At 42.3% G+C, this 57671-nt stretch carries 48 protein-coding genes (2 of these 48 running past the window's edge); 25 read left to right on the top strand and 23 right to left on the bottom strand.

Annotated features, from left to right (window positions below; genetic code table 11):
• The 3 genes in view from LVD17_RS01455 to LVD17_RS01445 are tightly spaced (at most 41 nt apart) and all read right to left on the bottom strand, a layout consistent with a single transcriptional unit that may run on beyond the window.
• Positions 1-808: the 5' portion of a 1-acyl-sn-glycerol-3-phosphate acyltransferase gene (locus LVD17_RS01455; RefSeq protein WP_233764274.1), read on the bottom strand. Its footprint begins 875 nt before the window's first position; 808 of the gene's 1683 nt are visible here — the first part of the coding sequence; the start codon lies at positions 806-808; its stop codon lies beyond the left edge, outside the window.
• Positions 809-849: 41 nt separating this feature from the next.
• Positions 850-1548: a hypothetical protein gene (locus LVD17_RS01450; RefSeq protein ID WP_233764272.1), complete on the bottom strand. Its 699-nt coding sequence runs from the start codon at positions 1546-1548 to the stop codon at positions 850-852.
• A 3-nt stretch (positions 1549-1551) separates the two neighbouring features.
• Positions 1552-1791 carry a hypothetical protein gene (locus LVD17_RS01445; protein ID WP_233764271.1) on the bottom strand — a complete coding sequence of 80 codons (240 nt, stop codon included), beginning with the start codon at positions 1789-1791 and terminating at the stop codon, positions 1552-1554.
• A 232-nt stretch (positions 1792-2023) separates the two neighbouring features.
• On the opposite strand from LVD17_RS01445, the gene LVD17_RS01440 reads away from it, so the two are divergent.
• The 3 genes from LVD17_RS01440 to fabD are packed head-to-tail and all read left to right on the top strand — an operon-like array spanning position 2024 to position 6145.
• The gene (locus LVD17_RS01440) at positions 2024-4813 is read left to right on the top strand and encodes a T9SS type B sorting domain-containing protein (RefSeq protein WP_233764270.1); all 2790 of its coding nucleotides are present in this window, start codon (positions 2024-2026) and stop codon (positions 4811-4813) included.
• A complete protein-coding gene (locus tag LVD17_RS01435; RefSeq protein ID WP_233764269.1) occupies positions 4792-5232 on the top strand; it encodes a thiol-disulfide oxidoreductase DCC family protein in 441 nt (146 codons plus the stop codon). The genes LVD17_RS01440 and LVD17_RS01435 overlap by 22 nt, the downstream gene beginning before the upstream one ends.
• A 40-nt stretch (positions 5233-5272) precedes the next feature.
• Positions 5273-6145 carry an ACP S-malonyltransferase gene (gene fabD, locus LVD17_RS01430; RefSeq protein ID WP_233764266.1) on the top strand — a complete coding sequence of 291 codons (873 nt, stop codon included), beginning with the start codon at positions 5273-5275 and terminating at the stop codon, positions 6143-6145.
• 68 nt (positions 6146-6213) lie between these two features.
• Here the strand turns inward: fabD and LVD17_RS01425 are convergent, their stop codons facing one another.
• Entirely contained in the window at positions 6214-6792 is a 579-nt protein-coding gene (locus LVD17_RS01425) for a hypothetical protein (protein WP_233764265.1), read from the bottom strand.
• A gap of 117 nt (positions 6793-6909) precedes the next feature.
• Between LVD17_RS01425 and LVD17_RS01420 the strand changes: the two genes are divergently transcribed.
• Together LVD17_RS01420 and LVD17_RS01415 are read left to right on the top strand one after the other, a co-directional pair.
• Positions 6910-10080 carry a UvrD-helicase domain-containing protein gene (locus tag LVD17_RS01420; RefSeq protein ID WP_233764264.1) on the top strand — a complete coding sequence of 1057 codons (3171 nt, stop codon included), beginning with the start codon at positions 6910-6912 and terminating at the stop codon, positions 10078-10080.
• 108 nt (positions 10081-10188) lie between these two features.
• Positions 10189-13056 (top strand): PD-(D/E)XK nuclease family protein, encoded by a 2868-nt coding sequence (locus LVD17_RS01415; RefSeq protein WP_233764263.1) that lies wholly within the window; start codon positions 10189-10191, stop codon positions 13054-13056.
• A gap of 76 nt (positions 13057-13132) precedes the next feature.
• Here LVD17_RS01415 and LVD17_RS01410 read toward each other — a convergent pair whose 3' ends face one another.
• On the bottom strand, positions 13133-13768 hold the full coding sequence (locus LVD17_RS01410) for a peroxiredoxin (protein WP_233764262.1): 636 nt from the start codon (positions 13766-13768) through the stop codon (positions 13133-13135).
• A gap of 110 nt (positions 13769-13878) precedes the next feature.
• Positions 13879-14295 carry a DUF1801 domain-containing protein gene (locus LVD17_RS01405; RefSeq protein WP_233764258.1) on the bottom strand — a complete coding sequence of 139 codons (417 nt, stop codon included), beginning with the start codon at positions 14293-14295 and terminating at the stop codon, positions 13879-13881.
• 85 nt (positions 14296-14380) lie between these two features.
• Between LVD17_RS01405 and LVD17_RS01400 the strand changes: the two genes are divergently transcribed.
• A complete protein-coding gene (locus LVD17_RS01400; RefSeq protein ID WP_233764256.1) occupies positions 14381-14764 on the top strand; it encodes a DUF2784 domain-containing protein in 384 nt (127 codons plus the stop codon).
• Here LVD17_RS01400 and LVD17_RS01395 read toward each other — a convergent pair.
• Positions 14742-15623, bottom strand: a complete 882-nt coding sequence (locus tag LVD17_RS01395; protein WP_233764253.1) for a DMT family transporter — start codon at positions 15621-15623, stop codon at positions 14742-14744. The genes LVD17_RS01400 and LVD17_RS01395 overlap by 23 nt on opposite strands.
• A 125-nt stretch (positions 15624-15748) precedes the next feature.
• On the opposite strand from LVD17_RS01395, the gene LVD17_RS01390 reads away from it, so the two are divergent.
• Positions 15749-15904, top strand: coding sequence for a zinc-ribbon domain-containing protein (locus LVD17_RS01390; protein ID WP_233764252.1), 156 nt, complete (start codon positions 15749-15751; stop codon positions 15902-15904).
• Between the two features lie 98 nt (positions 15905-16002).
• Entirely contained in the window at positions 16003-16920 is a 918-nt protein-coding gene (locus tag LVD17_RS01385) for a mechanosensitive ion channel family protein (protein WP_233764251.1), read from the top strand.
• A gap of 172 nt (positions 16921-17092) precedes the next feature.
• Here the strand turns inward: LVD17_RS01385 and LVD17_RS01380 are convergent, their stop codons facing one another.
• On the bottom strand, positions 17093-17494 hold the full coding sequence (locus tag LVD17_RS01380) for a DoxX family protein (RefSeq protein ID WP_233764250.1): 402 nt from the start codon (positions 17492-17494) through the stop codon (positions 17093-17095).
• A gap of 220 nt (positions 17495-17714) precedes the next feature.
• On the opposite strand from LVD17_RS01380, the gene LVD17_RS01375 reads away from it, so the two are divergent.
• Positions 17715-18149, top strand: coding sequence for an NUDIX domain-containing protein (locus LVD17_RS01375; protein ID WP_233764249.1), 435 nt, complete (start codon positions 17715-17717; stop codon positions 18147-18149).
• Between the two features lie 67 nt (positions 18150-18216).
• Here the strand turns inward: LVD17_RS01375 and trxA are convergent, their stop codons facing one another.
• Positions 18217-18540, bottom strand: a complete 324-nt coding sequence (trxA, locus tag LVD17_RS01370) for a thioredoxin (protein WP_155171150.1) — start codon at positions 18538-18540, stop codon at positions 18217-18219.
• 421 nt (positions 18541-18961) lie between these two features.
• Between trxA and LVD17_RS01365 the strand changes: the two genes are divergently transcribed.
• Positions 18962-20047, top strand: coding sequence for an AI-2E family transporter (locus tag LVD17_RS01365; protein WP_233764248.1), 1086 nt, complete (start codon positions 18962-18964; stop codon positions 20045-20047).
• A gap of 9 nt (positions 20048-20056) precedes the next feature.
• Here the strand turns inward: LVD17_RS01365 and LVD17_RS01360 are convergent, their stop codons facing one another.
• From LVD17_RS01360 to LVD17_RS01325, 7 genes are all read right to left on the bottom strand, one after another.
• A complete protein-coding gene (locus LVD17_RS01360) occupies positions 20057-21259 on the bottom strand; it encodes a hybrid sensor histidine kinase/response regulator (protein WP_233764246.1) in 1203 nt (400 codons plus the stop codon).
• 1 nt (position 21260) lies between these two features.
• Positions 21261-25082: a sensor histidine kinase gene (locus LVD17_RS28555; RefSeq protein WP_305039602.1), complete on the bottom strand. Its 3822-nt coding sequence runs from the start codon at positions 25080-25082 to the stop codon at positions 21261-21263.
• 483 nt (positions 25083-25565) lie between these two features.
• Entirely contained in the window at positions 25566-29813 is a 4248-nt protein-coding gene (gene dnaE / locus LVD17_RS01345) for a DNA polymerase III subunit alpha (RefSeq protein ID WP_233764244.1), read from the bottom strand.
• Between the two features lie 557 nt (positions 29814-30370).
• Positions 30371-33166, bottom strand: coding sequence for a TonB-dependent receptor (locus tag LVD17_RS01340; RefSeq protein ID WP_233764237.1), 2796 nt, complete (start codon positions 33164-33166; stop codon positions 30371-30373).
• 94 nt (positions 33167-33260) lie between these two features.
• On the bottom strand, positions 33261-36413 hold the full coding sequence (locus LVD17_RS01335) for a TonB-dependent receptor (protein ID WP_233764235.1): 3153 nt from the start codon (positions 36411-36413) through the stop codon (positions 33261-33263).
• Positions 36414-36423: 10 nt separating this feature from the next.
• Positions 36424-37416, bottom strand: coding sequence for a FecR family protein (locus tag LVD17_RS01330; protein ID WP_233764233.1), 993 nt, complete (start codon positions 37414-37416; stop codon positions 36424-36426).
• Positions 37417-37496: 80 nt separating this feature from the next.
• Positions 37497-38066 carry an RNA polymerase sigma-70 factor gene (locus LVD17_RS01325; protein ID WP_233764232.1) on the bottom strand — a complete coding sequence of 190 codons (570 nt, stop codon included), beginning with the start codon at positions 38064-38066 and terminating at the stop codon, positions 37497-37499.
• Positions 38067-38259: 193 nt separating this feature from the next.
• Between LVD17_RS01325 and LVD17_RS01320 the strand changes: the two genes are divergently transcribed.
• From LVD17_RS01320 to LVD17_RS01305, 4 genes are all read left to right on the top strand, one after another.
• Positions 38260-38643 (top strand): hypothetical protein, encoded by a 384-nt coding sequence (locus LVD17_RS01320; RefSeq protein WP_233764231.1) that lies wholly within the window; start codon positions 38260-38262, stop codon positions 38641-38643.
• 51 nt (positions 38644-38694) lie between these two features.
• Positions 38695-39549, top strand: coding sequence for an endonuclease/exonuclease/phosphatase family protein (locus LVD17_RS01315; RefSeq protein WP_233764230.1), 855 nt, complete (start codon positions 38695-38697; stop codon positions 39547-39549).
• A 19-nt stretch (positions 39550-39568) separates the two neighbouring features.
• Positions 39569-40180 carry an HD domain-containing protein gene (locus tag LVD17_RS01310; RefSeq protein ID WP_233764229.1) on the top strand — a complete coding sequence of 204 codons (612 nt, stop codon included), beginning with the start codon at positions 39569-39571 and terminating at the stop codon, positions 40178-40180.
• 76 nt (positions 40181-40256) lie between these two features.
• Positions 40257-40877, top strand: a complete 621-nt coding sequence (locus LVD17_RS01305) for a hypothetical protein (protein ID WP_233764228.1) — start codon at positions 40257-40259, stop codon at positions 40875-40877.
• Here LVD17_RS01305 and LVD17_RS01300 read toward each other — a convergent pair.
• A complete protein-coding gene (locus LVD17_RS01300) occupies positions 40872-41459 on the bottom strand; it encodes an ureidoglycolate lyase (protein ID WP_233764220.1) in 588 nt (195 codons plus the stop codon). The two genes, LVD17_RS01305 and LVD17_RS01300, sit on opposite strands and share 6 nt — an antisense overlap.
• Before the next feature lie 224 nt (positions 41460-41683).
• Here LVD17_RS01300 and LVD17_RS01295 point away from each other — a divergent pair, with 224 nt between their 5' ends.
• A complete protein-coding gene (locus tag LVD17_RS01295) occupies positions 41684-42121 on the top strand; it encodes a hypothetical protein (RefSeq protein WP_233764213.1) in 438 nt (145 codons plus the stop codon).
• 138 nt (positions 42122-42259) lie between these two features.
• Here LVD17_RS01295 and rsmG read toward each other — a convergent pair whose 3' ends face one another.
• From rsmG to polX, 5 genes are all read right to left on the bottom strand, one after another.
• Positions 42260-42889, bottom strand: a complete 630-nt coding sequence (gene rsmG / locus LVD17_RS01290; protein ID WP_233764211.1) for a 16S rRNA (guanine(527)-N(7))-methyltransferase RsmG — start codon at positions 42887-42889, stop codon at positions 42260-42262.
• Entirely contained in the window at positions 42889-43326 is a 438-nt protein-coding gene (locus LVD17_RS01285) for a GNAT family N-acetyltransferase (protein WP_233764200.1), read from the bottom strand. Before LVD17_RS01285 ends, rsmG begins: the two co-directional genes overlap by 1 nt.
• A 127-nt stretch (positions 43327-43453) precedes the next feature.
• Entirely contained in the window at positions 43454-44062 is a 609-nt protein-coding gene (locus LVD17_RS01280) for a sigma-70 family RNA polymerase sigma factor (RefSeq protein ID WP_155173279.1), read from the bottom strand.
• Positions 44053-45159, bottom strand: coding sequence for a glycosyltransferase (locus LVD17_RS01275; RefSeq protein ID WP_233764198.1), 1107 nt, complete (start codon positions 45157-45159; stop codon positions 44053-44055). Before LVD17_RS01275 ends, LVD17_RS01280 begins: the two co-directional genes overlap by 10 nt.
• Positions 45160-45887: 728 nt before the next feature.
• Positions 45888-47609: a DNA polymerase/3'-5' exonuclease PolX gene (polX, locus tag LVD17_RS01270; RefSeq protein WP_233764197.1), complete on the bottom strand. Its 1722-nt coding sequence runs from the start codon at positions 47607-47609 to the stop codon at positions 45888-45890.
• A 139-nt stretch (positions 47610-47748) separates the two neighbouring features.
• Here polX and LVD17_RS01265 point away from each other — a divergent pair, with 139 nt between their 5' ends.
• From LVD17_RS01265 to LVD17_RS01225, 9 genes are all read left to right on the top strand, one after another.
• Positions 47749-48153: an EVE domain-containing protein gene (locus tag LVD17_RS01265; protein WP_233764196.1), complete on the top strand. Its 405-nt coding sequence runs from the start codon at positions 47749-47751 to the stop codon at positions 48151-48153.
• A gap of 57 nt (positions 48154-48210) precedes the next feature.
• On the top strand, positions 48211-49731 hold the full coding sequence (locus LVD17_RS01260; RefSeq protein ID WP_233764194.1) for a hypothetical protein: 1521 nt from the start codon (positions 48211-48213) through the stop codon (positions 49729-49731).
• Positions 49721-51247: a hypothetical protein gene (locus LVD17_RS01255; protein ID WP_233764193.1), complete on the top strand. Its 1527-nt coding sequence runs from the start codon at positions 49721-49723 to the stop codon at positions 51245-51247. The genes LVD17_RS01260 and LVD17_RS01255 overlap by 11 nt, the downstream gene beginning before the upstream one ends.
• A gap of 54 nt (positions 51248-51301) precedes the next feature.
• Positions 51302-51622 (top strand): hypothetical protein, encoded by a 321-nt coding sequence (locus tag LVD17_RS01250; protein ID WP_233764191.1) that lies wholly within the window; start codon positions 51302-51304, stop codon positions 51620-51622.
• Between the two features lie 80 nt (positions 51623-51702).
• On the top strand, positions 51703-51855 hold the full coding sequence (locus LVD17_RS01245) for a hypothetical protein (protein WP_233764189.1): 153 nt from the start codon (positions 51703-51705) through the stop codon (positions 51853-51855).
• Positions 51842-52246 carry a hypothetical protein gene (locus tag LVD17_RS01240; RefSeq protein WP_233764187.1) on the top strand — a complete coding sequence of 135 codons (405 nt, stop codon included), beginning with the start codon at positions 51842-51844 and terminating at the stop codon, positions 52244-52246. The genes LVD17_RS01245 and LVD17_RS01240 overlap by 14 nt, the downstream gene beginning before the upstream one ends.
• Positions 52247-52289: 43 nt before the next feature.
• On the top strand, positions 52290-53144 hold the full coding sequence (locus LVD17_RS01235) for a hypothetical protein (RefSeq protein ID WP_233764186.1): 855 nt from the start codon (positions 52290-52292) through the stop codon (positions 53142-53144).
• An 844-nt stretch (positions 53145-53988) separates the two neighbouring features.
• Positions 53989-54537, top strand: a complete 549-nt coding sequence (pyrR, locus tag LVD17_RS01230) for a bifunctional pyr operon transcriptional regulator/uracil phosphoribosyltransferase PyrR (protein ID WP_155169255.1) — start codon at positions 53989-53991, stop codon at positions 54535-54537.
• Positions 54537-55463 carry an aspartate carbamoyltransferase catalytic subunit gene (locus tag LVD17_RS01225; protein ID WP_233764185.1) on the top strand — a complete coding sequence of 309 codons (927 nt, stop codon included), beginning with the start codon at positions 54537-54539 and terminating at the stop codon, positions 55461-55463. The genes pyrR and LVD17_RS01225 overlap by 1 nt, the downstream gene beginning before the upstream one ends.
• Before the next feature lie 20 nt (positions 55464-55483).
• Here LVD17_RS01225 and LVD17_RS01220 read toward each other — a convergent pair whose 3' ends face one another.
• Complete coding sequence (locus tag LVD17_RS01220) at positions 55484-56815, bottom strand: carboxypeptidase-like regulatory domain-containing protein (RefSeq protein WP_233764183.1); 1332 nt, start codon at positions 56813-56815, stop codon at positions 55484-55486.
• Positions 56816-56955: 140 nt separating this feature from the next.
• On the opposite strand from LVD17_RS01220, the gene LVD17_RS01215 reads away from it, so the two are divergent.
• Positions 56956-57671: the 5' portion of a cystathionine beta-synthase gene (locus LVD17_RS01215; protein WP_233764181.1), read on the top strand. It continues 655 nt past the right edge of the window; the window shows 716 of its 1371 coding nt (coding positions 1-716); its start codon is at positions 56956-56958; the stop codon falls past the right edge of the window.

Below are 57671 nucleotides of genomic sequence, written 5' to 3'. Positions count from 1 at the left end.
CTGGGAAAAATAAACTATGCGCTCCTTCCTGGATTGCCAGGGTAGAATACATTTTTAGTGTTTCAAGATATATAAAGTTTTTCTTTCTCCGGTCGACTTTATAGGCCCCAAGGCTATTCATAAAGTATGCAAAAATCTTTATGTTGAACAGGTTGAGTCCGGCGCCATAGATGAAAGCAGGCAGCCCCAGAACGTGTATGATCCACCCGATCAGGATAGAGTCGAGGTTGCTGAAGTGAGTGGGCACCATTACAACGGTCCCCTTTCTGGCTAGTCGGCGCAGTTGCTTGGCTTTTCCTGTTATCTGGATTTTGTCTCTCAGAGTATATTCGTTTCGGAAAAAGGCTCCAAATCTTTTTACGCGTGTGGCATTAAGCAGTCTGGCGAAACCAAACTTTACCATTTCTCGGGTTAACTGATATCTCGTTTTTTTAAAGTTTCCGGCTATTTCATGAGCATAGCGGGATACTACACGTTTAAGTATGTCTTCTTCCTTTTCCCGGGCTTCATGCTCAGAGGCAAGCTCTACAAGCTCATTTTTGACATGCTCCCAAAATCTGTAATCATCCCGGGGATCTACTCTCCATGGGTTTTGCTTTATGCGAAGTTTTTCCTGATAAAGCGTTGATTCAAGCTCTTCGCGAAGCTCCTGTCTGCCAGGGTTGGCATCTGTAATCTTGATAAAAGCCTCTTCTACTACTTTGGCTATAAACTGTTTCCTGTTTCTGCTCAGTTGCACCACCGGCCAGTCGCTGGTGCCGGGAAGAATGGGTTTATATGATTTATCTTTAGAATTGCCTTTTGGCATTGTTGTCTTATTTTGGGAATTTCAAATATAATCAGAAAGAACTAATTCCAGCCCGTTACTTCATGGATATCTCCCGCCGGTAAGCTATTTGTAACCTGAGGTTGCAGGCCCTTTTTGTCAGGAGACTGTGCAAAAGAAATTTGAAAATCACTTTCTGTAGGGTCAATGGCGAGTATTACTTCTTCTTCTGTTAAGTTTACATGTCGAACCTCCTTCCAGCTGAATAGATTTAGCGGCTGTGAAATTCTAAACAACCCGCTTTCCTTAGTGTTTTCCCAGATTGTTTTATTAACTATAAAATAGAATCTTCTGGCGCCTACGTCATCAGAAATGTAATGCTGTACATATTCTGCAAAAGCCTTCAGGTTAGCAGAGACCTGCCTAATAAAGAAATCATAATCTTTAACCTTAGTCTTTATAGTCATAGTGGAAGAGCCCTCCCAGCCATAGTACATAAGAAATAAGCCAGAAACCATGGATATAAGAAGAATCCACGGGTTAATAAAGGTATTAAGCAGGCCGTGTACACTTAATGGTGTAATTATGCCGCCAATAACCAGTGGAAAAAGTAATATTTTATGTTCAAAACTTATACTATTTATAGCTTCATGGTTAAATGATTCCAGCCGGTTTCTATATCTGATCAGCAGGTTTTCCTTTGTCAGGTAACAAACATTTTTATTGTCGCCATTTTTGCCAATATAACAAAATGCAAGTACTGCCTCGCCTTCCACAAACATAGCTTATATCGTTTCCAGTGAATTCATCAGGTCGATATGCATGTCCCGAAACCTTCTAAGCACCGATTGCATAAAGCCCTCATTCAGTATCTTTTTTATTTCTTCTGGGTCAGCTAATTCGGTCTCATCTATTTTGAATGATTGCTCCAGCAGACCCTGCTCTATCTTAACGATATACTTACCATTCCAGTGAAATATTGTAATTTTGCAAGACGCATGTGGTATTTCTCCAATAACTCTCATTTTTATGAATCTTTAATTTGGCTGATTGCGTTTATCTTCAAAAATCAACCGTGTATGATTTTTGCAAGCACTTAATAGTTAGTACAAAACTAATTGATTAAATTTAGTGTTCATTGTTTTCAAGTCGTAACATTTTATCTCAATAAAATTGATTTATAACAGTTTTACCCGGAGAGTTAAGGTATTTTTGTCGTTGGCTATACTGTTAATAGTTTCCTTCTTTCAAGAAGTAATGGCAACACACTTGAGAGCAGGAGAGATTATAGTAGAGCGTGTCAATTGCCAAAGCCTTACATTCCGCATCACCATTATAGTATTTACCGATACCGGTTCTGAAGTCAAATTCGGCGACGGTTTTCTGGATTTTGGTGACGGTACTGATCCCATTCAGTTACCACAGATAGATAATAATGATCGTTCGGATCTCGGCCCTCAGGTGGCCACTGCTTCCTTCACTATTGAACATACCTATTCCTCGCCCGGCAAATATGTTATTGGCTATGTGGAGCCCAACCGTAATGAAGGTGTATTGAATATTGATAACTCGGTTAATACCACATTTTATGTTGAGACAGAAATCAATATTGACCCGTTCCTGGGTTGTAACAATTCCCCGGTTTTACTTATTCCTCCCATAGACAGAGCTTGTCCAGGGGTGGCTTTCTTCCACAATCCCGGAGCTTATGATCCTGATGGGGATAGTATAGCCTTTGAATTGGTTATTCCTAAAAAGGAGGTCGGTACTGTAGTGGACGGCTATGTAGACCCTAATGCCCAGGGCTTTTATGAAAACTTTAACCAGGGTAATGAAAACCTGAATGGTCCTCCTACATTTAGTATCAACCCTGTTACCGGTGAGCTGAAATGGGATGCACCAGGAGCCATTGGTGAATACAATGTTGCTTTTATTGTTAAAGAATACAGGAAAATCAATGGCGATTGGTTCAAGCTTGGTTTTGTAACCAGAGATATGCAAATCATAGTTGAGGATTGCGATAATGAAAGGCCTGAACTGCAAATACCTGAAGACATATGTGTGGAAGCGGGTGAAACTATAGACGAGGTAATATTTGGAACAGATCCCAATAATGATAATGTTAAAATAGAGGCGTTCTCTCAGGTATTTGACCTTGGTGCAAGCGTTGACCCTGATGACGGTTCATTCCAGCCTTCAAACCCTCCTGCAGAACTGAGGTTTACCTGGGAAACTGAGTGTCTTGATATCAGGGACCAGCCGTATCAGGTGGTATTCAAAATTACAGACAATCCTGCTGAAGGACCGAAGTTGGTAAGCTTCGCTACCTGGAATATCACAGTTGTGGGACCGAAGCCGGATTTTACTTCCGTACAGCAGGACGGTCAGGGTATTTTACTTAACTGGGATCCGTACATCTGCCCCAATGCCGATCAGATACAGATATGGAGAAGAGTAGACAGCAACCCTTACACTCCTGATGATTGTGAAACAGGAATACGAGAAAATGCAGGATACAAAATGATTAATGAAATAGACGCCAGTGCTACTTCATACAAAGACCTTAACCTTGCAGCCGCAGCCAAATACTGCTACAGACTGGTGGCAACTTTTGCACAGCCTGCCGGTGGGGAGAGTATTGTCTCTGATGAACTTTGTTTTGAATTTGTTCCTGCGGAAGATCCTATAATCACCAATGTATCCGTAGAGAAAACCGGTGAATCGAATGGAGAGATATTAGTTGCCTGGAGAGAACCCTACGAAATTGATGATGTGGTGTATCCTCGGCCATATATTTATAAAGTCTACAGAGCCGAAGGGTTTACCGGAGATGCTAATATGGTGGAAGTACATAGTGTGGAAATAGCAACTGCCACTACCGATAAGCTGGAGTTCAGGGATACAGGATTGAACACTACCGATAAAGTATATAATTACCGAATAGAACTTGAGGCTCCAAATGCAGTAGTAGGTGATGAGGACCCGATCTTTTCAGCGGTGGCTTCTTCAGTTAGACTGGAGCCGGTACCTCAGTTTCAGAGGATAGAGCTACGCTGGAGTGCCGAAGTTCCGTGGTCCAACGTTATTCCGTTCCCTCCCGATAGCCGACATTTAATCTACAGAGGGGAGTTGGGTGATACTGATGCGGAATTGCAATTAATCGATGAGGTAGATGTAAACTTAAATGGCTTTGTTTATGTAGACTCTGGTCAGTTTAATAATACTCCTTTAAGGGATGATCAGGTGTATTGCTACAAAATACTTACGAAAGGAACCTATGGTAATCCTGCCATTAGCACACCTCTTTTAAATTTCTCTCAGATGGTCTGTGCACAGCCGAGTGATTCCATACCTCCGTGTGCTCCAAAGTTAACCCTGACCGGGCTCACTTGTGAAGAATTTGTTAAAAACCAGCGGTGTGATCTGGCCAACGCGATATACCGAAATGTATTAAACTGGTCTACTGAATTTATTGATAATTGCCAGGATGATGTTAGTGTTTACGAACTTTATTACGCCAGCACTCAGGGGGCGGAATTTCAGTTACTAGCCTCAGTGAAAGATACCTTCTATATACATGACGAATTTAGTGCGGTTCCTTTGGGTAACTCTTTCAAGGGATGCTACAAAGTAAAGGCTATAGACCGGTCTGGCAATGAAAGTGAGTTTAGTGAAGATTTTTGTGTCGATAACTGCTATAAATATGTATTGCCCAATATTATTACACCGGGAAATGGAGATGAAATGAATGATGTTTTCAGGCCATTCGGAGCGGAATCTTTTGAAAAACACCAAACTGATCTATGTGTGAGGTTTGTAGAGTCGGTGGATTTCAGGGTATTCAACCGATGGGGTACACAGGTTTATTCATATAAGGGAAGAGCAGGTACCGAAAACACCATATTTATTAACTGGGATGGCAAGAGTGACGATGGTAATGAACTTTCATCAGGTGTATACTTCTATGAAGCTAACGTTACCTATGACACGGTCGATCCTGAGAATGCCACAGAACGGCTAAAAGGATGGGTACATATAGTCCGTTGACAAATGTAATCCACGGTAAAGATCTCATCTTATTTGATGGAGTTTGTAACCTGTGCAATGGAACAGTCAATTTTGTGCTTGACAGAGATCATGTAAAAAGGTTTGTTTTTGGATCACTACAATCAGAGAAGTCCAAAGAGATATTACTCAGCTACAATTATGATCCTGAGGCTTTAAATAGCATAGTGGTCATTACAAAATCAGGCAAGCTAATGGACAAAAGCGATGCAGCCCTTCACATCGCCAGGCAGCTTCCGGGAGGCTGGAAGTTACTTTACATATTCAAAATTTTACCCCGCTTCATACGCGATGCTGTTTATGATCTGATCGCTGCCAACCGGTACAAATGGTTTGGCAGACAGGATGCATGCAGGATGCCCAACCCTGAATTGAAACAAAGATTTTTAGATGCTTATTAAAAAATCTTTAATTTTGGCGTCCTGACTTAAAACGAAACTTATGACAGCATATGTATTCCCCGGTCAAGGGGCGCAGTTCCCCGGAATGGGTAAAGAGCTTTATGAAAGTAATGCAAAAGCCAAGGAGCTATTTGAGAGAGCCAATGAGATCCTTGGTTTCAGAATAACGGATATAATGTTTGAAGGCACGGCCGATGAGCTTAAGCAAACCAAGGTGACTCAGCCTGCTATATTTTTGCACTCAGTAGTACTGGCCGAAACCACTGAAGACTTTAAACCGGATATGGTTGCCGGACACTCCCTGGGTGAATTTTCTGCTTTAGTGGCCAACAAAACCCTGTCTTTTGAAGATGGCCTGAGGCTGGTATCTCAAAGGGCTATGGCCATGCAAAAAGCATGTGAAATGAACCCTTCAACCATGGCAGCAGTACTAGCGCTGGATGACGCTAAAGTCGAAGAGATTTGCGAAGGAATCGATGAGGTGGTGGTAGCTGCTAACTACAATTGCCCGGGACAATTGGTTATTTCAGGTACTAACAAAGGAATTGAAATTGCCTGTGAGCGTATGAAGGAAGCCGGAGCAAAAAGGGCACTGCCTTTACCCGTAGGTGGAGCATTCCACTCTCCTCTGATGGAGCCGGCCCGTGAAGAATTGGCCGAAGCGATTAGAAATACTACATTCAGCCAGCCCATTTGCCCTGTTTACCAAAACGTGAATGCCAAACCGTCGACTAATGTAGATGAGATCAAGGAAAACCTGATTTCACAACTTACCGCGCCTGTTAGGTGGACACAATCAGTACAGCAAATGGTTGCGGACGGAGCTACCAGGTTCGTAGAGTGTGGACCTGGTAAGGTTTTGCAGGGTCTTGTGAAAAAGATTGCTTCCGATGTAGAAGTAAGTGGTCTCTGAAAATAAAAAAGCTGCTTCAAAAGTTATTCCCAACATTGAAGCAGCTTTTGTTCTTTTACCGGTTTTCGTCAGCTTGCCAGTGAACCGGATACTTTCAAATATAAAATTGCTTCCACCGTAAAGTCAGCCGGTTGCCCGTCTACGGATGCAGTTACCGCAATACTGATCTTATTGTCAGCCAGGAATGCATCGGCTATCGCTTGTGTAGATGTAGCGTCAAATGTTATTGTAATAACTACGTTATTATCATCAAATTCTTTCAGGTTGATTGCCTGTAAGTTGCCGGAAGGTACTAATGTAAATGAACCCAGACTGCTTCCATCAGCTTTTTTAATAGTGAGGGAAGCGTTGTCAAGATTTATATCTGCCGAACCTACATATGATGTAAACTCCAGTGTTAAGGAGTCCATCTCATAACCGCTGATCTTTTCTCCGAAGTTCAGCACCTGTGCGTCGGAGGTTGCATCAAAAGTTTTTTCTGAGTTAACAGTAGTAGGCCCCGTTTCCGCTACGGAAACCTGAAAACTTTGCTCTAGCTCCGAATCTATGGTGATGGTTGTAAGGTCATCAACATCGTCGGAGCTACATCCTGTATTAAGAAATACTGTACAGGTGAGGGCTAGTAAAAAAGGCAGATGTCTTATCATGGGGTAAGCATTAGGGTTGAATTTTGGTAAAGGAATATACGAATTAAATGTAAAAGTATCCACTATATTTTTAGAAGCTTTTTCATTTCATTGATCATTGCTCTAATTTTACAAAGCATGTCTCAAAAGAAATTTGTCATTTATCGATCATCTGCCGGCTCAGGAAAGACCTATACCCTGACAAAGGAGTATCTTAAACTGGCATTGAAGAGCAATCGGTATTTTAGGCACATTCTGGCCGTTACATTTACTAACAAGGCCATGCAGGAAATGAAAAACCGTATCATTCAAAAGCTGGATGAATTCGGGCATGGTAAGTTTGACAGCATGGCGGAAGAGCTGATGCAGTACTCCGGCCTGGATAGCTATACTTTTGAGCAAAAGTGCAGCGAACTGCTTACAGAGATCCTTCATGGATATTCGCATTTTTCAGTCAGTACCATCGATACTTTTTTTCAGAAGGTGATCAGGAGCTTTGCCAAAGAGCTGGGGCTGGCCGGCAGCTACCGGCTGGAGCTGAATTTTGACCTGATCCTTATTCAAATTGTAGATGATCTGCTGCTAGAAGTAACGGACAATAAGCAAATCAGGGACTGGCTGATAAAATTTGCCAGAGAAAACTTGCAGGAGGGTAGCAACTGGGATGTGCGGAAAAATATTCGCCAACTGGCGCAGGAGATCTTTGCAGAGAATTTCAAAAGTATAGAAGATGAAATAGCGGAGCAGGATAAAAACCTTACGCGCCAGTTAAAGAGTTCGGTGGACGAAATCATCACGGCCTTTGAGGAGCAAATGGACGAATACGGCAGGTCAGGGCTGGAGCTGATGGATAAATATGGAGTGACGGTAGCGGACTTCTATCGGGGAGCAAAGGGAGTAATGTTCCACTTGCATAAGATTTGTAAAGACCAGAAGAAGTATGCCCCAACAGCTATCCTTACCAATGCACTTGATGGCACGGGGAGCTGGTATTCAAAAACCTCAAAAAAAGCAGATGTGCTGGACGCAGTGTTGGGCAATGGCCTGGAAGCTTTACTTAACGATACTGTGCGCTATTATGAGGAGAGGCATACCTTGTACAACACCGCTTTGCAGATTAAGAAATTCATTTATGGCTACGGGCTGCTGGCCGACCTCACACGGAAGCTCCAGGAATATAAAAAGGAGAATGACGTGATGCTGATATCCGATGCTACTCGCTTCCTAAAAGAGCTTGTGAAGGATTCGGATACGCCCTTTGTATATGAAAAAGTAGGGTCTTTTTATAATCACTATCTGATTGATGAGTTTCAGGATACTTCGGGATTTCAGTGGGATAGTTTCCGGCCTTTGGTGGAAGATAGTTTGGCGCAGGGCTATAAGAATCTTGTGGTAGGGGACATAAAACAATCCATCTACCGCTGGCGTGGCGGGGATTGGGACCTTTTGCTGAACAAAATAGAGCAGGATATAGGGCAGGAGCGTACGGCCAATGAAGTGCTGGATACCAACTTTAGAAGTGAAGCCAACATTGTGAACTTCAATAACAGCCTTTTTAAAAGAATATCGGCCGCCATGATGAGCGAAGGTGGTACTGTAGACTCTGAGGAGTGGCAGGTTTTAAATAAGGTGTATGAAGACACTTACCAACACATAGCGCCCCACAAACAGGCGAGGCCGGGAGGTTATGTTAATATCACCTTTTTGCAGGATGACGAGGATGAAAAGTGGAAGGACCAGGTGGCGGAGCGTCTCCCTTTGATAGTGGAGGAACTACAGGACAAAGGCGTTCCATTAAAAGATATAGCTATACTTGTAAGGCGTAACAAAGAAGGGAAGGATGTAGCTGATTTCCTTTCTGACTACGAGCAGTCAGGCAAAGCCAAAGAGGGTTACCGGTACGATGTAGTATCCAATGAATCACTGTTTTTGGCAGCTTCACCCGCGGTAAGGGTTGTCATAGCCGCACTCCGGCATTTGCACGACAGAAAAGACAAGGTGGTAAAGGCCGAACTGGTTTATGAATACCGGAAAGCCATTAAAAAGGACGAAATTCCTTTGAGTAAACTATTCCAAAGTGTATCAGTCCGGGAGTTTGCCGATTTTTTTCCTCCGGAGTTTCTTGAAAAGCTACATGCGCTGTTGTACTTGCCGTTTTACGAACTTGTAGAAACGCTGATCAACATCTTTGAGGCCAATAAACTGGCCGGGCAATTTGCCTACCTTCAAACTTTTCAGGACCTGATATTGAAATTTTCGCAAAATGAAAAAGGGGACATTTCATCTTTCCTGGAGTGGTGGGAGGAGCGTGCTTCCAAGGAAAGTATTAAAGTGGCCGATGACCTTGATGCCATGCGGATATTGACGATACACAAAGCCAAGGGACTGGAATATCCGGCAGTAATTGTGCCTTTTTGTGACTGGGAAATTGATCATCAGCGCTCACCGATCATGTGGAGTGCAACGGATCAGGTGCCATTTAATGTGGGACACCTTCCTATGAAATACAAAAAGGATTTGATGGACACCTTTTATCAGGAAGCTTATGAGGAAGAAAAGATCAAGGCACACCTGGATAACCTGAACATACTCTATGTGGTATTTACCCGAGCCGTTCATAACCTTTGGGTATTTGCCCCGGATAATAAAAAGTGCATTTCAAAGGTGCTGAGAAATGTGCTGGATGATGGTGATTTTGAGTTGAAGGAGCATTGGAGTGGTGAAAATAATGTTTTCGAATATGGTGACCGCCAATTTGAGTTTAAAAGCAGGCATGAGCCAACAGCCCCAGGGGTTACGCTTGATCATTACCAGCATTTTGACTGGCGAAAACGAATTACCGTGAAACAGTCGGCAGAGGGGTTCGTGGAAGTAGATGAGGCAAGAACGAAAATCAACTATGGTATTTTAATGCACCGGCTGCTATCCAAAATAGCTGTAAAGGAAGACAGGGACAGGGCCATTACGGCTTTGTATTACGAGGAAGGGCTGAATGACGAACAAAAGCTTCAAATTGAGTGCCTGATAGATGAATTGTTGGCCAATGAAACGGCGGGATCATGGTTTGGAGGGGGCTGGAAGGTTTATAATGAGATGCCTATTCTTACGCCTGCTGATGAATTCCGGCCGGATAGGGTACTGTTGAAGGATGATGTTGCGATTATTATTGATTACAAGACCGGACTCCCCAAAGCTGCTGACAGGAAGCAGATGCAGCATTATAAACAGTTGCTGGGTGAAATGGGGTATAGTAAAGTGCAGGCCTATTTGTGGTATCTTGGTGATAATAAAGTGGAAGCGGTGGGGTAAGCCTTAAATTTAGATCGGGGAGTGCCGGCCCTGTGCCGGGGTCCCGAAGTTGATAGCACAAACCTCAATTACCGCAGAAGCTGCAGAAAAAAAGATTAAAAAAGCTAAATGAAAACATTCCTACAGCAGGTAGCGCAGAAACTGGTAAATGATCATGGCAAGAACCTCGGTTCAGTAACCGTGATATTTCCCAACAGAAGGGCAGGTTTGTTTTTTCGTGAACATATAAAACAGGAAATCACCGGGCCAGTGTGGTCGCCGAGAATTCTTTCGTTTCAGGATTTTATTGCTTATCAGTCTTCTTCACAAATCGCCGATAAGCTGTTTCTGACGCACAGGCTTTTTGAGGTCTATACCAAAGTAATGAAAACGGGTGAAGGCTTCGACCGGTTTTATTACTGGGGGCAGATGCTGCTCAAGGATTTTGATGACATTGATAAGTACCTGGTAAACCCTGAGAACCTGTACACTAACCTAAGCAGACAGAAACAGCTCGATCTCACTTTTGATTTTCTACAACCGGAGCAGAAGGAAATCATTCAACGGTTTTGGCAGGGGTTTGATAAAAGTAAATCTGAAGAAAAGGAGCGCTTTGAGTTTGTATGGGACCGCCTCTATAAAGTATACGCCAGTTTTCAGAAGTCCCTTAAGGACGAAAGCCTGGCCTATGAGGGTATGCAATACCGGTATGTGGCAGACAATATAGGTAAGATAAATTTCAGGAATATCGACGGCCCGGTGGTATTTGCTGGTTTCAATGCTTTAAACCTGGCCGAAGAAAAGATCATAAGCTGGTTTATTAAAAACAGGCAGGCCAGCATAGTATGGGACCTGGATGATTACTACATGAGGAACAGGCACCAGGAAGCAGGCCATTTCCTCAGAGGCTACAAGGAAACCAATACATTTGCACCGTCTTTTCCTAAAGAAAACCCCTTATATCTCGAAGGTGACGAGAAACAGATCAACATTATCGGTGTGCCTCAACATGTAGGACAAGCTAAAGTAGTAGGGCAGAAGCTGGGGCAGTTGCTCAGGGAAAATCCGGGTATGGACCTTCGCAAGATCGCCGTTGTGCTGGCGGATGAGGCGCTGCTTTTTCCGGTACTACATTCTTTACCGGAAGAGGTGGAAGCCATCAACGTTACCATGGGGTTCCCTCTGGCATACGCACCGGTCAACAGCCTCATAGAGCATATACTGGATCTGCAAAAGGCTATCCGCAAAGATCCCGACGGCCATGTACTTTATAACTTCAAACCTGTACTGGCGATCATCAAGCACCCGATGATTGTGCCACATAACCCGCAGGGGCTGGAGCGCCTGGCGGAAGACATCATTAAAAACAATAAAGTATTTCTCACCGATGCTGATTTCATCGATGAACCTGTGATCAGAAGCATATTTAAGCCGGCTGAGGACAATCTCATTACTTATTTGTCGGACATCCTGCTGGCACTGCACGGCCTCTCAGAGCGGGAAGAGAATACCATGGAGGTTGAATACATCCATCATTTTTATCAGATATTGAACCGCTATGCCGAGTTGCTGCAGGCGGTAGGGCAGAAGACGGATTTGGCTTCTTTCAGCCGGCTGTTCAAGCAGTTGGTAAGGACTGAGCGGCTTCCGTTTACCGGTGAGCCGTTGAAGGGGTTGCAGATCATGGGTGTGCTGGAAACGCGTAATCTCGATTTTGAACATGTATTTGTGCTGAGTATGAATGAAGACTTTTTTCCTTCACAGGGAGGTAAGCATTCATTTGTACCCTACAACCTGAGAAAGGCGTATGGCCTGCCTAACTATGATCAGCAGGATGCTATATATGCTTACCTGTTTTACCGGTTGCTTCAACGGCCAAAGCATATTGACCTTTATTACAATACCGAAGGCAATGACCTCGGGGGAGAGGAGATGAGCCGCTTTTTGCAACAGCTTATCCACGAATCAAACCTAAAGATCAATATGCAGGTGCTGGCGAACTATGCTGAGATTGATGACTCAAGGATTATTGCCATTGATAAAGATGAGCTGGTTATACAGAGCTTATCTCGCTTTCTGGAAACAGCCCAGCGCCCTCCTTTAAAGAGGCTTTCCCCTTCGGCACTCAATACCTACCTGGATTGCCGGTTGATGTTCTATTTCCGCTATGTGGCCGACCTTTATGAGCAGGATGATATGGACGAGGATGTGGACGCGAGGTCGTTAGGTAATGTGCTACATTACGCCATGGAGGTGCTTTACCTGGATTATCTGGACGTGCATAAGGGCAAGCAGTTCATTGAAAAATCTGATGTTAAAGCACTGAAAAAGAGGATTGATGATGCGGCTGTCAAGGCTTTCAGACAGCAGTTTGCCGTAAATGAAGATAGGAAATTCTACTTTGAAGGGAAAAACATCATTGCTAAAGAGATCATCAAGGATTTTATGAAGAGCATACTAATGCTTGATGAACAGTATGCGCCATTTGAGTTTATTGGTGCTGAGCAAAAGTATGAACTGGACCTGAAAATTGACAACGACATCAGTAACGAGAAGGAGCCCATTAAGGTTGGCCTAAGAGGTACCATAGACCGGCTGGATAAAAAGAACGGGAAAGTCAGGCTGATCGACTATAAAACTGGCCAGGACAAGCATCTTTTTGAAAATATTGAGGAGCTTTTTGACAGGAAGAAGAAAAACAAAGCAGCGTTTCAAACCTTTTACTATGCCTTGCTTTACCAATATAAAAAGCAGCCTACTGATTTAATGGTGCCCGCAGTTTTCAATAAAGATGCCCTGTTTATGGGGGAAGATGTAATGCTCCGGCATAAAACCATGGGCAAGGTTGACAATGCTGCAATATTTCTTGATGAATACACGGCTTTACTCAAAGAATTGATCGGTGAGATATTTAACCCATTAGTACCGTTTGATCAGACAGATGATGAGTCGAAGTGTAAATTTTGCGTCTATTCCGGAATCTGCGAGAGAGGATAGTTGTAGTAGGTTTTATTACTAAAAAAGCCATCCTCAGTGTTTGTGGATGGCTTTTTTGGTATGTTGATTGTTTGAATTACAGATTCGGCTGAGGCGTAGTTCTCAAATAAGGTTTGATCAATTTATGCCCTTTAGGAAATTTGGCGGGAATTTCCGCATCGGTAATGGCTGGTGCTATTACCACGTCTTCGCCGTGCTTCCAGTTAGCAGGTGTTGCCACACTGTAGTTTGCTGTAAGTTGCAGAGAGTCGATTACCCTGAGTAACTCGTCAAAATTTCTACCTGTTGATGCAGGGTAGGTGATGATCAGTTTTATTTTCTTAGCCGGATCTATGATGAATACTGATCTTACGGTTAAACTGTTGTCTGCATTAGGGTGGATCATATCATACAAGGTAGAAACCTCACGCTTGGGATCGGCAATGATCGGAAAATTCACCGTAGTATTTTGGGTTTCATTGATGTCTTTGATCCAGCCCTGGTGAGACTCTACATCGTCGACACTCAGTGCTACTACTTTTACATTTCTCTTTTCAAATTCTTCCTTAAGTTTAGCTGTAGTGCCCAGCTCAGTAGTACAAACCGGCGTATAATCGGCAGGGTGCGAAAATAACAAGCCCCAACTGTCGCCCAGCCATTCATGGAAGCTGATTTTACCTTCTGAGGTCTCTGCCGTAAAATCTGGCGCAGTATCTCCTAGTCTAAGTGCCATAATAGTAAGTTGTTTAGTTGTTTTAGTTGATTTACTTATCCTATGTCTAACGAATAAATGTTGATTTGGTTGAATGAAAAACGGTCTTGTGACCGACTCTGATGCATATATCAGCCATACTTTTCTTTCATATGTTCCACTGAGTTGCGTATGAGCTCTTTAAGTACTTCAAGGTCAATGTCTTTAAGTTTTTTTATGTAGAGACACGATTTTCCTGTTTTATATTTTCCGAGTTTTTGCATTAGTTCATCGTACCGGGAAAAACCGGCCATAATGTACAAGGTAAGGGCCTGCGTTCGGGGAGAGAAGCCTGCAATAAACCAGTCTCCTTCACGGCCACTGTCATATACATAATGATAATTGCCAAAGCCAATGATACTGCTCCCCCACATTTTGGGTTCCGCACCGGTAATTTGCTTCATAATGTTTAGCACCTCGAAGCTGTCCTTTTTCTTTTGTTCGTCTTCAATGGAATTTAGAAAGTCCTCAACGCTTTCATCATTTAGTTTAGTTTTTAGCTCGGCCATGGTTTGTCTTTTATTGATGAACTGTGTATTTAAATTATTACTATTCAATTTATGATACAACCTGGCAAACGATTAATTTTAACTTATGTCGTGGCTGGAGACCAAGGATGTTATATTCACCATTTTGCATATCGGTGTGACCCTATTTAATCTTTTCGGGTGGATGTGGTACAAGCTACGCCGCCTGCACCTGGTGTCGGTAGTGCTTACGCTTGTATCGTGGCTTATCCTGGGGATCTTTTATGGATTGGGCTATTGCTTTTTAACGGACTGGCACTGGGAGGTGAAAAGGAAGCTGGGAGAAACAGACCTCCCTGCCTCATTTGTCAAGTACTACCTGGACATACTTTTTCAGGCGGCTATACCTGCAAATGTGGTAGATGCCATAACGGTAACCGGGCTTGTTATCGCCGTCGTGATGACCGCGGTGAGAAACCGGGACCTGTTCAGGAGGAACTCCGGTCACTAGCTGAGTAAGAGCGGATGCTTTCAATAACCACGGATATCAATATCAAAGCTCCACCGAATACAGTATTCCACTGAGGTATCTCATGCAAAAAGATCATGCCGATAATAATACCATAGATTGGCTGGCTGCTGCTTATTATACTAGCCGTGCTTACACTGAAATGCTTTAGGCCCATAACGAACATGGTATGCCCGATGGCTGTAGTTACCAACGCCAGCGTAACTACCGCGGGCCATTGCCCTGTAATGCCTGAGGAGTCGTATATAAAAAGCACCGGCACGAACAGTACCATGGCAATCAATAGCTGGTAAAACATCAGTGTGGAACCTTGGTAGCGCGATACTTTTTTCTTGAGAAGGATATTGCGGAGGGCATAGAGCAGGGAAGATACCAGTCCGAAAAGGATACCCCGGAAATAGCTGTTCTCCATGTCAAAGTCCGGGGCCAGCAGGTAAATGCCTACGAGTGCAAGCATACCCAGGCCTATATGCCTGAGGTTAAACCCTGACTTTAACAATAATGGCTCCAGCAATGCTGTAAAAACAGGATAGGTAAACAGCGACAGCATACCAATGGCAACATTGGACAGGTGCAACGCATAAAAGTAAGTGATCCAGTGCCCGCCCAAAAGTGCTGCGGCCAGAATGATCGAGAAGCCGTCATGGACAATGTTGACGGATAAATTTACTTTTCTCCAGCGGCAAAACAGGTATAAAAACAAAGCTGCCAGCAGGCAGCGCCACCAGATAATGACTGGTGGAGGCATAGATATATATCTGCCCAGAGAGCCGGATGTGCTCATTAGTATCATGGCCAGGTTAAAATCTAATACATGACGTAGATGTGTAGTTTGTTTCAAAGGGTAAAAGGTCAGCTAAGTGAGTGCCAAAAATATGAGTTAGATGCTTGAATACAAAGCTTATTAAACTGATGATAGTTAGATGTTGGCTTACTATATTTATAAAATATTAAAAATTAGCATGCATGAAAAAGAAGGAATGCCCGTCATGTGCCATGGAGGTGGAGGCTGACAGCAAAGTTTGCCCTGTTTGCGGATATGAATTCCCCGGTTTTGGAAAGGGGATACAGTGGGTGGCCATTTTGCTTGTTCTGCTCATGTTGCTTTTTTTTATATTGTAATTTAAATGTTCATTCGTGCCATTAAAACAATGCTTAACAAACGATTTTCTGTTGTGTTAGTTTTTAAGAGGTAGTGCCGGATACATAAAAAATTTGATGTGGATATCATTGATTGGGTAAGGGAACATTGGGGAATTGCCCCTGAAATCCAGCGGAAGATATTATTTTCCCTGGTAGCCATATTCGTACTGGCATTTTTACGGCAATTACTTTTGCGTATTATTTTTTGGCGCATTAAGGACGTTAAGCAACGCTATAAATGGAAAAATGGAGTTCGGTATATCTCCGTTTTTTTGAGTGTGATGGTGATCAGCACCATATGGATTGATGAATTTCACTCTTTTGCTACCTTTCTGGGGCTGATATCTGCGGGAATTGCCCTGGCCCTTAAAGACCCTATTGTTAATCTTGCCGGTTGGCTCTTCATCATTATACGACGCCCGTTTGAGGTCGGTGACAGGATACAGATCATGGATTTTGCCGGTGATGTTATTGATATCAGGGCTTTTCAGTTTACACTAAACGAAATTGGTAATTGGGTCGACTCAGATCAAAGTACCGGCAGGATCGTGCACGTTCCCAATGGTAAAGTGTTTTCAGAAGCTCAGTTTAACTATCATCAGGGTTTTAGTAATATCTGGAATGAGATATGCGTGGTAGTAACCTTTGAAAGTGATTGGCAGAAGGCCAAGGATATTCTAAATAAGGTGATGGAAAAACATACCAAGCACCTGACCAAGTCCGCCCAGAAAAAACTACTTGAGGCCTCTAAGAAATTTATGATATTTTATAATACATTGACCCCCGTTATTTATACTAAAGTAAAGGGCCATGGCGTAGCATTAACCATGCGCTACCTGTGCCTGCCTAAAAAGAGGCGTTCCACCGAACACGCCATATGGGAGGAGATATTGATCGAGTTTCGTAAACATGACGATATTGATTTTGCATACCCAACACAGCGTATTTATTACAATAAAACTGAAAGCAAACAGGCGACTAAAGAGGGGAGGTAACAGCAACCGGCAAAGGCAGTTTGCAAACTGGAATATAAAAATAGGCATGTTTTATTTTAGGAGTCACTGCTCCACGGATTTCAGCTTGATTTGTAATGTTCCCCTTTAATAATTGACTCAAGACTTATTCATAAAAGTTCGTGTCTCCCCAGAAATTCTGCCTGATCCAATATTAGCGCCTGCTGTCAATAGCTATTTTACCCGGGCCATAGGTCAGTAAAAAGAAACTGACTATCCAAATATGGAGGGCTGGAGCTAAATTGAGGTAAGCATCTCCCCAATGCACAAATACCAATGCGACGGTAAAGTTTAACATTATGATCAATGCGGCCAACCTGGTATGATAACCAAGAATGAACATGATGCCTCCTGCAAACTGAGCTACCACGGAGACTATGGCACTGGCCAGGGGAAACGGGAAGTGATAGCTTTCGAGAAATTTTGAGAATTCAAGCATTTGTTCCCAGCTCAGTATATTGTCCTGAGTACCGTAAACCAGGCGTAAACCAAAAGCACAACGGAGCGTGAAAACACTGATGTCCTTATACTTTTCGAAATAGTTAAGGGGTTTCATATTCATGAATTTATATTCAATGTACATATATTCTCTATGAAGAGGAAATGAATTTTATTACCGGTGGAGGATACAGTGTAGCTACCGACTGCACGTGAAATAGCAAATGTTTACTTAATTTTGATTTCCTGTAAGGGCCGGCAGTTGAAGGCCATTCCGCTGCCGACAGTAAAGAGAATGGAACTGTTTTGCTGGGGAATTATAGAAATGAAATAAAATTATGCCGATAGATCAGAATATTAAAGTAACTGCGGACGCCGTAGTTTTCAGCCTTGGACATAATGCTGAGCAACATGTTTTACTCATCCAGCGGAAAAATGAGCCGTTTAAGGAGAATTGGGCTTTCCCGGGTGGTTTTGTAGAAGAAGATGAGGACCTGAATACTGCAGCCGCCCGTGAGTTGCAGGAAGAAACCGGGCTGGATTTAAAAGCCGGAGAGTTTGTTCAGCTGGGTGCATGGGGCAGACCCGGACGTGACCCTCGAGGACGGACAGTTACGGTTGCTTTCATGGTGAAGGTGGATATGGACGATCAGCAGATCAAAGCTGCAGATGATGCTAAGGCGGTTAAGTGGTGGCCGGTCAATGACCTCCCTAAGCTGGCTTTCGATCATCAGGAGATTCTAAAGACGGCTTTGGGGCGTGTCGCGTCCTAGAGAGCGATAAAAAAAAATGGATGCTTTTAGGGCATCCATTTTAATTCCTTTTAAACTTAATTTATGATTAAGCGATCTGGGCGTCAAGCTTTTGAGACAATACACCTTTAGGTACAGCGCCTACTTGCTTATCTACTATCTCTCCACCTTTAAAAACTAAAAGGGTAGGGATACTTCTGATGCCGAACTTAGCGGAAACGTTAGGGTTTTCATCCACATTTACCTTTCCAATTACAGCCCTGCCATCATAATCACCTGCCAATTCTTCAACAACAGGTCCGATCATTTTACAAGGTCCACACCATTCTGCCCAAAAATCTACTAAAACAGGCTTGTCGCTGTTGATGATCTCTTCAAAATTTGAGTCGGTGATTTCAATTGCTTTACTCATTATATTGGTGTTTATAAATATTAAAACTCTTTGTCGTCTGATATTGAACCAACGCAAATATAGCGTTTTTTGTTTCCTCAGGTAAACGCCCGATCCATAATTATTATCAATTGTCCCATAGGCGATAGTTATAATGTGGATTGATCAATTTCAAAGGGATAAGATTTGAGGTTTTATAACAATGTAAGAATAAACTTGCCCTGAAATTGAAGCCTGAAGTGAAGCTCGTGTTCATGATAATCACATGATTGCCGGGTTTAACCTGACAAACTATAAATATATTCTATTTACTACCCAATTCCGGCACATTTTAATATTCCCCTCCCTTCTGCACAGATCTGATAAACTTATTAATTTAACACTGGTTTTGTAAGGTGAGAGTCCGTTCTTTAAACTTTAAGATACCAAAACATTGAGAGATTTGCCCCTGATAGTACGAGTAACCACAGTCGTTTTCCTGATATTGATGGTTTTTACCATTCTGATCATCGGGAGGGAGTTTTTATATCCGGTATGCCTGGCCATACTTTTTGCCTATTTGCTCTATCCTTTTTCCAGCCTGTTGGAGAAGTGGAGGTTCCCCCGTGTCCTGGCTATTCTCATTTCTATTATTCTGGGCATGACACTGATTGGCGGAGCGGTTTTTTTGCTTTATCAGCAGATGACTGTGTTTGTAAGTGATTTCCCTGAATTAAAGGAGCATGCCATGGATAATCTTGATCAACTCCAAACACGCATTGACAGTTGGGTAGATAATGGAGAGAACCAACGTTGGTGGCTAAGAGAACGCATCTCAAGTCTGATCAATAACAGTGGAGACCTGATGAATATGGTGTTTAGTGCCACAACCGGCACCATTGTTAAAATGGGGCTACAGCCGGTTTTTGTCTTTTTTATGCTTTATTATCGGGATCGTATCAACCGGTTTATTTTTATGATATGGGATTATAATGACCGCGACAGGCTTGTTATTATCCTCAAAGAGATCTCTGAGATTACAAAAAATTATATCAGTGGGGTTTTTATAGTAGTGTTTTTGCTTTGCATCCTCAATTCTCTTGGCCTCATGATTGTAGGCGTGGAATATGCCGTTATGTTTGGTATACTTTCCGCCGTTATGAATTTTATTCCGTATTTCGGCACGCTGATAGGTGCTGCATTTCCCTTGGCCTTTACGCTGGTGTCTGAGGAGCCTGGTAATGCCATTGGAGTTATTATACTTTTTATGATCATCCAGTTTACTGAAAATAACATTCTTACTCCCAATATTACCGGTGGTCGTGTGGCCATCAATCCGCTTTTTACCATACTCATCATCATTGCAGGAGGTATGATATGGGGGCTGCCGGGCATGTTTATGAGTGTGCCTTATGCTGGTATGTTCAAAGTCGTTTGCCGGCACTATGAACCACTTAAGCCTATTGCTTTCCTGCTTTCCAGGAATAAAGGTTCTCAGCTCAGGGATGGCCTTAAGCTGATTAAAAAAATGTTTAGGACGGTGAAGTAGAGATCAACTTTAATTCTGACTGAGTGTAATGGTAAAGGTAGTACCCATGCCTTTAAGGCTGGCTACTTCTATTTTTCCTCCATTCTTTTCAATGAACTCCTTGCAGAGAATGAGACCCAGGCCGGTTCCCTTTTCTCCAGCCGTACCGCTGGTACTTTGAGCCGACCCTACCGAAAAGAGGTTGGTGAGTTTTTCTATGCCCATTCCTATGCCAGTATCAGCTACTGAAATTTCGACTTTGCTTTTGTCCACACTTTTTGTTGATACTGTCACTTTGCCACCTTCATTGGTAAACTTTAGGGCATTACTTATCAGGTTTCTCAGCACAAGTGTCAGGTGATCTTTGTCGGCGAATATTTTCAGGTCCGGGGCAAGCTCCTTCTCCAGTGCAATCTTCTTGCTGCTTGCTACCGTATTGAGTTGTGAGAGTGTCTGGTTAATCATATCCGCTGCATCAATCAGATCGGGGTTATGATCTAATTTGTTCATTTGCGTAGAAGCCCAGGTAAGTAGATTCTCTATCAGGCTAAGCGTGTTTTTTGCTGATTTGTTTAATTCCTTAGAGTAGGCTGTTATTTTTTCAGGTGACAGCCGATTACCATTATTGGCCAGCATCTGAGAAAAGCCCGCCAGTGCACTTACCGGGCTGCGCAGGTCATGGGCTACAATGGAGAAAAATTTATCTTTGGTAGCATTCAGCTCCTCGAGTTCTTTTTTTTGCTCATGGATCTCCCCAAAGGCCTTTTCCAGTTCTGCGGTTCTGTTTGCCACCTTTTGTTCTAACTGCTCGTTGATTTCCTGGAGTTCAGCCACAAGTTCCTGGTTGTTCTTTTTAAGGGTCAAAGCTTCCAACGCATTGTCTATGGTCACCTTGAGTTCATCTTTATTCCATGGTTTTGTGATATAGCGATATACTTTACCGGAATTTATAGCCTCAATAATAGCCGATACATCACTGAACCCGGTCAGAATCATTCTTATTGCCAGAAGGTCTTCAGGTAAGTTTTTTAAAAATTCAATACCCGTCATACCTGGCATACGCTGGTCTGTAATAATAATGGAAATATCGTTTTCCTCAATTATTTTGAGCCCTTCTGAAGCAGAAGTAGCAGTGTAGATATCATAATGCCTTCTAAATGATGACCGGAAAACAATCAGGTTGTTTTGCTCGTCATCAACATATAGAATTTTTGGCTTTACCTCTTCAGTCATTTCAATTTAAGTTTAAGGGTAGTTCAATGATAAATTCTGTCCCTTCACCTGCCGTACTATTAACCTCAATCTTCCCATGATGTTTTTCAATAATACCGTAGCTGATGGATAACCCCAGTCCCGTACCTTCACCCACATCTTTGGTAGTAAAAAACGGGTCGAAAATTCGTTTTTTTAAGTCTTCACTCATACCCCTGCCTGAGTCTTTGATTTTAACTATGGCACTATCTTCATTTTGAGTGGTTTGTATACAGATCCGTCCCTCGTTATCTATGGCCTGTATGGCATTGTTCAGAATATTCATAAATACCTGATTGAGCTGCCCCGGATAGCAGTTTATGGGTTGAAGGTCTCCATATTCCCTGATCACTTCGATCTTGTTCGTCATTTGATTGCGCAAAATAACCAGTGTGGAATCCAGGCCCTCGTTGATATTTGCTTTTTTAAGTTGATCCTCATCAAGCCGGGTAAAATTGCGCAGGCTTTTTATGATTTCTGTTGTACGGTTAGCTCCGGACTTAACACTATTAAGAAGCTCCGGGATCTCTTCAAGCAGGTAATCCATATCCAGCTCTTTTTTTAACTTCTCTATCTCACGGAATAGTTCCGTATTGTCGGCTTCGGGAGCTAGTTGATTATATTTTTTAATAATCAGGTTAAGGTCTTCATAGTTCGCAGTCAGTGAGTCAATGCCTGCAGAAACAAAGTTGATAGGGTTATTGATCTCATGCGCCACCCCGGCAGTAAGCTGGCCAAGCGAAGCCATTTTTTCAGACTGTACCAATTGTGTCTGGGTTTGTTTCAGGTTCTCAAGCGTTGATGAAAGCTCCTCATTGATCTCGTTCAACCTCAGATAAGCATAAGAATTATCCAGTGCAATGGCCGTATACGCAGCAAGCGTACGGAGTATATCCAGATGAAAGGATTTGTAAGCGTTTTTTCTGAAGCTTTGAACAGTAATTACACCCAGCATTTTATCCTTGATCCAAAGCGGGATGTAAATGATCGATTCAGAGTGCGCTTTTCCGGCAGTGGGTGCCTTATTCAGCGCCTGTATGTAGTTAGTATACTCTTTACTCAGATTATTGATAAATACTTCCTTGCAATTGTTGAAGCACCATACAGCCATTTTATCATCGTCGTGTAATGAATGTGAGAAGAAAGGTAATTCTTCCCCACTTTCGTAGGCATACTGAAAATCCAGGGATTTAGTACTTTCATTATAAATTCCCACACCGAAGGACGACGCGTCCATCAGCGAGTTGATGCTTTTGTGTAATGTATTGATGATACTTTTTAGGTCGAGAGTGGAGGTAATGTTCTGGCCTATCTGGCTTAGCGTTGTCACATTTTTGTAAGACTTTTCCACTTCATTTTTTTGTTTCTCAATCTGCTCTTTTTGGTCGTTGATTTCGGCAGTCCTGGTGTTCACCATTGCCTCCAGCCGCAGGTTGTCTCTTTTAAGTTTTTTCGAATACCTGCTTACCAGCAGGTACATACAGCCAATTCCCGTAAGGACATAAATAATATAGGCCAAAGGAGTGCGGTGCCAGGGAGAAAGTATGGAGAAGCTAAATACGGACTCTTCACTGACTACGTCATAAAAATTCTTTGCCTTTACCCGAAAGGTATATTGCCCCTCCTGCAGGTTGGTGTATTCTTTTTTAGTTTCTTTTGTCCAGGCAGACCACTTGTCGTCATAGCCATCAAGTTTGTATGAATAGAGATTGCCGCTCTCATGTTCAAAAGCTGTAGCGGCAAACTGAAACGACACGGAATTATGAACATATTCGAGTTCAGGTACTAATGAGGATGGCTGGCGAGAAGAAACCAGTCTCTTCCCAAGGTCTGGTGATCCGGAAGTTTCTGAGTAATATGTTCCTTTAAATACTGTGGAATCATCTCCTATTTTAACCCTTCTGATCAATACATCAAAGGATTGTTTATAATCCAGATTGTATTTGCTATCATACCGGAAAAGCCCGTCAGGCGTTCCAAACCAGAGTATCCCGTTTTTGTCAGTATATCCGGTTACCTGGTTTTCGGGCGATACAATAACCCGTTTAAACGGGTTCTCATACAGGGTGTACTTACCATTATTCTCCACCAGCATGCCCTTTCCCTGGTCAGAGTCAAACCAAAGATTGCCTTTTTCATCCTTATTAATGTAGTATATCCATCGCTCTTTATATCGTAGTGCTGCGTCTATTTCAGGGTGTTTTTCAAATTCATCCTTCTTTTCATTGTATAAGTAGATACCTTTTCGGGTAGTTACAAGTACTTCATTATTTACATTGAAAAAGTAATTCCAGTTCAATGTGGGCAGGCCTTCATTAAGCCCGTAACCTTTTATAATGGCTACTTTTTGACCATCCAGATAAGCCTGCCAGTCATGCGCATTAAGCCTGAAAGCCCCACCGTACAAAGTTCCGATCCAGATGTTGCCGTTGCTATCCGGTTTAATGCTTCTGATCTCTTCCTGTGGCATTTTAATTTCACCTTCTTTTTTCCATTTTCCGCTTGAGTAGTTCAGAGAAACTATTTTGCCAATCATGCCTATAAATAAACGATTGGGGTATAATGGCGTACTGCCTACCGCACCGACACGGGCATTGAATATTTTGTTGGCAACATCTCCATGTATCTCATATACACCGTCGGATGCTGTGAGTAATAGCTTTTGGTCTCCGGGGTATGATGTGCTATTAAATTTTGTCAGCTCCCAGCATTGTATGTCAACGTTGCTAATTTGTTCAAACTTATCTTCTTCGTTAAGGAAAAATACACTTTGGTGAGTGCTTACATACAAGCGCCCTTTATGCCGGTTTATGGCGAGTATGCCACCGTTGAGTCCTGAGACCTGATCAAAGATGGTAAATGGTGAAATGACCTCGACCTTTGAAATCCCATTGGCCAGCGCCATCCATAAAAAACCGTAGCTGTCTGAAAAAAGATTATAAACGATCTGGTATTGAAGGCCCTTGGTTTCGTCAAGATGAAGTATTAATTTGCCGGCCTTGTTAATGACCACCAACCCTTCTTTAAGCGTGCCTAATGCAATATTTCCGTCGCGCAAAATGGTTCCATGATATATTTTACTGTCTTTAAGAAGATCGTCTACCTCAGTTTCAAACTTTTTGAGAGTACCTTCTTCCGTATTATAAAGAAACAGGCCGTGATTCCGGCTTCCAATTAGTATTTTGTTTTCAAACGGGAGCATGGCTGAGATAAATTCGCTGGCAAAGAAGCTTCCGCCTTTTAAAGGAATCAGCGTGTCCCCTTTCAGCATCATTAACCCGGTATCGTCCAGCCGAAGATACAGTTCGTTGTCGACGAGAAAACTCCTGTGGTATGCATTGCTTAACGCCCAGCTTTTGATTTTTCCATCCTTATAGCGAAAAAGAACATTGAAGGATTGAAAATAAACCTCATCACCTCTTACAAGGGTTGTCCAGATATCAGAAAAGGATATTGCCTGGTCCGGCAAAAGGTGTGTCAGTGAGTTATATACCATATTACCACTTTTGTCAGGAGCCAGGTATCCGAATTCTCCTACGGCACCCACAAAAATGACCCCTTTGTCGTTGATGGCCAATGACCTTACAATCGACCGGTTGTTAACTGGTATTAATCTCCATGATACACCATCGTATTCTAAAACCCCCTTATTGTTACCAAAGTACATTACTCCACGCGGGTCTTCCACTATTGACCAGTTTTGCGTGTTTGCATTGTACTCTTTTGGAGTGAAGTTGCTGATAAAAGGTCGCCCGGTTTCTCGCGGTTGTCCGTAAGTTAAGGCTACAGCACTAAGAGTTATCAAAAAGCTCCTAAAAAGTAAAACCATAATATTGACTAAACCCTAATGTTAAACACAAAGTGCAACAACAGGCGCTTAAAAAAACCAACAAATATTACATAGGAAATATTATGGCAAAGTTTGTTCCTTTATGTTTTGAAAATCAGCGGATAATAAGAAATTCGTGCCATCGATATTAGTGGATAAATATTTTTTCTGAATAAGCCTCTGTACCTCAGTACTTTTGTGACTGACAAAGTTTATGCCTTCTTAAAATTGATTTATACCTGCCTTTTTTGATTTGAACATTAAGTTTTTTGGTGATTTTCAATATGGGACGGGCAGGTTTTTTCCGGGAAAAATGATGCCGGTAATCATTTGAGAGCTGTATTTATAATTCGGCAGATTTGCAAACGAAATGCCAGAAACTAAGCATAGTATGTTTTACGTGCAAACGGTATAGATTTTAATGCCCGGAAATTTAATTTCCGGGCATTAAAATCTAATTTAAACCAATACTTTACAATGAACTGCGGGTATTTGTTTCATCTTCTCTATCATTTCATTGCTTGGATTTACCTTGTATTTACGAGACATCATTTCCACTGAAATGTTCTCCTGTACGTCCACCAGGTTCATGTGAAGGGCACAGTCCCCTCTATATTGCAGGCACACTTCTTCGAGGTTTTTAATGACGGTCTCATTGATCTCATTAAGATTGATGTTGACCATAAGACCTTTGGTGCGCTTATCCCTGAGGTCGTTGAGCAGCTCTATGTTCAGGATTTTGAACTCTAAACTTTTATCTCCCCACTTCCTTTCCATTACGCGGCCCTGTATGTAAAGGAACCAGCCTTGCATGAGGTATTCTTTAAATTTAATATAGTCGTCACCAAAAAGGAAGAAAGTAAAATTGCCGTTGTAGTCTTCCATAGTCAGCGTGCCAAAAGGTTTTCCTCCTTTGGTTGTTCGGTGAGCAAACCCTGAAACTACTCCGGCTACCTTAACCTCTTTATTTTGTAGTGGTGGCAGGTCATTGAGGTCATTTAGTTCTGTGTTACAAAAACTGTCAATTTCAAATTTGAAATCATCAAGCGGGTGGCCTGAAATGTAGAGCCCTACCACATCACGCTCAATATTCAGTTTTTCTATTTCGCCGAAAGGCTCCATGTACGGGATTTTCGGCTTTGGCGTATCTACACCGGTATCACCGCCAAAGAGGCTGGCCTGCGAGCTTTCTGCCTCCATCTGCATTTTGTTGGCATATTTGATGACTTTTTCGATCAAAGTCTGATCATTTTCAGGGGCATGGAGATACTGGCGGCGGTGAAACTCTTCAAAGCAATCAAACGCCCCGGACATAGCCAGGCACTCGAAGGTTTTTTTGTTCACCATTCTCAGGTTGACACGTTCGGCAAAGTCGAAAATATCCTTATAAGGGCCATTTTTTTCACGTTCTTCGATGATGTTTTCCACTGCGGCATCACCGCTTCCTTTAATAGCTCCAAGTCCGAAACGAATTTCTCCCTCTTTGTTAACCGCAAAGTTTACAGCAGATTCATTCACGTGCGGGCCAAGTACCTTTATGCCCAGGCTTCGGCACTCCTCCATAAAGAAGGTTACCTTTTCAATATTACTCTGGTTATGTGTAAGTACAGCGGCCATATACTCGGCAGGGTAGTGGGCCTTGAGGTATGCTGTCTGGTAAGCCACCAGTGAATAACACGTAGAGTGCGATTTATTGAAGGCATAGGCAGCAAAAGCTTCCCAGTCTTTCCATACTTTTCCAAGAACTTCGGGGTCATGGCCCCTTTCCTTACCTCCATCAATGAATTTTGGCTTTAATTTTTCCAGAAGAGCAAATATTTTCTTACCCATGGCCTTACGCAGAACGTCAGCGTCACCTTTGGAAAAGCCCGCCAGTTTCTGCGACAGCAACATCACCTGCTCCTGGTATACTGTAATTCCATATGTCTCTGCCAGGTACTCTTCCATATCCTGGATGTCGTAGGTGATTTCTTCTTCACCGTGCTTTCTGGAGATAAAGTTAGGGATGTATTCCATTGGCCCCGGTCTGTAGAGGGCGTTCATGGCTATGAGATCCTCGAATTTATCCGGCTTTAATGCCCTGAGGTGCTTCTGCATACCGGGAGACTCAAACTGGAAAGTACCGTTTGTCTCGCCACGTTGATAAAGCTCATAGGTTTTTTGATCATCTAAAGGTATGGTGTCAATGTCAATTTCAACGCCATGACGTCTTTTAACATTGGCAATGGCAGACTTAATAATGGTAAGGGTTTTAAGACCCAAAAAGTCCATTTTAAGCATCCCTGCATTCTCAACCACACTGTTGTCAAACTGCGTAACGAGCATCTCTGAGTCCCTGGCGGTAGAAACAGGAATAAATTTGGTCAAGTCATCAGGGGTAATGATAACACCGCAGGCATGCGTACCTGTATTCCTTACCGAGCCTTCCAGAATTTTAGCCTGGTTGAGTACTTTGGCCTTCAGATCGCTACCTTTGCGAAACTCTTCAAGCTCTTTAACTTCCTTAAAAGCTTTGTCTAATGATGTTCCCGGTTTCTCGGGTACAAGTTTGGCGAGGTCATTGGCTTCGGAGAGTGATAGCTCCATCACACGGGCTGCATCCCGGATGGAAGATTTTGCAGCCATAGTACCATAAGTAATGATCTGAGCTACCTGCTGCTTACCATATTTATTAATTACATATTGAATAACCTTATCACGGCCTTCATCGTCGAAGTCAATATCAATATCAGGAAGTGATACCCTGTCAGGATTCAAAAAACGCTCAAAAAGGAGATCGTAAGCAATAGGGTCTACGTTGGTAATTCCGATACAGTAAGCTACTGCCGACCCTGCGGCCGAACCCCGTCCCGGGCCCACTGATACACCCATTTCCCGAGCCTTGCTGGTAAAGTCCTGAACGATCAGGAAATAACCCGGATAGCCGGTGTTTTTGATGGTTTCCAACTCAAAGTCGAGACGTTCCCTGATCTCATCGGTAATTTCGGGATAGCGTTTTTTTGCACCTTCATAGGTTAGGTGACGTAAAAATGCATTTTCTCCGCGTTTGCCTCCGTCTTTTTCATCCTCAGAATCCTTAAATTCTTCAGGGATTCCGAACGCAGGAAGGAGTACGTCCCTGTCCAGCTTATAAACTTCAATTTTGTCAACCAGTTCGGAGAGATTCTCTATGGCTTCAGGAATATCACTGAATACAATTTTCATCTCTTCCTGAGATTTGAAGTAATATTCATTGTTCGGGAACCCGAATCTGTATCCACGGCCACGTCCAATAGGAGTAGATTTCATTTCGCCGTCCTTTACGCATAGCAATACATCATGAGCTTCCGCATCTTCCTCGCTGAGATAATAAACGTCGTTGGCGGCAATTATTTTTACATGATATTTTCTGGCAAAGTCAAGAAGTACGCTGTTTACCCTGTTTTCTTCTTCAAGCCCCTGCCCGGCGATATCTCCGTGACGAAGGAATTCTACATAAAAATCATCTTTGAATACCTCCAGATACCACTGAAAGGCTTCTTCGGCCTGGTGTTCACCTACGTTCAGGATCAGGTAAGGAATTTCGCTGTTCAGTCCGCCTGTCAGTGCGATAACATCTTCAGAATAGGCTTTGATCAGATCTTTGTCAATACGCGGGTAGATGCCGTACAGACCTTCTATGTAAGCCAGAGAGCTGAGTTTTGCGAGGTTATGGTATCCGTTTTTGTTTTTGGCGATCAATACCTGATTGTAACGCTTGTCAGGATTGTCTTTGGTGAATTTAAGTTTTGTTCGTTCTTCTGCTACATAAAACTCACAACCAACGATGGGTTTGATCTCATTGTTCAGGGCCTCACGTACAAATTTGAAGGCACCAAACATATTGCCCAGATCGGTAAGGGCAACTGCAGGCATGTTGTATTCTTTGGCTTTGGCTACAAGTCCTTTAATGTCCGGTACGGCTTGCAGTACCGAAAACTGTGAGTGTACATGCAAGTGTGAGAAAGGATAGTCTATCTTTTTTGCTGCCTCCCTGTCACCTCCAAAGTTTACTTCTGAGGCTTCTTCGATTTTGGCGAAGTTGGCATCGGCAAGCTCAGGTGCTTCATAAGTGATCTCTGCTACATCAGTGTCGTCCAGTGGTTCTACCACTTTTTTGGTTATCAGGCCAAAGAAACATTTTGCTGTAGCGTCAACATCATAGGCAGCATCGTGAGCATCATTGAACTTGGAGCCGAAAAGCTTTTCATGCAGCTCGATCAGTTTCGGTGCCTTTAACCGGCCTCCTATACCACCTTGAAGCTGACAGAATTCGGTGGAGACCTCGGCCGTATCTATTTTATTTTTCTCCTGCAGGCCGTGCCCCTGATCGCTCTGCCCAACCCTTACATATTCAGTACCGACTATGCGGTTATCAAAGTCTATATTATGGCCGATGACGACCTGCGCGGCTTCAAGGTCTTTGGAGAAGATGTTGAGAACTTCTTCCAGGGGATGTCCTTCTTCAAGTGCACGCTTGGTAGAGATCCCGTGGACTTTTTCAGAGTTATAGGGTATGGTAAACCCTTCCGGTTTAACGATGAAATTTTGACTGGAAAGCAGGTTTCCCTTGTTGTCATGCAACTGCCACGCTATTTGTACCAGCCTGGGCCAGTTATCCAGATCGGTAATAGGGGCACTATAATTATGAGGTAAACCTGTGGTTTCGGTATCAAAAATTAAATACATGCTGATGTGCTAGCGGTTTGAAAAAGACAATCAAAAATGATCTTCAAATATCGTAAAACTTCGGGAGAACAGGGGAGGTTCCCGCGAGGATTTTTGCTGTCAATTTTTTGATGTGGAGGCTGCATACCAGAGGATACTCTGTGCGAACCGATGAACCACCTTCTGTTTTGATTAGTCGGGCTACTGCAAATGATTAAATTCTGCCCGGAATTTCACTGAGTCCTCTTCGAGAGACATCTGCTTGGAAGTAGTGTGGTCTAGCCGTTGATTGATTCATTTCACCCCCTCCATGGTCTTGTTCCCTGACAGACCATTCGGGGTGGAGTCACGTGCGCAGAAAGGAAGGACGGCCTCTCCATTGATCTATTATCTATTGCCAGTGTCGGTGAACAGTTCAGTTTTACCCAGCTTTCAGGAAGTTTAGCAAAGCCGCACTTTAGTTTTATTCGCTGTGGTTCTAAACCAATTTGATTTAATCGGAAGAGGTGGGCACAAAAAAAAGCTGCCCGCAAAAAGCAGGCAGCCTCAAAACAACTAGTAGAAAAAGGTGTGATATACTAGAACCTTACATTTACAGCCAGGTTGAACATTGTGCCCAATTGGCTAAAGTGATAGCCATCGTAAGTCATTTGAGAGTAACGCTGGTTGAATGTGATTAAGTTAGATTGCACTTTAGTTTGAGCCGGGTCAGCAAGTATGGCTTCTCCATTAGCGTTCAGGGCTACAAACTCCCATTCAGGTAATACATTGAAAATGTTATTGACGTTGAACGTGATATTTACCTTTTCTGTGGCCGTGTAGTTTACACTTAAGTCAGTTACGATTTTAGGAGCAAATTCCGTTTTGAGGTCAGTGCTCATGCCCTGCTGTCTGAAAGTTGTTTCTCCAAAGTAGGTGTTGTTTACCGCCAGATTGAATTTTCCGATGTCATAATGAGCACCAAGAATCCACTTTGTCTTTGGTCTTGATGTGAAGAACAATGCTTCCTGAGTTTCGTTAACAACAGATTGCTGTCCTTGTTCCACAATGGTAGGGTTGTTTACTGCTCCATCTCTTTCGTTTTCAATAGTATAGTTTCCTGATAAGTTGAAGCCCAACATGCCGTTACCAAGGGGAATGTTTTTGTAGTTGGCTACCACATCAATGCCTGAAGTTCTGGTGTCGATGGCATTTACGAAGAAGCTTACATCAGAAAGGTTGTTGGCGGCAAGGAGATCATCCAAAGGAGTATCGCCGGCTTCTGTAGGACCAATTTCAGTACTTAATACAATTCTGTCTTTCACCTGAATGTTGTAGTAATCTACAGTGAAATCCAGTTTGTTGCTCAGCCTTGATCCGAAACCAGCAGTAAAGTTTGTTGATTTCTCTGCATCAAGTTGAGGGATACCTAAGAGTTTTGCCTGAGGTGATACGTTGTTTACCAAACCTCCAACCTGGATACCCTGACCGGGCACAAAGCTGTACTGAGCCTTTTGTGTGTAGATCTGATGCAGGGTAGGAGCCCTGAAACCGGTGGAAAGTGATGATCTTAAAGTCAGTTTATCATCAAGTACTTTGTATCTGGTGCTTAACTTCCAGACAAATGCATCACCAAAGTCGCTGTAGTTTTCAACACGGGCTGTACCGTTTAACAAGAAGTCTTTGGTTACATCAAAAGCGATGTCTACATAACCACCGAAGTTGTAGCGATTGAACTTTCCTGAATTCTCAGGCCTGTTTCCTGCAAATGAATCTGCACCACCACCGTCATACGATGCCAGCTCTCCTTCTATCACCTCAAATGTTTCAGACCTGAACTCGGCACCAAAGGCAATACCCAACTGGTCGGAAATTACCCTTGAAATATCAAGGTTACCTACGATATGAGAGAACTTTGTGCCACCCGGATCAAATGAAATAGGACTGTTTTCTCTGTAAAGGTTAACACCTTGCTGAATTTCGTCAGCATCTACAACGCCATTGTTGTTCAGGTCTCCAAGGTATGTCGGAGGTGAAAGCACTGTGTTCCTGTTGTGAGAATTTCTCACGGTATAGGTTTGCTTGTTTCCACCGGTTGTGAAACTGGCATCATAGATCCAGTCATTCAATTTAGACTTGAAACCTACCGTACCATTATAGTCATTCAGGTCACCATCGAAGGTGGGTACATAGCCTACGTAGCTTCTACCAGGCCCGTCAGGGAAGAAGTCTGCCAGATATGGAAAGTCATCTAACGTTCTCCAGTATGGAGTACGGTAATTGGCAAAGCTGTTTACTTTTTTGTAAACATAAGCCGCATTGAAGTAAAGGTTTGTTGATTCGCTCAGATCAAGACCACTGTTTACTACAAATTTGGCAGCAGTAGTTTCCGGAGAACCATTGATATTACCGGCATCAGGTTTAAGGGCCAAAAATGCTTCAACATCTTCAATATCAGCACCGAAATCTGCAGCCTCGCCTTCTGCATCTACGGTGCCGGGCCTGTTGGCCAGGTTCACTTTGGATAGGTCAAGGGTGTAGTTGATGAACCCTTTGTTGTCGCCTAGTGTGCTTCCGTTGTTCAGTGCCACACCTATCATTTCACCATCTCCTTCCGAGGTAATGCCCGTGCGCAAAGTTACGTAGCCACCATCGGCATTGTCTTTAAGAATGATGTTCATTACACCGGCAATGGCATCAGAACCATATTGAGCAGAAGCACCGTCTCTCAGTATCTCAACGCGCTTGATGGCGTCAGTCGGGATAGCAGAGATGTCGGCACCCGTTTCACCTCTTCCCGGAGAGGTTTGGGTGTAAAGGAGTGAGCTCAGGTTTTTCCTTTTGCCATTGATCAGGATCAAAGTCCGGCTGGGACCCATGTTTCTGATCTCATAAGGGTCGAGTAGTGAGGTAGCATCATTAACAGGAGTCTGAACCGTGTTAAATGATGGTACGCGGTACTGCAACGCCTTATCAAAGGTAGGCTGTCCGGTAGAAACCAGCTCATCGGCCGCCACCATATCCACAGGTAGTGGAGTATCAGTTGATGACCTTGGAGCATTACGCGAACCTACGATCACAATATCCTGTAAAGTAAGCTGATCCTCTTCCATGGCGATATCCCAGGTAGTAGTTTCTCCCTCGGTCAAGGTAAAGTCTCTGGTTTGAGAAATTAAACCGATATAGCTGGTTGTAACTGTATGAGTACCTGCTGAGAGGCTAAGTGAGTACTTACCGTTTACATCGGTAGTGGTGCCTAGCCCGTCTGCGGTGCTTATGGTGGCACCGATAACCGGGCCATCAGCCCCCTTAACGATCCCCTGGATCGTCTGCGCACTTGCCCACAAAGGGAAAATAAACAGTACAAGTAATAAAATTGTAAATTGTTTTTGCATGTAATTTAATTTTTGGGTTTGACATTGGTTGTTTTTTGATACAGTACGCCCTGGATACCCTGGGTACAGGTACGTTATTTATGTTTTTGTATTTTTATAAAGTGAGGTTTAGCCGGGCAAAATAGAATCCTCCGTTAAATCCGAATTGGGTGGCCCGCCTGGAGTAGACAAACCGTTCGTTACTCCTGAATTCAGCCCGGTTTTCATCCGGATATATGTCGAAGAGGTTGTTTGCCCCAACTGTAAGATTGATATGGTCGGTAATATTATATCCAATACTAAGGTCTGTGATTATTTTTGCGCCAAATTCCTGATCTATAAAATCACCGTTGGTGTCGGTATTGACAGTTCTTACCCAAACTTCTCCGAACCTGACGTTGGAAAGGGTAATATTGAATTTGCCAATATGATAAAGCAGAGTGAGGTTTATTTTTGATTGTGGCAGAGCATCTTCAAAGCGGTTTCTTTCCTCCCGGTTAAAGAATTGATCGGGTGCTCCCTGAAGACTTGAAGGGATATTGACATCTGTAACTTCTGTAGAGGTGAAATTAGCGGCAAGTGACGATCTTAGAGTTCCACCTGCTAAAGGAGTTCTGTGTGTAAGGATCATATCCAGCCCTTTGGTTTCTGTATCTATGGCATTGACAAAGAACGTAGCCGAGGCAGCATTGGCTTCATTAAGAATTGCTGCTATTTCATCACTGCTGCTTGAACTGAACGAGCCGGTAAGTACCACCCGGTCTTCAATACGGATGCCGTAACCGTCTAAAGTGAAATTGAGATTATCATTAATCTGCCAGGTAATACCGGCACTCACATTTATTGAATTTTCGTTGGATAGATTGGGTATACCAAAAAGCTCAGCTATGCGTGAGTCGTTTCTGAATGTACCCACTTCATTAGGCACATTTACACCTTCTGCATTGAGAAAAAACAAAGTAGAAGTACTATTGTAGTATCGTTGAGGTAACGATGGTGCCCTGAAACCTGTGCTTACCGCTGCACGAATGGCCAATGGCTTGGTGACAGACCATCTGCTGGCTACTTTCCAGTTAAATGTATTTCCGAAATCGCTGTAGTCTTCATACCTGGCGGCTACATCAATGAAAAGATCTTTGGTAAAGTTTAGCTCTATATCTGAATAAAGGGCAACATTTGAGCGGCTTTCCTTAAGCTCATTTTCAGGCTGGAAGCCCGGAAATACCTGGGCTCCTCCGGGACGATTGTAAAAGATATTGACCTGGTTAAACTCATTTGAAAACGGGGACCCGTCCGCAAGAGTGTCTATCACATTTACATTGCCATAGTTCCTGTAAGAGGCTTCTTCTCCGGCAAATATTTCATAAGTATCTACGCGGTACTCAGCGCCAAAGGCCACATTTATCCCTTCAATTTGATCAGGAAAGTATCTGTTGAAATCGAGGTTGGTGGTATTTTGGGAAAATTTGAAGCCACCAGCATTGAATGTTGTTGCTGTACTATTTCCTCGTGAAGCATTAAGCGAGTTGGTAACGTGGTAAGTAAATGAGTTGGTGCCGAAGGTATTGCTAAAGTCTACATACCATTCTCCTATTTGCCCTCTGAGGCCGCCCGTAATGGCGCCATCAAAAATTTCAGAGTTGATTTCGGGCAGAAAGCCATTGGGGTATACCGTAGTTAGTGTACGGTCCTGATTGGGTAACCTGTAAAAACCCGTGGCCTGGCCTCTTCTGGAGTTTAAGCCACCGAATATGTAAAACTCTTTATCATCATCTATCTCAAAAGAGCTGTTCATCGTAAAGGCGGTATTGATGGCTTCGGACTGACCTACCTTCATGGTAAAAGCTCTGCGGCCCCCGTTCTGGTTGATCAATGCTTCCTCTTGTTGCGGAGTGAGGTTATTGGTAAAAGCATTGGCGTCATTAATGGCATCAGCCTCTTGCTGTGTTAACTTTTTACCCACATCAAACGGACTGAAATCTCCCGCCTGAAAATTTTCGGCGTATATGCCTGGCGATGAGCCATCCCAATCAGTTTTGAAAACTGTGCCGTCCCATTCCCCCGCACGATCAATTCGGCCGCGATACTGGTACTGCCCGGTCAGGTTTATGAAGCCTCTTTCACCAACTTTAAAGCCATAATTTACATTAAACTGGGCATTTTCTCCATCTCCTTCGTAGGTCTGTCCCAGGGTACCCGAAAAATAAAGTTCGTCCACTTTGTCCTTCAGCACAATGTTAATGACACCAGCAATGGCATCCGATCCGTATTGGGCAGCGGCACCATCTCGCAGCACTTCTATGCGTTTAATAGCTGCGGCAGGTATAGTGTTCAAATCGGTACCTACGGAACCACGTCCGACGGAACCATTAACATTGACTAGTGCAGAGTTATGTCTCCGTTTGCCATTGATCAGTACCAATACATGATCTACACCCAGCCCTCTGAGTGAAGCCGGATCAACATGATCTGTGCCATCGGCTATAGTTTGGCGGTTGGAAGAAAATGAAGGGGCGACATAATTCAGAATTTGTCCTACTTCAAGTTGGGGTACGTCTTTAATTATTTCATCAACTGCAATTATATCAACCGGAACGGGCGTTTCCAGTACAGTACGGTTTTGGTTTCTGCTGCCTACTACTACTACCTCTTGCAGCTGGGCCTCATCCAGCTCCATGTTAATGGTTAGCGTAGAGTTATCTCCCACGGCTACCTCCTGGGTTTTATACCCTATGTAGCTGAACACCAGTGTTGCATCATCGGGAATATCAAGTACCAGGTTTCCGGAAAGATCAGTTGTGCCACCCGTTGCTGTGCCTTTAACTACCACATTCACCCCTGGGAGGGGTTGTTGGTTCTCATCAAATACAGTAATTGATATGGTTTTGGTGATAACATCTACCTGGACTGTTTCTTCCTTTCTGTCCCGGTATCGTAGTTTACTTACGCTAATGTCTTCGTTGATCTGGCGAAATTTGAGGCGGGCTTCTTTGGATAGGTCCTGGAGGATGGAGGCGATAGATGAATTTTTGTATTCCTTAGTGAGGTGCAGGTGCTCATTGATGTCATCGTCGCAATAGTGGAAACGGAAATTTGTTTTGTCTTCCATTTGTGCAAAAGCTTCTTTTAAAGTCGCTTTCCTGAGGTGCAGATCGATGTAAACTTCTCTTACACTCTTCACCTTGGCATGATGTGCTTCTGCAGCCTGAACAATGACTGCTATGGAGCCCAGTGCCATGATGAGGATTTTTTTGATCAGTTTTAACATTGGGTAGTAGTTAAGGTTGATTGATAATGGTTATTTTCTTGCCTTGAATGAAGTATTCGAAATTCAGGGTATAACTCATGTTGTCCAAAACATGCTCCAGGCTCGCATTCTCAAATCGTCCGGTATACTTTTTCTGCATACCGGTTTTGTTTTTGAACTGAAACTCTACATCATACCAGAGTTCCAGTCTTTTTACAATGTATTCAAGGGGGGTATTCCTGAAGTACAGGATACCATCTTTCCAGAGGAGTTCGGACTGCTGGTCGAATGTAAATTTACGGGTGGTTTTAGCAGAAGTATTTACTTCAAGGGCTTCACCGGGAGTAAGGATGTATTGTTGGTTTTTATTTTTCCTGGTATCATTTTCATTGTTAATAATAACCTTGCCTGTAGCAAGTGCTATGCGACAAAGAGGCCCACGTGCATTGATGTTGAAAGAGGTACCTAAAGCAGTGGTCACAATACCATTGGCTACCACGGAAAACGGCCTTGTTTTGTCTTTGACTACATCGAAAAAGGCCTCGCCTTCAAGCGTTATTACCCGACTGGAATCGCTAAATGCTTTAGGGTAGCTTATTTTGCTTCCCGAGTTGAGAATAATTTTGGAACCATCACTCAGTATAATTGTTGATTTCTGACCGGCAGGCATGCTTTTGATTACCAACTCCTGAATGGGAGGTGTATTTACGGATCGCTGCTGGACAAAATAGAAAGTAGAGATAACCAAAAAACTTATGCAGGCGGCGTAAAGCCAGGGTTTGAGGGTACTGATTTTAGCTTTTGAGGCACCAAAGCCAAGTTTGTTTTCAATGTTTTTGTAAATGCCTTCAGAGTCAGTTAAAGGTGCCTCGTTTTGGGGTAGCTCGTTCCATACTTCATCGGCCACTTCATCAAGTAAAGAGGATGTCCCAGGCTGACTCAATATTTTCATCGCAGCTTTCTGCTCTTCTTCAGTGCAGTTCCCTGCAAGATATTTTTTGATTAATTGTCGTTCCTGTTTCATCCTGTGACGTGGTTTAACATAGCTCTTTGTAGTATTATTACCCTGAGCCTGTTACTTTACTCACGCCACCATAAAATTTTTTACTTTTCTATAAAATCAGGTCCTAGTATATCTCTGAGTTCTTTGGTAGCACGGTAAAGCTGATTCTCTACAGTTCTCTTTGAAAGGTTAAGCTTGTCAGCTATTTCCTCATTTGAAAGGCCTTGCTGCCTGCTGAGCATGAAGATCTGCTTTCGGCCGGGAGAGAGTTTGTTTATGCCTTCGTGTGCCTGGTCGAGGAGGTTGGTGAAAATAATGTAGTCTTCTGTTTGCTGATGGTATACAGGGGGTAGGTTTTCCGGGTTGCTTAGGTAGCTGTCCTCGAGTACTTTCCTTTTAATTTTTTTTATTACCAGTCTTTTGGTTATGGTATATAAATAGGCTTTTAAAGACAGGTTTTCATCTATAGAGGCCCGGTTTTTCCAAACGTTGATAAAAACTTCCTGCACTATGCACTTAGCTTCTTCCTGGGGCATCCCCATTTTCAAGGAAAACAGGTATAATTGCCGGTGATACTGGTCGAATAACAGGCGGAAAGCCTGCTCGTTACCCTTCCTTATCTGGCGGGCAATCGTATGATCGGCAGGATGTTTCTTTCTTTGGTTAAACAACAGTTTTTAAAGTAAAGTGTATTTCAATTTATTATAATTATTGATTAATTAAAACATCTTTTGAGAATATTCAATAGTGAGGGTTGTTTGTTGAAGAATTTATAATTTAATAATTGTCACTATTATTATTAAAATTGTTATTTTAACGCATAAATTAGTTTATTCATTCTTTAAAATTTATAGCGAATATCTTATGGCATCATGTAGTGTGATTAAATATAAGGAGCTAGACATTGTTTATACTGATATCTCCAATGCCTCGCCTGAAGAAGCAATGGCTGTATTCGATGAAAATCAAAAGATAATCAGTAAAATGCCACCTAAATCAGTGTATGCATTGGTCAGTGCCAAGGATGCGCGGTTCAATTCCAATCTGATTCAGAAGATCAAGGAAACAGTGAAAAAGAATAATCCGCATTCTAAGGCCACGGCGGTTAGTGGGCTCAATGCGCTATCTCGTCTTATGGTGAACTCGATTATTGCTTTCACCGGCCGGCAAATGAAATTGGTAGAAACGGAGGAAGAGGGTAAGGAGTGGTTGCATCAAAAATACAAAGAGGCAACGGTAGCGGCTTAGGTATTGGCACGCCATAATTACATTTTTTCCATTATTGAATTATTTCTTATTATGAGAAGAGTTACCCTAACATTACTTTTTATGCTATCCGTTTCTGCATATTCCACCGTCATTGGTCAGTCAGGCCTTAAAGTCATGAGCTATAATGTGCGGTATGACAACCCCTCCGATGCTGACAATGGCAATGGGTGGAAGCAGCGCAGAGATAATGTTGTGAAACTCATTAAGCATTATAATCCTGATCTGCTCGGCGTGCAGGAAGCCATGAAACATCAATTGGATTATCTGCTGGAGGAGCTTGAGGGTTATGATTACATTGGCACCGGACGTGATGATGGCAAAGAGAAGGGAGAATATTCCGCGATTCTTTACAAAACTTCGCAATTTAAATTGGTAGAGGGTGGTACTTTCTGGCTTTCTCAAACTCCGGACAAGCCTTCCAAAGCCTGGGATGCCGCTCTGCCAAGAATTGCTACCTGGGCAGCCTTTGAGGTTACTGACAGTCATCAGCGTTTTTACTATCTTAACACCCATTTTGATCACGTTGGCACTGAGGCCAGGGCTAATAGTGCTAAATTGATCCTGGAACAGCTTGGAAAGTTGACAGGAGCAGCTCCTGTTGTAGTTTCGGGGGATTTTAATGTGACACCTGATGCTGAGCCCTACAAAATTCTGACTTCGCAACTGAATGACGGGAGGAAGGAAAGTGCTTCTGAGGCCTACGGGCCGGAGGGGACTTTCAGCGGCTTTGAATTAACTGCTGATAAGGATTTCCCACGCATCGACTACATTTTTGTGAAAAGTATGAAGGTACAGGCTTATGAAACGATCTCAGACTTTTTTGACGACAAGTTTCCCTCAGATCACTTGCCTGTAATGGCTGTAGTAAGCTTTGATGGAAAGTAAAACTGACACAAAATATAACTTGAAGAAGTTGTTTCAAGGGCAGGTGCGGAGATATACGGACGATGCAGCCCTGCCTGATAGCTTTTGGGTTGAAATCGAAACCAAATACTCCGGCAAACGCCGTTATTACCACAACCTCCATCACCTGGAGAACCTGCTTGAGCAGTTAAGTGAGGTGAAACTATCGATAAAGGATTGGGATGTTACACTATTTGCTCTTTTTTATCATGATCTGGTCTACAACCCGGCCAGGAGAGATAATGAAGAAAAAAGCGCCAGGATGGCCGGTGAAAGGCTGAAAAGTATAAATTTCCCAAAAGATGGAGTTGATAAATGCAGAAACATGATTCTTGCTACCAAAGGTCACGCGGACGCCAGTGACAATGATACCAACCTGTTTACAGATGCTGATCTGTCGATTTTGGGGTGTGCCCATGACCAATACATGGAGTATGCGAGGCAGGTAAGGGAAGAATACCACATCTATCCGGATATGCTCTACAAGCCGGGACGTAAAAAGGTCTTGCAGTATTTTTTGAGTATGGATCGTATTTTTAAAACGAACCATTTCTATGATAAATTTGAAGCTCAGGCACGTGAAAACCTGAGTATTGAACTAAAATCTCTTTAATTAAGAGCCTGAATTTTAAAGAATATTGAAGGAGGTCAAACACCCATTTTTTACGAAATCCGACAGACAGCAAAAATTGTTTGTATGGAAGGCCGGAGCAGTTCTTTTACTATGTATCCTTGGATTATTGGCCATGGTCTTGGCATTTAACTTCTACCTGCTTGCTTTGGTCATCCCCATACTGATAGCAGTAGCAGCTCCTTTTATAGATGTGCCAGTTGGGGTTAAAAGCGGACAACTTACTTACTATTCCCCTTTATTTATCGCATCACAGGAGAGAAAAGGTGAGGTAGTCATTCATGGAGGTACGCTGTTTGATTATTATTTTAACCTGATGACGGTGAAGCCTGCCGGGCGAAAAGCAATAATCCTGTTGAGCTACCTCAAAGGGCTGATTCGGATGGTGGAGAAATATGAGCAGGAGGGCAGGGAGGAGCTGGTGATCAAAGGTACTTCATATATTATCAATGAAAGGACCGCCCAAAAGATGGGGTTCAGGCTGACAAAGACTGATGGTGGTCAGAAGCTGGTGCTGGCTTTAAACTACATCCCCATTCTGATTGCGTATTCCTATGCGAAAGGAAAAATCAGTTTTCCTGATCTTTCCAAAGTAATAACCCTACATGCAACCGTGAAAGAATTAATCGTGCATAAAGAGGCCATGCTTAAACTTATCCAGCGGATGGATCGATTATAGACCCCTTACTTTTTCTAACGGAATAGCAAGAAAAGCTCCCATATCCTCTGCGAAATTCATGTTTACACGATTATCTGTATCACCTTGTTTGTAAAAACTGGCCCTTTCATTCAGAGGAATTATACCTTCATGCCATATTCCCGGGTGGATGTATATGCCTTTGCCCCCGGTAATATGAAAAGCACGAAAGTGTTTTGGCCTGATGTCTTGATGAGGCTCTGCCAGCACAATGATATAATCCTCACCTCTTAAGGGAAAATAAAGTTGCCCGGTATCAGGATATTGACATGCATGCCATAAAAGTGCCTGATCCCTGGTTGGTTCAGCTTCCTCTGCCTCTTCAGGAGCAACTGACCACCCAAGCAAAGCACTATCGTTCTCGGACTCATCTTCGCTGAAAATGGAGTTGCCTTTCCACCAGAAATTAAAAACCGACCCACCTGAATCCGGTTTCTCTGAATACTCCTGATGGTCATCAACCAAAACTCCGAAAGGAGCTATGTTTTCATCGGTCGCTATTTCTATGGGGGTTTCCTGCCATAGAAGCTTACCGGAAATTACAGGTTGCGGGTAGTTAAGCATAGTCGCAATTTTTTAAAATGGACTTACAAGCTCCTGATAAACCTTTTAATTACAAACTTTTTTGTTTTATCGTTTTGTTAAGTTTTGGATTTCAGATGTTTATGACCACGGAGGGACAGTCTCGCGGAGGCTTTCAATTTTTCATTGTATGTTTTGTTGCCGAGAGAGTTTGTTTATTACTATTTTCGCTTCCCCATTTTTTCAAAACCAATAAATAGTAAATTATGAAAGTACATTTTTTAGTTTCCTTAGTTGCTTTAAGTTTATTCGCCTTTTCCTGCTCTGATGACGATGAGTCTGCTTCTGTATCACCCGCCCCTGAGAACCTGACTGCCACTATAATAGAAGGCACATGGCATATAACCTATCTGCTGAAGTCAGATACTGACCTCAGCAGCCATTTTGATGGCTTTAGTCTTACTTTTCATGATAATGGAAACCTTGAAGCTACTAGCGGGACTAAGACCCAGATGGGGAGCTGGACTGCTGAAGATGATGCCGGAGTAGCTGAGCTTGTGATACTGTACACTTCAAAGGACGATTTTGATGAGTTGCTAAGTGAAGATTGGGCGGTAGTGGAAATGACAGACGCCAAGCTTCGCCTGGAGCATGGCGGCGGAAGCAACGGAGAAAAAGATTACCTGACTCTCGAGAAAAATTAAATGGCTTAAATCCTCTTAGTGTTGTTTGCTTTCTGCGCTAGGAGGATTTTCCAGGAGGTGTCCTCACTATGGGAAATGCTTCCCCAGATTTCAGAAGTCTGGTAAAAGATAGCAGCGCCAGATTCCGTTAAAGGATAGCTAGTCTACAGGAACAAAAACAACTTTCTTGGTTTCAAAGAAATCTTCCTCAAAATACGCTGGCAGTTCGTACAACTGATATTTTTTTTTAGCCTCTTTCAGCTCTTCGCGGAGGTCGCCACCTTTAAGATAAAGTATACCATTTGGTAATGGGTTAAAAGATTCGGGTCTGAATTTGTATTTGATCCATTGATAGAAAGGCTTAAGACGTGTTACTGCCCGGCTTACTACAAAATCATACTGATTTTCAATTTGTTCTGCCCTGATTTGCTCTGCTGTCACATTTGTGAGGCCGAGTGATTCGGCCACCCCTTTTACAACTTTTATTTTTTTACCGATAGAATCTATCAGATGAAAACCTGCCTGGGGGAACATGATGGCCAGTGGTATGCCCGGAAAACCGCCTCCCGTACCCACATCCAGAATTTTTGTTCCGGGTTGGAAGGATATTATTTTGGCAATACCCAGCGAGTGAAGCACGTGGCGGGTGTAGAGCTCGTCTATATCCTTGCGCGAGATTACATTAATTTGCTCATTCCAGGTATGGTAGAGGTTATAAAGTGCGCTGAACTGCGATTTTTGCACTGCGGTAAGGTCAGGAAAATATTTAAATATGATATCAGCGTTCATTAAAGCTCTTTTTGAAGGATTATCCGGTTTTCATTAATGTCTGGCCTCTCTTCAATTTCAATGATGTTGAAGCCGCCTTTCATTGCAAATATCAACATTGGTTTTAAATAATTGCGGGTTTTTAGCTTTATCCTTTTATAGCCCCGGGCTTTGGCCCAGCTTTCCTGAGCATTGGCCAGCTGACCGGCCAGGCCAATTTGTCTGTACACTGGGAGTACACCTCCGAACCAGGTGTAGAACGTACTACTATCAAGTTCGTAACCCAGCTTAAAACCGGCATCCTTACCATCAACTGCAGCTTTAAGTGCAAGAAAAGGAACACCCGATAGCCTTTTTTTATATTCGTCTATCGTGTAAGGGTTTTCAAATTCAGGTATTTGCTTTGCTATTGAGATGATATCTTCTATAGAACACTCGTCAATATAAATGTTGTTCATAGCGGCAAATTTTGAATTCACTGTTTCAGTTCAGCGTCCTCGGTTCACTGTTTTATAGGTTACTATTCTTAGTTTACCGTTTTGTTTTAAAAACTGTAAACAAGCGAGCGGTAAACCGTCAACTGCTCTACATATGTTCTTTTTTGTTCTTTACCAGATCGTACATCAGTTCGCGGGCGCGGTGTAGTTGGGCTTTTACTGTTCCAAGCGGTGCGTCAAGCTCAGTGGCTATTTCTTCGTATGACAATTCCTGAAAATAACGTAACCTGACCAGTCTCTGATATTTTGCGGGAAGCTTGGTAACAAACATCTGTATAAGCTCTATCTTCTGGCTTTTGATAGTTTCTTCCTGAGGGTTCAGGTTTTTGTCTTCCACATCGATCTGTACTGCCTCACCATTATCATCAGTAAATGAGGTGTCGAGGCTCATAGTTTCCAGCCGCTTTTTACGAATGAAATCTATGGCATTATTGGTGGCGATCCTAAATAGCCATGTACTGAATGTATAGTCTTTTTTAAACCGGTGCAGGTTTTTAAATGCCTTGGCAAATGCCTCAATAGTAAGATCTTCTGCGTCATCGACATTTCTCACCATTTTGAGGATCATATGATATACAGGCCTCTTGTACCTGTCCATAAGCATGGCAAAAGCCTGCTCGTCACCTTCTTTGACTGCCTGATCTATTAACCGGAAATCTTCTAATGCTTTGTCAGAGAATTGCTTTTTTAACTCCATCGAACCCGTTTTGTAAATAATGCTGTGGCGCCCGTTATCAAATAATAAAAGACAAAAATCAAATCTAAGAATACCAAACCCCAAAAATTAAACTTAACACCTAGTTTTTTACAGATAATATTAAATGTAAGGTAAATCAACAGGGTTCTTATTAAAAAACTTCCTGCCACCAAGTATAGTTCAATACGTAAGAGAAGCAGGATGGTTAAAATTAACCAAAATAATATATGTGTAAACGAAAATGCACCTAAAATGATTTTATCTGTGGTTTTATAATACTTTCCAACTGAAATGTGCCGGATTTTTTGTCTGAAAAAAGCTTTCCAGGTTTTTTTAGGGTGAGAATACACAAGGGCATCTTCTCCGATTGTCACCCTTGTACTTTTACTGATGGCGTGCTGGTTTACAAAAAGGTCATCATCACCGCCAGTTAAGCCCAGGTGTGGATTAAACCCTTTTTTGTTGATGAAAATTGATTTTCTATATGCGAGGTTTCTCCCAACTCCCATGTAAGGCCTTCCTGCCAGCGCCATTCCCAAATATTGCATGGCAGTCCATAACGTTTCAAATCTAATAAAGGTATTCAAAAAGCCTTTAGCTGTGGTGTAGAAGGAAAACCCAAGGTTAAACTGGACATTTTCATCAAAGTTAGCGGCCATGGCGGTTATCCACTGGTCGTTGTTGGGCTCGCAGTCTGCATCCGTGAGTAGTATGCGATCATGTTTGGCTGCTTTAATGCCCAGGGTAAGACCATATTTTTTTGCGTTGAAGTTATCCGGCTTGTGGTTGACCTTTACCATTTTAAGCTTCGGCTCCCGGGTAGTCTCCTCCAGCAACAAGTCATAAGTGCTGTCGTTGGACCGGTCTTCTACCACTATAATTTCATATTCAGGGTACTGCTGAGCGTACAGTTTAGGTAGCAGTTTCCTGAGATTTTCTTCTTCATCATGGGCACATATTACTACCGATATGGGCGGCTGATCGGCGGAAGCTGGTGCATTTTTATATTTTGAAAAGGAAACAAGAAACACTATGAAATAGATAACCTGAATGGTGGCGCAGGCAAAAAATAAGATCAGAAGAATACTAAAAACCATGAAGTGAACGGTAGTTTAAAAAGGAGACAAATATACTGGTAATTTCTGTTTATTAGAAGGGACAACACGGTTTGATTAGGGGAAAGTTTCAGAGATTATCAACACCTGTAACTTTTTGCTAAAGATTATAAAATACCAGATGCAGATGCCCTAATTCGTAATAGTAATTAACGAAATTTTTCCATCTTATGGTCGGTTATACGATGTCATCAAGTCCGGATATTAGACTAAATGCACGGATTTTTCTGATTCATGCTCTCTCTGCTCTGTGACAAACTACTAAATCTTAATAAAACTTAAGTTTTTTGTTAATAATTGAGTGAGATGCCGGCAAAGAAGGGGGTGGAGTTCTACTGCTTGGCGATATTACAACAGTCAGTATATCTGAAAAGTTAAACTTGTTCGCTGTCATTTTCTCTTCTTTGATCTGTCCGGTCTCTGAAAGGTTATTTAACTTGCACTATGTTGTAGAGTATGAGGATATGAGGCTGTCAGGGGACAGCCGCCGGGCAGAGAGGGTGGAATTACTTCAGTTTGGCAGTATTGTAACTGTCTGTATACCAGAACGGTTAAGCTTTAGCAAACTTTCGGAGGTTTAGTAAAGCCGCATTTTAACTTTGCAGTCATTCTCTCTTTCTTGATCTTCTCCGTGTTCTGTCCCCTGCCAGACCATTTAGATTCACTTTAAAGAGAAAACACCAATAGAATTGAAGGAAAGATAGAGTGTACTAAACAGCCATGTTCAATGCCTTTTCCTTTCTGCTTTCAAAATATTTGTTGATTTCCTCCAGGCTCATACTGTTCAGGTTCATCTCTTTGGTCAACCCTCCCTTGCGGCCTATATGCACGCCATAGATCATGTCGTGGTAGCCTTCTTTGGCATGGGCATCAGGGTTAATACTCAGCCTCACGCCTTTACTCAGGGCATAGTCTATCCAGCGCCAGTCGATGTCCAGCCTTCTGGGGTGCGAATTGATCTCTATTACCACATTGTTTTTTGCGCAGGCATCTATAATAGTTTTATGATCTACAGGGTAGCCGTCTCTTTGTAGCAGAAGCCTGCCAGTCATATGTCCCAGGATAGTTGTAAAAGGATTTTCAACTGCCTTTAATACACGCAATGTAGCCTTTTCAATATCCATGCTCATAGCAGAGTGGATGGAGGCCACTATGAAATCAAAACTGGCCAGGGTATCGTTATCATAGTCCAGGCTGCCATCGGGAAGGATGTCGCATTCTATGCCTTTAAAGATCTTAAACGGGGCAAGCTTTTTATTAAGCTCATCTATTTCAGCCTGTTGCTCCTTTACTCTGTTTTCATACAGGCCGTTGGCATAGTAAAATGAAGACTTACTATGGTCGGTTATACCAAGATACTCATAGCCGAGCTCTTTGCAATAAGTAGCCATTTCCTCCAGGCTGTGCTTTCCGTCGCTATAAGTGCAGTGGTTGTGGAGGATTCCTTTCAGGTCGCCCATTTCTACAAGGTTTTCCCTTTGCTCCATTTTTGTGGAATCAAATTCAAACTGCCCTTCACGGAGTTCCGGTGCTATATACTTAAGGTCAGCAAGCTGGTATATCTCCTCTTCCGAGTCCACCTGTCCGGCTTCCCGAACCAGGTCGAGCAGGCACTTTTGCTCTTTTACCATGTGGTAAAGGTGCGTGTGCGATCCGGTGGTAATAAAAAGATCTTTGTGAAAGTTGTTTTTTGAGGTAAACCTGAACCGTACGGGAGTGGCAGTCTCTGTTAGTACGCCACGCCAGGTAAAGGGGCCTGATTGTTTTTGATTATATTCAAGTGCTTCAGTAGCGGAGAGGTATGCTTTAATTTGGGATTCCTGCTCCGAAGCAATTACAAACAGTATCTCTTCAATGATCTCGGTTTTTCTCCTGAACGCCCCGCTTTCAGCAATTTGGACATCAGAGAACTGTTGTTTTATACTTTCCTTCAGGGCATTTACAAAGGGCTCAGCTTCGGCATAAAGCAGCTTTCCGCTGTGCTGTTGCTTAAATAGTATAGCTTCTTTAAGGTTGTTTTGTGTTTTCTCTCCAAAGCCTTTGAGCTTGGCAAGTTTACCTTCTTCAATGGCCTGAAGCAGGGTTTCATTGCTTTCTATCTCCAGGTCTTTCCATAACTGCCGTATTTTCTTCGCGCCAATTCCTTTGAGGGTCAGCAGCTCAATTACGCCTGGAGGTGTTTGCTCCAAATATTTATCCAGAGCTGCAAACGAGCCGGTCTGGTTGATCTCGTCAATGGCCGTGGCTATGGATTTTCCTACACCGTTGATTTTGGAGAGGTCCGCTGCGGTCATACCGGAAAGGTCTCCTTTTTCCCTTTCCAGGTTAAAAATTGCATTGTTGTAGCTTTTTATTTTAAAATCATTCTCACCATGCAGCTCCATCAGAGAGCAGGTTTGTTTTAATAGCCTGATTATATTTTTATTATCCAAAATGTGCCGATTTTTTATATTTTTATAGAAGCCAGCAACCGCTCCTTCAAAAATGGAGGCAGGCAAGCTTATAGATTTTTATAACAGTATTTATTATTATGTAAATTTATAAAAACGTAACAACGAAAAAGAAAATTAGATGAACTATTGGTTAATGAAGTCTGAGCCGGGCACCTATTCATGGGATGATCTTGTAAAGGATAAACAAACTTTTTGGGATGGAGTCAGAAATTACCAGGCCCGGAACAACATGAAAGAGATGAAGGTAGGGGATCTGATACTTTTTTATCATAGTGTAAATGAAAAAAGTGTGCTTGGGATAGCTAAAGTTGTTAAAGAATCTTACCAGGACCCTACAACCGATGATGACAGGTGGGTAGTGGTCGATATTGCTCCCGAACAGGCCTTAAAACGCCCTGTTAAACTGGATGAAATCAAAAATGAGGCAAGACTCAATCAAATGGTCTTGGTCAGGAATTCAAGATTATCGGTGCAGCCGGTCAAAAAAGAAGAGTTTGACATAATCATAGGTATGAGCGAATAACATATGAAGGTATCTTTACTAATTATTTTCTTAACGCTCGGAATTACTTTTTCATCTATGTCCCAGCTGGTTCAAACCAAAAGGTATGAGATGGAGAAGGAGAATACGGACAATTACTTTAACGTGACTTCCGTAGGGGAAAGGGGATTGATGATCTTTAGAGATACCGATGAGTACCGAAGAAATGAAGGTGATGTTTGGGAATTAATTGCACTGGATACAGCACTGGTTGAAAAGTGGAAACAGGAAATGCTGATTGATACCAAACATGTTTTTAAAGGTTTTGAGCAACATAAAGACAGACTGTACCTGCTTTTTAGTGAAAATGATGCTCCCAATAGCAATTATCTGCTCATTACCATAGCAGTTGATGATGGGGAAATAAACCGATATGAAATAAAAAATGAAATCTCCATCGACCTGTCGCATCTAATCGTTGTGAATGATTTTCTTATCCTTGGCGGGTACGTACGGTATAGCCCGACATTGATATCCTATAACTTTGGAGATGACAAGATAGATGTTATCCCCGGCTTCTTTAAAGACCGAAGTGAGATCATAGATCTCAGAGAAAATGATAACGGCACTTTTAATATCCTGACATTGGAAAAGGCTTATGAAGGCTATGACCTCAAGCTGAGGACCTATGCACCCGAAGGAGACATCCTATTTGAAAAGACCATAGAAATGAGCCGGGACTATGACGTAATGGATGGCAGGTGTACGGGCTTTGTAGATGGAAATATTGCTATCTCAGGCACATACGGTAAAACGGTTTCCAGCTATTCGCAGGGAATATATTTTGCGATTGTAAAGCCCGAAGGACAGAAGGATATTGTAAGGTACTATAATTACAGTGAGTTGGAACACTTTTTTGACTACATGGGGCCAAGGCGTTCGGCAAGGATAAAAAGGAAAATAGAGACAAAAATTTCCAGGGGTAAGGAGTTCAGGTACAGCTCAAGGCTTCATATGCATCAGGTTCAGCAGCACGGAGACGGCTACTTGCTGGCTGCCGAGATTTACAACCCTCAGTATGAAAAACTTGGGAGCAGAAGTATATACTCACCATATGCCTATGGCTTTGGTATGGACAATGACTTTTACTCCTCCGCAGCTCGTCAGGATTACGTCAGGCGGCCTGGAAGCTCTTCGCACGTACAGGACGCCAATCATTTCGAATACCTTGAATCGGTGATCCTCAAGTTAAATAGTGCAGGTGAGTTACAATGGGACAACAGTTTTAAGATAGAAGATGTGGAAACCTTCTCGCTTGAACCGGTGGTAGATTTTAGCAGGTCTATGGGTAAGCTCAACCTCGTTTATAAATCGGAAGAAAATATCAATTATAAAATCATCAATCAATCGGAAACAATAACAAAGGCTAAGGAGAAACTCATACTCAATAATGAAGCTGATGTTATAAAAAGTACCTACGACGGTGTGGGTAATGCCCGTCATTGGTACGGAGACTATTTTTACGTTTGGGGTTATCATAAAATACAGAATAAGCTAAACCCTGATGTTGAAAATAGAAGGAGTGTGCTGTTTATCAATAAAATAATGTTTGAAGAGTAGTGCTTTAATATATTGCCTTTGCTTTTACCTGATCCTTGCCGGATCGGCTATTGCACAAATAGCGCAGCCAGAAAGATTTGAGCTGGAGGTAGGCAATGATGTCGGTTTTGTGGTAGCGCCAGCTGCGGAAAGTGGAATTTTTCTTTTCAGAGAAATTGAAAATACATACAGCTCCACCGACAACCTTTGGGAGGTATATCTGCTGGATACTACTTTAAATATTACCTGGCGCAGGGAATATTTCATTAATCCCAACTTTATCAATATCAGTCACCTGTTTATAGATGGTAAGTTGCACCTGTTGTTTTCCAGCAAAAAGCAGGGTGACCGTAGTCTCAGCCTGGTGAGCTTCTCCGCTATATCCGGCGAGGTCAGTAACTACAGCATTAGAAATTTTATACCCTTTGCGTTTTTTGATTTCAAGATGATCAATAATACCGTTATTATCGGGGGATACTTCAATTACCGGCCATTGGTGGTCCTTTACAATCTTGAAGAGCAAATCCCGAGGGTTTTGCCGGGCTTCTTCAATGACAGGGCTCAGTTGATAGAGATGAAGGTTAATGACAATAACACATTTGATATCATCCTCAGTGGGCCAAGTGAAGAAAAGAACACGACCTTATTTATTAATACCTTTGATAAATTCGGTAATCTGCTCAAAAAGATCAGCCTGGACTCGGATCGATCTAAAAGCCTGCTGTTTGGCAGAGCGGAAACCTTGGAAAATCAGAACCAGCTTGTAGCCGGTGTTTATGGCCGCCGGCGTTCAGAGTATTCCCGGGGAGTATTTGTTGCCAATGTTAACCCATACGGCGAGCAAAAGATTAAATACTATAACTATGCTGAGCTTGAGAATTTCTTCAACTACATGAAAGCCCGCAGGGAAAAAAGAGTGATATCCCGGATAGAACGTAAGAAGATCAAAAATAAGAAGATCAAGTTTAACTACCGCCTGCTGGTGCACGAGCTGATCAGTCATGAAGATCAGTACATTCTGCTTGGAGAGGCTTTCTACCCCAAATACAAGACCATAACCGGTAACGGAGGCCTGTTCAGCTCCGGTTGGGCCCTTAACAGAGGGCTGCATAACTCCAGCATAGTTTTCGACGGTTACCGCTACACCCATGCCATTATCCTCGGATTTGACAAACAAGGCAACCTGCTATGGGACAACAGCTTCGAGATCAACGATGTGGTATCATTTGAACTGGAGCAGTTCGTTCATGTCAATGCCTCCGGCGACCGGGTAGATTTGCTTTATGTATTTGAGGACGCGATCCGCTCCAAAACCATCAAAGGCAGCCAGGTGCTAGAAGGAAAAGAAGAAAACAAAGTGAGGCTGAAATATGACTCAGATAAAATCGAAGACAAAAACACAAAGATCAGCGGTCTCAACAAATGGTATGGTGATGTATTCCTCACCTACGGCACCCAAACCATCCAAAACCTCCGCACCGAAGGCGTAGGTCTTAGCAGGAAGGTGTTTTTTGTGAATAAGGTGCTGTTTGAGTGAGGGGTGGGATGTATAATGTTTAAATGTACCGTAGGGTAATGAAATTTTTTTATTATGCTAGATGAAATAAAGCGAAAGTACGGAGAGTTTTCAGATTCTTTAATTTTGAAATTCACGTATGAAGCGAAAGAATCATCCCAAAATCTTGAGGTTATTATTCATTGTATGAATGAGTTGAATAATTACGAGTTCGAGACGGTTAAGCTTTCTTTTGTGAACGTCATTTCATTTCGTTTCATAGAAAATGAAAGAACATCCAGTGTGTTAGTAAATTCAGCATTTTTAGAAAGAAAGAATGGAGTCATTACTTTCGATTTTTCTCCTTCGATTTATAGTAGCTCTGACCTGAGAGAAAATAAAAACTCTGATTTATAGTTAAGTGTAGAGAAGTGTCTTATAAAAAAGAGGGATAATTGTGCTGTCATAATAAATGATCCAGTATTTTGTGCCAAAGCATGATGAAGAATAAAAAAGGAAAATCAGGTTATTTAATTTTGTTAATTATTCCGGTGGTTGTAGGGTTTATGACATTAATGGGAAAATTGGCAAAAGATGTTGATGAGGAGGTTGATAAATTTGGTGTAGAAACTGTTGGTGAATTATTATAATACTACTGGTGAATATTTAAAGGTGAGGTATTGGGTTGATGGAGGTATTCACGTATTTGGGCAAAGAGAACCATTTGCATTTCTTCAAGACGGTGAAGAGTACATTGTGAAGTATATGCATAAAAATCCCAGCTATTTAGTTGTTTATTATGATCGTCCTGTGTTTTCTGAAGGGGTTGAATATCAAACAGTATCTTGTGCTTCTTTAGTTAGGTCTTATGGTGTTGTTGATTTTAGGTATATAGTAAATGATACTGAGTACAGGAGGCGTTCGCCTTATAAAGAGGGGCAATCTCTCCAATCCAATGATTATAGGGTAAAGTTTAGAGTTGATAATCCCAGAATAGGATATCTGGTTGAGAAGGTATCAGCGGAAAATGATGCAATTTAATTGCCTATGAGACTAAACCACTGAGAATTTAATACTTGTGTTATTGAAAAAAATTGAAGGAAATAATTTGATTGGCTATAAAGGTTTGTTGAGTATATGCATAATACTCTTTGGATTTGGCTTAAAAGCAGAGGCGCAGGAAATTGAAAGCTTCAAAACCTTAAAGGTTATAGGGAGTTATGAGGACAAGGTAGAGGTTCAGAAAAGTAGACCCGAGTATTTTATAAATAACTATCAGGTGTTGTCCTCTGGTAAATATAACATCTTTGATAAACAGGTAGACCTTCCTCCCGAAGTTAACTTGATTTTTAAATCTCCGAATGGGGCATATTCTGTTGGATTTTATGAAGGTGAAACACCAGCGAAGTCAATTTATTTTATATTTAACAATGGTACGGTTAAGGAGACGAAGATAAGTGCCTACCCGATAATATCGTTTTCAGAAAATGGAGAATATGTAGCTGTACATAATATCTTTGGTAGAGAGATATACATTTTCAATGAGTTTGGAGAGCTTGTCAAAGAGTATGATTACATCGATAATTTAGTTCATGATAAACAATACCCTCTCCGAAGCGTCTTCGTTTCCGGCGATGGTAAAATTATAGTGCAAACAAAGGATGTATATCTCTTTTCATTAGAAGGGGATATGCTTTGGAAGAAAAGCTCAACCAGCCTATTAGATGTTCAATTTTCACCTGGCAAGGAAAAGATGTTGTTAGTTTCTACAGATAAAGAACGTCATAAAGCGGGGCATTCCAGGTTTAAGCTTGAGGTTTGTAATTTGCTAAATGGAGAGTGCTGTGAGACTATGGAGGATTTGCAAGAAGTGAAATTTAACAAAGAGAATATCCTTATAAAGAAAAATGACAAATATCATGAACTTCGGATTAAGTAAGTATTACAGTTATTAGTAGAGCCTGATAAAACAGACAGTAAACTATTTCAAAGGCAAAGCACCATTACCTAACTTTTGAGATAATACATCAATTCTCCCTGTCGACCAGTTTAAAGAACCTGCTTTCCTTTCTTTCAATTTCGTCTTGGTACAGGAAGGCCAGGTCCCGGTCATCGAAGGTTTTGAAGAATTCATCCCAGGAAATATCTTTTAGGTTTTCTTCTGCATATCCGGGAAAGTTGATTCGGAACAGGCCGGAACCATCTTCATTGTTTTCGGTTCCTTTTACTACTGCGGGCCTCCTTTCACACTCTTCTGCCCATGCTTTGATTTTATTATGATCAGTTGTTGTTTTTGATGCTGATATGATTTTTAATATTTTCGTTTAACTGGTGAACAGAGGCCAAATATTATTCCATGTCGCTTATTTTGTGTATTTGTAATGTTTGAAGCTTTTCGATCAGCACATTGATGCAAATTTTCCACAGAAAAATTAAGCGAAGTAACTGGTAGTTACCAGTGAACCATCTGAACTTCCCTGATTAGAGTTGACCGATGTTGACTAAAACTGTTTACTGTCCAAATTGTGTTTACCGTTGACTATTTAACGTCAAAACACCCCTATAATCCCCTCAAGGGGATAGTAGTCTCGTAGAAATATTCAAAGTTCCAATTCTCTAACATACTGTAGACCACTTCCGACGCCAGTCTTCTGACTTCACGACCTGATCATCCACCAGCAACTAGCAACCAGCAGCTAGCCATCAGCACCCAGCAATAAAAACTCCATCATACCAATTGCCTTTACAATAAACTTTTCTCTATATTTGCATGAGTTTAGGCCATGCAAAAAAAACTAATACTCGACACCCACCTACTGAATATCACAGTCAACAGGCTTTGCCAGCAGCTTATTGAAAATCATGGAAATTTTGAGGATACTGCCATTATTGGCTTGCAGCCCAAAGGCATTTACCTTGCTGAAATGATCCATGATAAGCTGGAAAAAGATACCGGTACCAAAATAGACCTAGGTTATCTGGATACCACATTCTTTAGAGATGATTTCAGGAGGAGAGATACTCCGGTCAAAGCAAACGCTACCAAAGTCCCCTTCATTATTGAAAACAAGAACGTAGTGCTTATTGATGACGTGCTTTATACCGGCAGGTCAGTGCGTGCTGCCATGGATGCGATGATCGCCTTTGGCAGGCCTAAAAAAGTTGAGCTTCTGGTACTGGTAAACCGCAAGTATTCGCGTCAGTTGCCCATTGAGCCTGACTATATAGGCAAAGATGTAAACACCATGGACTTCCAAAAAGTGTTGGTGGAGCTGGAAGCTCAGGGATTTAAGGATAATAAAATCTGGTTGATAAATAAGGAAAGCAAATAATGTCACAATTAAGTCAAAAGCACCTTCTGGGTATTAAAGACATCACTCGGAAAGATATTGAACTTATTTTTGAAACAGCCAGATCATTTAAAGAAGTTATTAACCGCCCCATCAAAAAGGTGCCTTCGCTGCGTGATATTACAATCGCCAACGTATTCTTTGAAAATTCTACACGCACCAGGCTGTCATTTGAGCTGGCAGAAAAAAGGCTTAGCGCCGATGTGATCAATTTCTCATCTTCCAGCAGTTCTGTAAAGAAAGGAGAGACTTTGCTGGATACGGTAAACAACATACTGGCTATGAAAGTGGACATGGTAGTAATGCGGCATAGCAGCCCCGGTGCACCGCACTTCCTGGCCAAGCATATTGATGCCAATATTGTCAATGCAGGGGATGGTACACATGAACACCCTACACAAGCACTGCTCGATACCTACTCCATTATGGAAAAACATGGTTCAGTTGAGGGACTCAAAGTAGCCATCATCGGTGATATTTTACATTCACGGGTAGCTATCTCTAATATATTTGCTCTTCAGAAACTTGGGGCAGAAGTGATGGTTTGCGGGCCAAATACCCTGCTCCCCAAGCACATCGGCTCATTGGGAGTAAAAGTGGAACTCGACGTAAGCAAGGCGCTGCAATGGTGTGACGTGGCCAATATACTTCGCATCCAACTTGAAAGACAGCAGATTAAATATTTTCCTTCCCTTCGTGAGTACTCCCTGTACTATGGAGTGAATAAGCGAATGCTGGATGAACTGGATAAAGAGATCACCATCATGCATCCCGGACCAATTAACCGTGGCGTTGAACTAAATAGCGATGTGGCTGATTCGGAACATTCCATCATTCTGGAGCAGGTTCAAAATGGTGTAGCTGTAAGGATGGCAGTGTTGTATCTGTTAGCCGGAGGTAAGGCTTAAATCGCGCACTTTTCACAAACTTAATAGTCAGCATTCATAAACATCCTGAAGACTTCCCGGTCCTTATACATTTCCTGGTAGCTGTTATATTCTTCCGGCAGAGGTATGATTCGTTTCCCGCTGCTGATGAAAAATTGCCTCGGCAGTGGAGCATCTTCCGAAAGTTTCTCTTCCACATCTGCGGGTATTGGCCTGTCATGCTGATCCCAAAATTCCGGGTTGTAAACAATGTCAGGGTTGATCATCTCTTTGTATACTATCATCCTTTGCTCCTCATTAAATCGGGTGACATCGCTATCCCTGAATTCACCACCTGCAATTTCTATATGCTCTTCGATAGGAGCAGGACCGCTGTTGTACTTTGTGAGTAGCCCCACATTATTGAGGTAATATTTTTCACCTACCTTAACATAGCTTAAATTGAAGTGAGCAGATACATTTTCCATAGCGGGGCAATCTTCATAAAATAAGCGCTCGGCATGCTCTTCCCGGATTTCTAATTTCAGAAGGGCGTAGTCGTCAGCCTTTATATAGGCACTACCACGATAGGTTATCTCATCAGGTTGAGCAGGCGTGAAGCTTATGATGAAAACATCTTGATTGTGATAGCTGGTCAAACTATCGATGGTGAACCTGAACTGATCCCTAAGCTTACTGAAAGGGCCGTTGTACAGGTACTCACTTTTTGCTTTTACCAATTTGTCAATTTCCAGCATGCGCGGCACCGTGTCGTTACATTCAGAGCTGAGATGATACCGCGAACGCCGAATGTTTTTCCATTGAGCCAGGTCATAGGAGAAGAGGACATTCTTACGATTGTAAGCCGGTTGATATCCTGAGATATGAAAAATCCCGTAAGCCTCGGTGTAACCGACATAGGTCTTGTTTTTCCTGATATCTTCTTTGTAGAAGGCGTACAGATAATAAGGATCCTGTCTTAAAAATGTTTTTAAACTCTTTTCTGCACTTCTTATGATTTCCTGGGGAGTTTCAGATTTGGCTTTTACCAATATTTCTTCCAGGACAGTCACCTTTGGCTTAAGTAAAATGTGGCCTTTTTCGCTTTGGGCCAATTCACCTAATGTGGATCCAAAAGGTTCGAAACCGATACTTGAAATAACAATTTTTCTGTCCAGCATGGTAGGGCTTATACTCAGCCTGAACTCGCCGTTGGCATTGGTGCTGAAACCATATTGCTGTTCGGGAAAAGAAACAGTAGCATAAGGTACCGGCTCGTTGGTCTCACTGTTTATTACTGTTCGGGTAACCTCATCGTTTTGAGCAGCAATCGGTTGTGCAATAAGAAGCACCAGAAGTACAGGAAAGTATTTGATGAGTATAAAATACTGCATGAATGCGGCTGGTTTTTAGTATCAAAAAATTAAACGGGTTTGCGCACTAACTTGTTTTAGTTGTGGTTTAAATTACATACGCATTCTTATAAAAACAGCAATTATCTTCCTAATTTTGCAAAAACCTAATATCTGTAACAATGTACTACAATTCACTTATTGAAACCATTGGGAACACTCCCCTGGTTAAGTTAAACCGTCTGGCTAAAGACATTAAGGGAACTGTGCTTGTAAAAGTGGAGTATTTCAACCCTGGAAACTCCATGAAGGACAGGATGGCCCTTAAAATGATAGAGGATGCCGAAAAAGCAGGCATATTAAAGCCCGGAGGAACCATTATCGAAGGTACTTCAGGGAATACCGGAATGGGACTGGCTTTAGTTGCCATTGCCAAGGGGTATAAGTGTATTTTTACATTGGCAGATAAACAGTCGCAGGAGAAAATTGATATTCTTCGGGCTATGGGAGCGGAGGTAATCGTTTGCCCTACTAATGTTGCTCCGGAAGATCCCCGATCCTACTACTCGGTGGCAAAAAAGCTCAATCAGGATATACCCAATTCATTTTACCCCAACCAGTACGACAATATGTCGAATACTGCGGCACATTATGAAACTACTGGCCCTGAGATATGGGATCAGACTGAAGGAAAAATCACACATTATGCCGCAGGAGTTGGTACTGGTGGCTCAATGTGCGGAACAGCAAAATATTTAAAAGAGCAAAATCCGAACGTGGTATCGGTAGGTATAGATACCTATGGTTCTGTATTTCAGAAATATAAGGAAACAGGTGTTTTTGATGAAAATGAAATATATCCTTATATGACAGAAGGAATAGGGGAGGATATACTCCC

The organism is Fulvivirga ulvae (genome assembly GCF_021389975.1).
In the GTDB taxonomy this organism is placed as follows: Bacteria; Bacteroidota; Bacteroidia; order Cytophagales; family Cyclobacteriaceae; genus Fulvivirga; species Fulvivirga ulvae.
Note: the sequence above shows the minus strand (reverse complement) of the source record. Positions and strands in the feature narration are given on the sequence as shown.

Coding starts and splice junctions, on each gene's coding strand:
- LVD17_RS01450 (WP_233764272.1), bottom strand. CDS start 1,548: ATGTTTGTGGAAGGCGAGGCAGTACTTGCATTTTGTTATATTGGCAAA.
- LVD17_RS01445 (WP_233764271.1), bottom strand. CDS start 1,791: ATGAGAGTTATTGGAGAAATACCACATGCGTCTTGCAAAATTACAATA.
- LVD17_RS01440 (WP_233764270.1), top strand. CDS start 2,024: ATGGCAACACACTTGAGAGCAGGAGAGATTATAGTAGAGCGTGTCAAT.
- LVD17_RS01435 (WP_233764269.1), top strand. CDS start 4,792: ATGGGTACATATAGTCCGTTGACAAATGTAATCCACGGTAAAGATCTC.
- fabD (WP_233764266.1), top strand. CDS start 5,273: ATGACAGCATATGTATTCCCCGGTCAAGGGGCGCAGTTCCCCGGAATG.
- LVD17_RS01425 (WP_233764265.1), bottom strand. CDS start 6,792: ATGATAAGACATCTGCCTTTTTTACTAGCCCTCACCTGTACAGTATTT.
- LVD17_RS01420 (WP_233764264.1), top strand. CDS start 6,910: ATGTCTCAAAAGAAATTTGTCATTTATCGATCATCTGCCGGCTCAGGA.
- LVD17_RS01415 (WP_233764263.1), top strand. CDS start 10,189: ATGAAAACATTCCTACAGCAGGTAGCGCAGAAACTGGTAAATGATCAT.
- LVD17_RS01410 (WP_233764262.1), bottom strand. CDS start 13,768: ATGGCACTTAGACTAGGAGATACTGCGCCAGATTTTACGGCAGAGACC.
- LVD17_RS01405 (WP_233764258.1), bottom strand. CDS start 14,295: ATGGCCGAGCTAAAAACTAAACTAAATGATGAAAGCGTTGAGGACTTT.
- LVD17_RS01400 (WP_233764256.1), top strand. CDS start 14,381: ATGTCGTGGCTGGAGACCAAGGATGTTATATTCACCATTTTGCATATC.
- LVD17_RS01390 (WP_233764252.1), top strand. CDS start 15,749: ATGAAAAAGAAGGAATGCCCGTCATGTGCCATGGAGGTGGAGGCTGAC.
- LVD17_RS01380 (WP_233764250.1), bottom strand. CDS start 17,494: ATGAAACCCCTTAACTATTTCGAAAAGTATAAGGACATCAGTGTTTTC.
- LVD17_RS01375 (WP_233764249.1), top strand. CDS start 17,715: ATGCCGATAGATCAGAATATTAAAGTAACTGCGGACGCCGTAGTTTTC.
- trxA (WP_155171150.1), bottom strand. CDS start 18,540: ATGAGTAAAGCAATTGAAATCACCGACTCAAATTTTGAAGAGATCATC.
- LVD17_RS01360 (WP_233764246.1), bottom strand. CDS start 21,259: ATGACTGAAGAGGTAAAGCCAAAAATTCTATATGTTGATGACGAGCAA.
- dnaE (WP_233764244.1), bottom strand. CDS start 29,813: ATGTATTTAATTTTTGATACCGAAACCACAGGTTTACCTCATAATTAT.
- LVD17_RS01340 (WP_233764237.1), bottom strand. CDS start 33,166: ATGCAAAAACAATTTACAATTTTATTACTTGTACTGTTTATTTTCCCT.
- LVD17_RS01335 (WP_233764235.1), bottom strand. CDS start 36,413: ATGTTAAAACTGATCAAAAAAATCCTCATCATGGCACTGGGCTCCATA.
- LVD17_RS01330 (WP_233764233.1), bottom strand. CDS start 37,416: ATGAAACAGGAACGACAATTAATCAAAAAATATCTTGCAGGGAACTGC.
- LVD17_RS01320 (WP_233764231.1), top strand. CDS start 38,260: ATGGCATCATGTAGTGTGATTAAATATAAGGAGCTAGACATTGTTTAT.
- LVD17_RS01315 (WP_233764230.1), top strand. CDS start 38,695: ATGAGAAGAGTTACCCTAACATTACTTTTTATGCTATCCGTTTCTGCA.
- LVD17_RS01300 (WP_233764220.1), bottom strand. CDS start 41,459: ATGCTTAACTACCCGCAACCTGTAATTTCCGGTAAGCTTCTATGGCAG.
- LVD17_RS01295 (WP_233764213.1), top strand. CDS start 41,684: ATGAAAGTACATTTTTTAGTTTCCTTAGTTGCTTTAAGTTTATTCGCC.
- rsmG (WP_233764211.1), bottom strand. CDS start 42,889: ATGAACGCTGATATCATATTTAAATATTTTCCTGACCTTACCGCAGTG.
- LVD17_RS01285 (WP_233764200.1), bottom strand. CDS start 43,326: ATGAACAACATTTATATTGACGAGTGTTCTATAGAAGATATCATCTCA.
- LVD17_RS01280 (WP_155173279.1), bottom strand. CDS start 44,062: ATGGAGTTAAAAAAGCAATTCTCTGACAAAGCATTAGAAGATTTCCGG.
- LVD17_RS01275 (WP_233764198.1), bottom strand. CDS start 45,159: ATGGTTTTTAGTATTCTTCTGATCTTATTTTTTGCCTGCGCCACCATT.
- LVD17_RS01265 (WP_233764196.1), top strand. CDS start 47,749: ATGAACTATTGGTTAATGAAGTCTGAGCCGGGCACCTATTCATGGGAT.
- LVD17_RS01260 (WP_233764194.1), top strand. CDS start 48,211: ATGTCCCAGCTGGTTCAAACCAAAAGGTATGAGATGGAGAAGGAGAAT.
- LVD17_RS01250 (WP_233764191.1), top strand. CDS start 51,302: ATGCTAGATGAAATAAAGCGAAAGTACGGAGAGTTTTCAGATTCTTTA.
- LVD17_RS01245 (WP_233764189.1), top strand. CDS start 51,703: ATGATGAAGAATAAAAAAGGAAAATCAGGTTATTTAATTTTGTTAATT.
- pyrR (WP_155169255.1), top strand. CDS start 53,989: ATGCAAAAAAAACTAATACTCGACACCCACCTACTGAATATCACAGTC.
- LVD17_RS01225 (WP_233764185.1), top strand. CDS start 54,537: ATGTCACAATTAAGTCAAAAGCACCTTCTGGGTATTAAAGACATCACT.
- LVD17_RS01220 (WP_233764183.1), bottom strand. CDS start 56,815: ATGCAGTATTTTATACTCATCAAATACTTTCCTGTACTTCTGGTGCTT.